52 protein-coding genes (1 of these 52 only partly in view) are annotated in these 56,638 nt (G+C 60.1%); 30 read left to right on the top strand and 22 right to left on the bottom strand.

The window, feature by feature from the left end; genetic code table 11:
* The 4 genes from clpX to ACZ9H3_RS07650 all read left to right on the top strand — a co-directional run.
* Positions 1-607 carry the 3' end of an ATP-dependent Clp protease ATP-binding subunit ClpX gene (clpX, locus tag ACZ9H3_RS07665; protein WP_065761178.1) on the top strand. The gene continues 677 nt to the left of window position 1, outside the view, so 607 of the gene's 1,284 nt are visible here — the last part of the coding sequence; the start codon falls outside the window, past its left edge; it ends in the stop codon at positions 605-607.
* A gap of 151 nt (positions 608-758) precedes the next feature.
* Complete coding sequence (gene lon / locus ACZ9H3_RS07660) at positions 759-3,155, top strand: endopeptidase La (protein WP_065761179.1); 2,397 nt, start codon at positions 759-761, stop codon at positions 3,153-3,155.
* Positions 3,156-3,300: 145 nt separating this feature from the next.
* A complete protein-coding gene (locus ACZ9H3_RS07655) occupies positions 3,301-3,573 on the top strand; it encodes an HU family DNA-binding protein (protein WP_065761180.1) in 273 nt (90 codons plus the stop codon).
* Positions 3,574-3,804: 231 nt separating this feature from the next.
* Positions 3,805-5,676 carry a SurA N-terminal domain-containing protein gene (locus ACZ9H3_RS07650; protein ID WP_476220244.1) on the top strand — a complete coding sequence of 624 codons (1,872 nt, stop codon included), beginning with the start codon at positions 3,805-3,807 and terminating at the stop codon, positions 5,674-5,676.
* 188 nt (positions 5,677-5,864) lie between these two features.
* On the opposite strand, the gene fabI is transcribed toward ACZ9H3_RS07650, so the two are convergent.
* From fabI to gloB, 8 genes are all read right to left on the bottom strand, one after another.
* Entirely contained in the window at positions 5,865-6,659 is a 795-nt protein-coding gene (gene fabI, locus ACZ9H3_RS07645; protein ID WP_099775323.1) for an enoyl-ACP reductase FabI, read from the bottom strand.
* 18 nt (positions 6,660-6,677) lie between these two features.
* Entirely contained in the window at positions 6,678-8,288 is a 1,611-nt protein-coding gene (locus tag ACZ9H3_RS07640) for an ABC transporter ATP-binding protein (RefSeq protein WP_476220242.1), read from the bottom strand.
* A 1-nt stretch (position 8,289) separates the two neighbouring features.
* Complete coding sequence (locus ACZ9H3_RS07635) at positions 8,290-9,309, bottom strand: ABC transporter permease (RefSeq protein ID WP_102051751.1); 1,020 nt, start codon at positions 9,307-9,309, stop codon at positions 8,290-8,292.
* Between the two features lies 1 nt (position 9,310).
* Positions 9,311-10,384, bottom strand: a complete 1,074-nt coding sequence (locus ACZ9H3_RS07630) for a microcin C ABC transporter permease YejB (protein WP_099775322.1) — start codon at positions 10,382-10,384, stop codon at positions 9,311-9,313.
* A 1-nt stretch (position 10,385) separates the two neighbouring features.
* Entirely contained in the window at positions 10,386-12,236 is a 1,851-nt protein-coding gene (locus ACZ9H3_RS07625; protein ID WP_065761186.1) for an extracellular solute-binding protein, read from the bottom strand.
* Positions 12,233-14,062 carry an extracellular solute-binding protein gene (locus ACZ9H3_RS07620; RefSeq protein WP_476220240.1) on the bottom strand — a complete coding sequence of 610 codons (1,830 nt, stop codon included), beginning with the start codon at positions 14,060-14,062 and terminating at the stop codon, positions 12,233-12,235. The genes ACZ9H3_RS07625 and ACZ9H3_RS07620 overlap by 4 nt, the downstream gene beginning before the upstream one ends.
* Positions 14,063-14,186: 124 nt before the next feature.
* Positions 14,187-15,596: a transglycosylase SLT domain-containing protein gene (locus ACZ9H3_RS07615; protein WP_476220238.1), complete on the bottom strand. Its 1,410-nt coding sequence runs from the start codon at positions 15,594-15,596 to the stop codon at positions 14,187-14,189.
* A gap of 99 nt (positions 15,597-15,695) precedes the next feature.
* Positions 15,696-16,475, bottom strand: coding sequence for a hydroxyacylglutathione hydrolase (gene gloB / locus ACZ9H3_RS07610; RefSeq protein ID WP_099775321.1), 780 nt, complete (start codon positions 16,473-16,475; stop codon positions 15,696-15,698).
* A gap of 82 nt (positions 16,476-16,557) precedes the next feature.
* Between gloB and ACZ9H3_RS07605 the strand changes: the two genes are divergently transcribed.
* The 4 genes from ACZ9H3_RS07605 to ACZ9H3_RS07590 all read left to right on the top strand — a co-directional run bounded on the left by ACZ9H3_RS07605 (position 16,558) and on the right by ACZ9H3_RS07590 (position 21,034).
* Positions 16,558-17,316, top strand: a complete 759-nt coding sequence (locus tag ACZ9H3_RS07605; protein ID WP_065759897.1) for a methyltransferase domain-containing protein — start codon at positions 16,558-16,560, stop codon at positions 17,314-17,316.
* Positions 17,317-17,357: 41 nt separating this feature from the next.
* Complete coding sequence (gene rnhA, locus ACZ9H3_RS07600) at positions 17,358-17,804, top strand: ribonuclease HI (protein WP_065759898.1); 447 nt, start codon at positions 17,358-17,360, stop codon at positions 17,802-17,804.
* Between the two features lie 145 nt (positions 17,805-17,949).
* Entirely contained in the window at positions 17,950-18,693 is a 744-nt protein-coding gene (gene dnaQ / locus ACZ9H3_RS07595) for a DNA polymerase III subunit epsilon (RefSeq protein ID WP_065759934.1), read from the top strand.
* 85 nt (positions 18,694-18,778) lie between these two features.
* Positions 18,779-21,034: an Orn/Lys/Arg family decarboxylase gene (locus ACZ9H3_RS07590; protein WP_476220237.1), complete on the top strand. Its 2,256-nt coding sequence runs from the start codon at positions 18,779-18,781 to the stop codon at positions 21,032-21,034.
* Positions 21,035-21,040: 6 nt separating this feature from the next.
* Here the strand turns inward: ACZ9H3_RS07590 and ACZ9H3_RS07585 are convergent, their stop codons facing one another.
* Positions 21,041-21,259 (bottom strand): hypothetical protein, encoded by a 219-nt coding sequence (locus ACZ9H3_RS07585; RefSeq protein ID WP_065759900.1) that lies wholly within the window; start codon positions 21,257-21,259, stop codon positions 21,041-21,043.
* A 147-nt stretch (positions 21,260-21,406) separates the two neighbouring features.
* Between ACZ9H3_RS07585 and ACZ9H3_RS07580 the strand changes: the two genes are divergently transcribed.
* On the top strand, positions 21,407-21,961 hold the full coding sequence (locus tag ACZ9H3_RS07580; RefSeq protein WP_065759901.1) for an NADPH-dependent FMN reductase: 555 nt from the start codon (positions 21,407-21,409) through the stop codon (positions 21,959-21,961).
* 38 nt (positions 21,962-21,999) lie between these two features.
* On the opposite strand, the gene phnX is transcribed toward ACZ9H3_RS07580, so the two are convergent.
* Positions 22,000-22,827, bottom strand: coding sequence for a phosphonoacetaldehyde hydrolase (phnX, locus tag ACZ9H3_RS07575; RefSeq protein ID WP_065759902.1), 828 nt, complete (start codon positions 22,825-22,827; stop codon positions 22,000-22,002).
* Positions 22,828-22,875: 48 nt separating this feature from the next.
* A complete protein-coding gene (locus ACZ9H3_RS07570) occupies positions 22,876-23,985 on the bottom strand; it encodes a 2-aminoethylphosphonate--pyruvate transaminase (RefSeq protein WP_065759903.1) in 1,110 nt (369 codons plus the stop codon).
* Between the two features lie 112 nt (positions 23,986-24,097).
* On the opposite strand from ACZ9H3_RS07570, the gene ACZ9H3_RS07565 reads away from it, so the two are divergent.
* The 14 genes from ACZ9H3_RS07565 (at position 24,098) to ACZ9H3_RS07500 (ending at position 39,577) form a co-directional block, all read left to right on the top strand.
* A complete protein-coding gene (locus tag ACZ9H3_RS07565) occupies positions 24,098-24,961 on the top strand; it encodes a LysR substrate-binding domain-containing protein (protein ID WP_065759904.1) in 864 nt (287 codons plus the stop codon).
* Positions 24,962-25,031: 70 nt separating this feature from the next.
* Positions 25,032-26,048 carry an AraC family transcriptional regulator gene (locus tag ACZ9H3_RS07560; RefSeq protein WP_065759905.1) on the top strand — a complete coding sequence of 339 codons (1,017 nt, stop codon included), beginning with the start codon at positions 25,032-25,034 and terminating at the stop codon, positions 26,046-26,048.
* A 115-nt stretch (positions 26,049-26,163) separates the two neighbouring features.
* The gene (locus ACZ9H3_RS07555; protein ID WP_454241992.1) at positions 26,164-27,816 is read left to right on the top strand and encodes an acyl-CoA synthetase; all 1,653 of its coding nucleotides are present in this window, start codon (positions 26,164-26,166) and stop codon (positions 27,814-27,816) included.
* A gap of 11 nt (positions 27,817-27,827) precedes the next feature.
* Positions 27,828-28,595: an SDR family NAD(P)-dependent oxidoreductase gene (locus ACZ9H3_RS07550; RefSeq protein ID WP_065759907.1), complete on the top strand. Its 768-nt coding sequence runs from the start codon at positions 27,828-27,830 to the stop codon at positions 28,593-28,595.
* Positions 28,596-28,611: 16 nt separating this feature from the next.
* Complete coding sequence (locus tag ACZ9H3_RS07545; RefSeq protein WP_330523788.1) at positions 28,612-29,805, top strand: acetyl-CoA C-acyltransferase; 1,194 nt, start codon at positions 28,612-28,614, stop codon at positions 29,803-29,805.
* Positions 29,806-29,813: 8 nt separating this feature from the next.
* On the top strand, positions 29,814-30,941 hold the full coding sequence (locus ACZ9H3_RS07540) for an acyl-CoA dehydrogenase (RefSeq protein WP_065759909.1): 1,128 nt from the start codon (positions 29,814-29,816) through the stop codon (positions 30,939-30,941).
* Between the two features lie 14 nt (positions 30,942-30,955).
* Positions 30,956-31,729 (top strand): enoyl-CoA hydratase, encoded by a 774-nt coding sequence (locus ACZ9H3_RS07535; RefSeq protein ID WP_065759910.1) that lies wholly within the window; start codon positions 30,956-30,958, stop codon positions 31,727-31,729.
* A 204-nt stretch (positions 31,730-31,933) separates the two neighbouring features.
* Positions 31,934-33,454, top strand: coding sequence for an acetaldehyde dehydrogenase ExaC (gene exaC, locus ACZ9H3_RS07530; RefSeq protein WP_065759935.1), 1,521 nt, complete (start codon positions 31,934-31,936; stop codon positions 33,452-33,454).
* A 259-nt stretch (positions 33,455-33,713) separates the two neighbouring features.
* The gene (gene pqqA / locus ACZ9H3_RS07525) at positions 33,714-33,785 is read left to right on the top strand and encodes a pyrroloquinoline quinone precursor peptide PqqA (RefSeq protein WP_009394664.1); all 72 of its coding nucleotides are present in this window, start codon (positions 33,714-33,716) and stop codon (positions 33,783-33,785) included.
* Between the two features lie 129 nt (positions 33,786-33,914).
* Positions 33,915-35,078, top strand: a complete 1,164-nt coding sequence (ercA, locus tag ACZ9H3_RS07520) for an alcohol dehydrogenase-like regulatory protein ErcA (RefSeq protein WP_065759911.1) — start codon at positions 33,915-33,917, stop codon at positions 35,076-35,078.
* Entirely contained in the window at positions 35,062-36,729 is a 1,668-nt protein-coding gene (locus tag ACZ9H3_RS07515) for a PAS domain-containing hybrid sensor histidine kinase/response regulator (RefSeq protein WP_476220234.1), read from the top strand. Before ercA ends, ACZ9H3_RS07515 begins: the two co-directional genes overlap by 17 nt.
* 335 nt (positions 36,730-37,064) lie before the next feature.
* Positions 37,065-37,469: a TraR/DksA family transcriptional regulator gene (locus tag ACZ9H3_RS07510; RefSeq protein ID WP_065759913.1), complete on the top strand. Its 405-nt coding sequence runs from the start codon at positions 37,065-37,067 to the stop codon at positions 37,467-37,469.
* 167 nt (positions 37,470-37,636) lie between these two features.
* Positions 37,637-39,247: a methyl-accepting chemotaxis protein gene (locus ACZ9H3_RS07505; protein ID WP_454241989.1), complete on the top strand. Its 1,611-nt coding sequence runs from the start codon at positions 37,637-37,639 to the stop codon at positions 39,245-39,247.
* A gap of 114 nt (positions 39,248-39,361) precedes the next feature.
* Positions 39,362-39,577 carry a hypothetical protein gene (locus ACZ9H3_RS07500; RefSeq protein ID WP_476220232.1) on the top strand — a complete coding sequence of 72 codons (216 nt, stop codon included), beginning with the start codon at positions 39,362-39,364 and terminating at the stop codon, positions 39,575-39,577.
* A 10-nt stretch (positions 39,578-39,587) separates the two neighbouring features.
* Here ACZ9H3_RS07500 and ACZ9H3_RS07495 read toward each other — a convergent pair whose 3' ends face one another.
* Entirely contained in the window at positions 39,588-39,791 is a 204-nt protein-coding gene (locus ACZ9H3_RS07495) for a hypothetical protein (protein ID WP_476220231.1), read from the bottom strand.
* Between the two features lie 318 nt (positions 39,792-40,109).
* Between ACZ9H3_RS07495 and ACZ9H3_RS07490 the strand changes: the two genes are divergently transcribed.
* Positions 40,110-40,577: a hypothetical protein gene (locus tag ACZ9H3_RS07490; RefSeq protein WP_065759917.1), complete on the top strand. Its 468-nt coding sequence runs from the start codon at positions 40,110-40,112 to the stop codon at positions 40,575-40,577.
* Complete coding sequence (locus ACZ9H3_RS07485; protein WP_476220230.1) at positions 40,574-40,783, top strand: hypothetical protein; 210 nt, start codon at positions 40,574-40,576, stop codon at positions 40,781-40,783. The genes ACZ9H3_RS07490 and ACZ9H3_RS07485 overlap by 4 nt, the downstream gene beginning before the upstream one ends.
* A 4-nt stretch (positions 40,784-40,787) precedes the next feature.
* Here the strand turns inward: ACZ9H3_RS07485 and ACZ9H3_RS07480 are convergent, their stop codons facing one another.
* The 7 genes from ACZ9H3_RS07480 to ACZ9H3_RS07450 form a co-directional block, all read right to left on the bottom strand.
* On the bottom strand, positions 40,788-41,153 hold the full coding sequence (locus ACZ9H3_RS07480; protein WP_099775315.1) for a Na+/H+ antiporter subunit G: 366 nt from the start codon (positions 41,151-41,153) through the stop codon (positions 40,788-40,790).
* Complete coding sequence (locus ACZ9H3_RS07475) at positions 41,150-41,428, bottom strand: K+/H+ antiporter subunit F (protein WP_065759920.1); 279 nt, start codon at positions 41,426-41,428, stop codon at positions 41,150-41,152. The genes ACZ9H3_RS07480 and ACZ9H3_RS07475 overlap by 4 nt, the downstream gene beginning before the upstream one ends.
* Positions 41,425-41,913 (bottom strand): Na+/H+ antiporter subunit E, encoded by a 489-nt coding sequence (locus ACZ9H3_RS07470; RefSeq protein ID WP_476220228.1) that lies wholly within the window; start codon positions 41,911-41,913, stop codon positions 41,425-41,427. Before ACZ9H3_RS07470 ends, ACZ9H3_RS07475 begins: the two co-directional genes overlap by 4 nt.
* Positions 41,910-43,589 carry a monovalent cation/H+ antiporter subunit D gene (locus ACZ9H3_RS07465; RefSeq protein WP_476220227.1) on the bottom strand — a complete coding sequence of 560 codons (1,680 nt, stop codon included), beginning with the start codon at positions 43,587-43,589 and terminating at the stop codon, positions 41,910-41,912. Before ACZ9H3_RS07465 ends, ACZ9H3_RS07470 begins: the two co-directional genes overlap by 4 nt.
* The gene (locus ACZ9H3_RS07460) at positions 43,586-43,930 is read right to left on the bottom strand and encodes a Na+/H+ antiporter subunit C (protein WP_065759923.1); all 345 of its coding nucleotides are present in this window, start codon (positions 43,928-43,930) and stop codon (positions 43,586-43,588) included. Before ACZ9H3_RS07460 ends, ACZ9H3_RS07465 begins: the two co-directional genes overlap by 4 nt.
* A complete protein-coding gene (locus ACZ9H3_RS07455) occupies positions 43,930-46,842 on the bottom strand; it encodes a monovalent cation/H+ antiporter subunit A (RefSeq protein ID WP_102051742.1) in 2,913 nt (970 codons plus the stop codon). Before ACZ9H3_RS07455 ends, ACZ9H3_RS07460 begins: the two co-directional genes overlap by 1 nt.
* 150 nt (positions 46,843-46,992) lie before the next feature.
* A complete protein-coding gene (locus tag ACZ9H3_RS07450) occupies positions 46,993-47,934 on the bottom strand; it encodes a DMT family transporter (protein WP_476220226.1) in 942 nt (313 codons plus the stop codon).
* 82 nt (positions 47,935-48,016) lie between these two features.
* Here ACZ9H3_RS07450 and ACZ9H3_RS07445 point away from each other — a divergent pair, with 82 nt between their 5' ends.
* Positions 48,017-48,580: a helix-turn-helix domain-containing protein gene (locus ACZ9H3_RS07445; protein ID WP_065759926.1), complete on the top strand. Its 564-nt coding sequence runs from the start codon at positions 48,017-48,019 to the stop codon at positions 48,578-48,580.
* 15 nt (positions 48,581-48,595) lie between these two features.
* Here ACZ9H3_RS07445 and ACZ9H3_RS07440 read toward each other — a convergent pair whose 3' ends face one another.
* The gene (locus ACZ9H3_RS07440; RefSeq protein ID WP_330523796.1) at positions 48,596-49,153 is read right to left on the bottom strand and encodes a cysteine hydrolase family protein; all 558 of its coding nucleotides are present in this window, start codon (positions 49,151-49,153) and stop codon (positions 48,596-48,598) included.
* A gap of 106 nt (positions 49,154-49,259) precedes the next feature.
* On the opposite strand from ACZ9H3_RS07440, the gene ACZ9H3_RS07435 reads away from it, so the two are divergent.
* The 4 genes from ACZ9H3_RS07435 (at position 49,260) to ACZ9H3_RS07420 (ending at position 54,940) form a co-directional block, all read left to right on the top strand.
* Positions 49,260-50,240 (top strand): GlxA family transcriptional regulator, encoded by a 981-nt coding sequence (locus ACZ9H3_RS07435; RefSeq protein ID WP_476220225.1) that lies wholly within the window; start codon positions 49,260-49,262, stop codon positions 50,238-50,240.
* A gap of 78 nt (positions 50,241-50,318) precedes the next feature.
* Entirely contained in the window at positions 50,319-51,740 is a 1,422-nt protein-coding gene (locus tag ACZ9H3_RS07430) for an FAD/NAD(P)-binding protein (protein ID WP_476220224.1), read from the top strand.
* A gap of 173 nt (positions 51,741-51,913) precedes the next feature.
* Complete coding sequence (locus ACZ9H3_RS07425) at positions 51,914-53,074, top strand: aminotransferase class V-fold PLP-dependent enzyme (RefSeq protein ID WP_476220223.1); 1,161 nt, start codon at positions 51,914-51,916, stop codon at positions 53,072-53,074.
* Between the two features lie 57 nt (positions 53,075-53,131).
* Positions 53,132-54,940, top strand: a complete 1,809-nt coding sequence (locus ACZ9H3_RS07420) for an aminopeptidase P family protein (protein WP_476220222.1) — start codon at positions 53,132-53,134, stop codon at positions 54,938-54,940.
* A 61-nt stretch (positions 54,941-55,001) separates the two neighbouring features.
* Here ACZ9H3_RS07420 and ACZ9H3_RS07415 read toward each other — a convergent pair whose 3' ends face one another.
* Positions 55,002-55,283 carry a hypothetical protein gene (locus ACZ9H3_RS07415; RefSeq protein ID WP_065759932.1) on the bottom strand — a complete coding sequence of 94 codons (282 nt, stop codon included), beginning with the start codon at positions 55,281-55,283 and terminating at the stop codon, positions 55,002-55,004.
* Between the two features lie 183 nt (positions 55,284-55,466).
* Positions 55,467-56,354 carry a threonine/homoserine exporter RhtA gene (gene rhtA, locus ACZ9H3_RS07410; protein WP_454241980.1) on the bottom strand — a complete coding sequence of 296 codons (888 nt, stop codon included), beginning with the start codon at positions 56,352-56,354 and terminating at the stop codon, positions 55,467-55,469.
* Positions 56,355-56,638: the final 284 nt, after the last annotated feature.

Here is a 56,638-nt window from a genome sequence, read left to right as displayed (position 1 = left end):
GCAAGGTGGCCGCAAGCACCCGCAGCAGGAGTTCCTGCAGGTCGATACGCGCAACATCCTGTTTATCTGTGGCGGTGCGTTCTCTGGCCTGGAAAAAGTGATCCAGAGCCGTTCCACCCGCGGCGGCATCGGCTTCACTGCCGAAGTACGCAGCAAGCAGGAAGGCAAGAAGGTTGGCGAGTCGCTGCGTGAAGTCGAGCCGGACGATTTGGTCAAGTTTGGCCTGATCCCTGAGTTCGTCGGTCGTTTGCCCGTTTTGGCAACCCTCGACGAGCTGGATGAGGCTGCTTTGATGCAGATCCTGACCGAGCCGAAGAACGCCCTGACCAAGCAGTACGCCAAGTTGTTCGAGATGGAAGGCGTGGACCTGGAGTTCCGCAACGACGCGCTGCGTTCCGTTGCTCGCAAGGCACTGGAGCGCAAGACCGGCGCACGTGGCCTGCGTTCCATTCTCGAAGGCATCCTGCTCGACACCATGTACGAGATTCCTTCGCAGAAGGATGTCAGCAAGGTGGTGATCGACGAGAGTGTCATCGATGGTTCTTCGCAGCCGCTGTTGATCTATGAGAACAGCGAGCCGCAAGCCAAAGCTGCACCTGATGCCTGAGCCCTTCACCGGCTCGAATCAGCAAGGGGCCTTCGGGCCCCTTTGCTTTTCCTGTCGTAGAGCTTGTTTTTTTCCGGGGCTGCCCCCACATTAGGTTCAAGCTCAAATTCCATCGGTTTTACGGCCACAAGGCCGCTGTAGAGGCGAAATCATGAAGACAACCCTCGACTTGCCTCTTTTGCCATTGCGTGATGTCGTCGTCTATCCGCACATGGTTATCCCGCTGTTTGTGGGGCGCGAGAAGTCCATCGAGGCCCTCGAGGCCGCGATGACGGGCGAGAAGCAGATCCTCCTGCTGGCCCAGAAGAATCCAGCCGACGATGATCCAGGCGAAGACGCCCTGTATCGTGTGGGCACCATCGCTACCGTTCTGCAGCTGCTGAAACTGCCTGATGGCACCGTCAAGGTGCTGGTCGAGGGTGAGCAGCGTGGTGCTGTCGAGCGTTTCAACGAAGTTGACGGGCACATCCGTGCCGAAGTCGCACTGATCGACGAGTCGGAAGCCGCTGACCGCGAATCCGAAGTGTTCGTGCGCACGCTGCTTTCGCAGTTCGAACAATATGTCCAGCTGGGCAAGAAAGTCCCGGCTGAAGTCCTGTCGTCGCTGAACAGCATCGATGAGCCGGGTCGTCTGGTCGACACCATGGCCGCGCACATGGCGCTGAAAATCGAGCAGAAACAGGAAATCCTCGAAATCATCGACCTGGGTGCCCGGGTTGAGCATGTCCTGGCCTTGCTGGATGCCGAAATCGACCTGTTGCAGGTCGAGAAGCGCATCCGTGGCCGGGTCAAGAAACAAATGGAGCGCAGCCAGCGCGAGTACTACCTGAATGAGCAGATGAAGGCCATTCAGAAAGAGCTGGGCGATAGCGAAGAAGGTCACAACGAAGTCGAAGAGCTGAAAAAGCGCATCGACGAGGCAGGCCTGCCCAAGGATGCCTACGCCAAGGCGCAAGCCGAGCTGAACAAGCTCAAGCAGATGTCGCCGATGTCTGCTGAGGCGACCGTGGTGCGTTCCTATCTGGACTGGCTGGTTCAGGTACCGTGGAAAGCTCAGAGCAAGGTCCGCCTGGACCTGGCCAAGGCCGAAGAAATCCTCGATGCCGACCACTATGGCCTGGAAGAGGTCAAGGAGCGCATCCTTGAGTACCTCGCCGTACAGAAGCGGGTCAAAAAGATCCGTGGTCCGGTGTTGTGCCTGGTGGGCCCGCCCGGTGTCGGTAAAACGTCCCTGGCGGAGTCGATCGCGGCTGCGACCAATCGCAAGTTCGTGCGCATGGCGCTGGGCGGCGTGCGTGACGAGGCCGAGATTCGTGGCCACCGGCGTACCTACATCGGCTCGATGCCGGGTCGCCTGATCCAGAAAATGACCAAGGTTGGTGTACGCAACCCACTGTTCCTGCTCGATGAAATCGACAAGATGGGCAGCGACATGCGTGGCGACCCGGCGTCGGCGCTGCTGGAAGTGCTGGATCCAGAGCAGAACCACAACTTCAACGATCACTACCTTGAGGTCGATTACGACCTGTCGGACGTGATGTTCCTCTGCACCTCGAACTCGATGAACATTCCACCAGCCCTGCTGGACCGTATGGAAGTCATCCGTTTGCCGGGGTACACCGAGGACGAAAAGATCAACATCGCTGTCAAGTACCTGGTGCCGAAGCAGATCAAGGCCAACGGCTTGAAGAAAGGCGAACTGGATATCGACACCACGGCGATTCGCGACATCATTCGCTACTACACCCGTGAAGCCGGTGTGCGTGGCCTTGAGCGTCAGATTGCCAAGGTTTGTCGCAAGGTGGTCAAGGAACACACCGGGCACAAGCAGGTGGCCGTCAAGGTGAGTGGCGATCAGCTCGAGCATTTCCTCGGCGTTCGCAAGTTCCGTTATGGTCTGGCTGAGCAGCAGGATCAGGTTGGCCAGGTTACTGGGCTGGCCTGGACCCAGGTGGGTGGCGAATTGCTGACCATCGAAGCGGCTGTGGTGCCAGGCAAGGGCCAGTTGATCAAGACCGGTTCGTTGGGCGATGTCATGGTTGAGTCGATCACCGCGGCGCAGACCGTCGTCCGTAGCCGGGCACGGAGCTTGGGTATTCCCGCTGACTTCCACGAGAAGCGTGACACCCATATCCACATGCCGGAAGGGGCCACGCCGAAGGACGGTCCAAGTGCGGGTATTGGTATGTGCACCGCGCTAGTGTCGGCACTGACCCAGATTCCGGTGCGTGCCGATGTGGCAATGACCGGTGAAATTACCCTGCGTGGTCAGGTATTGGCGATTGGTGGTTTGAAGGAAAAACTACTGGCCGCACACCGTGGCGGAATCAAGACGGTGATCATTCCGGAAGAGAATGTGCGGGATCTGAAAGAAATTCCTGAGAATATTAAGCGGGATCTGCAGATTAAACCCGTGAAATGGATTGACGAAGTCCTCCAAATTGCGCTGCAATACGCCCCGGAGCCCTTGCCAGATGTGGCTCCCGAGATTGTCGCAAAGGATGAAAAGCGCGACGGTGATTCCAAGGAAAGAATCAGCACGCATTAATACGTATTTGGTTGGGGGGCTTGGTTGGCGGCAGTTAGAGCCTTTGTTATAGGGCGGCACTTAAATGCCAACTGGCCACCCAGCATCGTTTTGCTTTGATTACATACTTAGAAACAAACTCAATAGAGATATAAGGGGACTTAGAGTGAACAAGTCGGAACTGATTGACGCTATCGCTGCATCTGCTGACATCCCGAAAGCTGTAGCTGGCCGTGCGCTGGATGCAGTAATCGACTCCGTCACCGGCGCCCTGAAGGCAGGTGACTCGGTTGTACTGGTAGGCTTCGGCACGTTCTCCGTGACCGACCGTCCTGCGCGTACCGGCCGTAACCCGCAAACCGGTAAGACTCTGGAAATCCCTGCTGCCAAGAAGCCAGGCTTCAAAGCTGGTAAAGCACTGAAAGAAGCCGTCAACTAAGTCGCTTCTTTCGGGCTTACGCCTCGTCGAGTCAGGCCATGGCCTGGTTCGACAGCGAAGCGCAAAGGGGGCAAGCCTCTCGAGAGGCGTCTCCTCCGAAAGCTTAGATATCCGGCTTTCGACCGCTTCGCCAGCTACGAGAAGGCGCATCCTCGGATGCGCCTTTCTTCTATCAGGACTCTACCCACGCTCCGCGGTTGCTTTATCAGTACAACCGTTTCTGGGGGACGCATGCTGCAGAATATCAGGGACAATTCACAAGGTTGGATTGCCAAGACCATCATCGGTGTCATCGTAGCCTTGATGGCGCTGACCGGCTTCGATGCCATCTTCCGGGCCACCAGCCACAGCCAGGACGCTGCCAAGGTCAATGGCGATGCCATTAGCCAGAACGAGCTGAGCCAAGCGGTCGACATGCAACGTCGCCAGCTGATGCAACAGTTGGGCAAGGATTTCGATGCCTCCCTGCTGGATGAAAACATGTTGCGCGAAGCGGCTCTCAAGGGGCTGATCGATCGCAAACTGCTGCTTCAGGGGGCTCGCGACGCCAAGTTCGCGTTCTCCGAAGCGGCGCTGGATCAACTGATCCTGCAGACGCCTGAGTTCCAGGTTGACGGCAAGTTCAGTGCCGAGCGCTTCGACCAGGTCATTCGGCAGATGGGTTACGGCCGTCTGCAGTTCCGCGAGATGCTGGCGCAGGAAATGCTCATTGGCCAACTGCGTACCGGCCTTGCCGGAAGCGGCTTTGTGACCGACTCGCAGGTTGAGGCATTCGCCCGTCTGGAAAAGCAGACCCGTGACTTCGCCTCCATCACCTTCAAGGCAGATGTTGCTGCGAGCAAGGTGAGCGACGACGAGATCAAGGCTCACTACGACGCGCACGCCAAGGAGTTCATGAGCCCGGATCAAGTGGTCATCGACTACCTGGAGCTGAAGAAGTCCGCGTTCTTCGATCAGGTCAGTGTCAATGAAGATGAGCTTCAGGCGCTGTATGAGAAAGAAATTTCCGGCCTCGCCGAGCAGCGTCATGCCGCGCACATCCTCATCGAAGTCAACGACAAGGTGAATGAAGCGCAGGCCAAGGCTCGTATCGAAGAGATTCAACAGCGCCTGGCCAAAGGTGAAGACTTTGCCGCGCTGGCCAAGGAGTTTTCGCAGGACCCGGGCTCGGCCAGCAATGGTGGTGACCTTGGCTTTGCGGGTCAGGGCGTTTACGACCCGGCTTTCGAAGAGGCGCTGTACGCGCTGGACAAGGATCAAGTGTCGGCCCCGGTTCGTACCGACTACGGCTTTCACCTGATCAAGCTGTTGGGTGTGCAAGCACCTGAGGTGCCAAGTTTCGCCAGCCTGAAAGACAAGCTGACGCGAGAGTTGAAGACGCAGCAGGTCGAGCAGCGCTTTGTCGAAGCGACCAAGCAACTGGTTGACTCCGCATTCGAGGCCTCCGACCTGAGCCAGCCAGCTCAGGAGCTGGGCTTGAAGGTCAAGACGTCCGAGCCTTTCGGTCGTGAAGGTGGCGAAGGCGTGACGGCTAACCGTGCTGTGATTCAGGCGGCGTTCAGCCCTGAAGTCATGGAAGAGGGCGCTAACAGTTCGTCCATCGAGCTGGACCCTGAAACGGTCGTGGTCATTCGCGTCAAAGAGCATCGCAAGCCGGCCCAGCTGCCGCTGGAAGCGGTCGCCGACAGCATTCGCAAGCACCTGGCCAAGGAGCACGCCAGTGCTGCTGTGAAGGCTAAAGGCGAAGCCCTGATTGCCGGCCTGCGTGACGGCAAGATCGCGCCGACAGCGGCGTATGAGGGCCAGAGCTGGAAGGTACAGGAAGCAGTGACGCGTAATCAGGACGGTATTGATCCTGTAGAGCTGCAAGCCCTGTTCCGCATGGGCAAGCCTGAAGCCAAGGACAAGCCGCTCTTCGGCAGTGTCAGCCTGGCCGATGGCAGCTTCGTTGTACTGCGTCTGGATGGCGTCAACGAAGGTTCTGCGGCCACTGACGAAGAGAAGTCGGCCTACCGTCGCTTCCTGGCGTCGCGTGCTGGCCAGCAAGACTTTGCAGCCTACCGCAAGCAGTTGGAAGCCAAGGCGGACATCACTCGCTACTGAGTGACGTTCCTCTAGAGCAGCAACGGCAACCGACAAAGCCCCTGACCGAAAGGCCAGGGGCTTTTGTTTGGGGCAAGTGCCACGGCCTACAGCTTCCTGTGGGATGCAGGCTTGGCGTCTGTATCGTTGGCCCACAAATACAAACCCCCGCTAAAAAGCGGGGGTTTGTTTGCAACTACGGCTGTGGCTTACTCGGAGAGATCGCCCATGGCGGTGGTGTTGAAGCCGCCGTCTACGTACATGATTTCGCCGCTGATGCCCGACGCCAGGTCGGAGCAGAGGAAGGCGCCAGCGTTGCCGACTTCCTCGATGGTGACGTTACGACGCAGTGGGGTCTGGGCTTCGTTGGCAGCCAGCATCTTGCGGAAGCTCTTGATGCCGGAGGCAGCCAGTGTACGGATCGGGCCAGCGGAAACGGCGTTCACGCGGGTGCCCTCTGGGCCCAGGCTGCCGGCCAGGTAGCGTACGCCGGCTTCCAGGCTGGCCTTGGCCATGCCCATGACGTTGTAGTTCGGCATGGTGCGCTCTGCGCCCAGGTAGGACAGGGTCAGCAGGCTGCCATTACGGCCTTTCATCATTTCGCGACCGGCCTTGGCCAGGGCGACGAAGCTGTAGGCGCTGATGTCGTGGGCGATGCGGAAACCTTCGCGGGTGGTGACCTCGGTGAAGTCGCCATCCAGTTGGTCGCCCGGAGCGAAGCCAACCGAGTGCACGATGCAATCCAGGCCGTCCCACTTCTTGCTCAGTTCCTCGAAGACCTTGGCGATCTCTTCGTCGCTGGCAACGTCACAGGGGAAGCACAGCTCAGGGCTGGAGCCCCAGCCAGCGGCGAACTCTTCGACGCGGCCCTTGAGCTTTTCGTTCTGGTAGGTGAAGGCAAGTTCTGCGCCCTCGCGATGCATGGCGGCAGCAATACCGGATGCGATGGACAGTTTGCTTGCGACACCGACGATCAGTACGCGCTTACCGGCGAGAAAACCCATGTGTTGTTCCTCTTCAGGTTAATCGACAGCTGTTGGGGCCAAAAAGGCCGCTTCCAGCAGCTGCTGTGTATAAGTATGTTGCGGTGCAGCGAAAATGCTTGCCGCCGGACCTTGTTCAACCACCTGGCCCTGCTTGACCACGATCAGTTGGTGGCTTAGCGCCTTGATCACCGCCAGGTCATGGCTGATAAACAAGTAGGTCAGGTTGTACTTGGTCTGCAGCGAACGCAGCAGCTCCACCACTTGGCGCTGAACGGTCCGGTCGAGCGCCGAAGTGGGCTCGTCCAGCAGTATCAGTGCCGGTTTCAATACCAATGCCCGGGCAATGGCAATTCGTTGTCGCTGGCCTCCAGAGAACTCGTGAGGGTAGCGGTGCCGGGTTTCCGGATCCAGCCCTACCTCCTTGAGTGCCTCTATGATCGCCTGTTCCTGTTCTGCTGCCGTGCCAATCCGATGGATGCGCAGGCCCTCACCGACGATATCGCTCACGCACATACGTGGGCTGAGGCTGCCGAAAGGGTCCTGGAAGACCACTTGCATCTGCCGTCGGAACGGTCGAACCTGTTGCTGAGAAAGGCAGTCTAGCGCCTTTCCTTGAAAACGTATGGCACCTTGGCTGTGCAGCAACCGCAGAATCGCCAAACCCAGCGTGGACTTTCCGGAACCACTCTCGCCAACAATCCCTAGGGTTTGGCCCTGAGGCAGGCTGAAATTGATGCCGTCCACCGCCTTGACGTAATCGACTGTTCGTCGCATCAGGCCTTTTTTGATCGGGAACCACACACGCAGGTCTTCGACCTCCAGTAGCGGCTTGCCGATCGGGTTGTTCGCAGGCTGCCCACTGGGCTCTGCGCCCAGCAGCATCTGGGTATACGGATGCTGTGGAGCACTGAACAATTCGTTGCACGACGCTTGTTCGACGATGCAACCGCGCTGCATGACACATACGCGATGTGCAATTCTTTTTACCAGGTTCAAATCATGGCTGATCAGCAGCATGGCCATGCCCAGCCGCGACTGCAGCTCCCTGAGCAAGTTGAGAATTTTCAGTTGGACGGTCACGTCCAGGGCGGTGGTTGGTTCGTCGGCGATCAGCAACTCCGGCTCGTTGGCCAGGGCCATGGCGATCATTACCCGTTGACGTTGGCCACCAGAAAGCTCATGCGGGAGCGCCTTGAGGCGTTTGACCGGTTCGGGAATTCCCACCAGGTCCAGCAACTCCAGGGTGCGCTCGGTGGCGGCTTTACCCGTCAGGCCTTTGTGCAGCAGCAGTACTTCGTTGATCTGCTTTTCGATGGTGTGCAGCGGGTTCAGCGAGGTCATCGGTTCCTGGAAGATCATCGCAATGCGGTTGCCACGGATGTGGCGCATTTGCTTTTCGTCCAGTTTCAGCAGGTCGCGTTGCTCATAGTGGATGCTGCCGGAGGGGTGGCGGGCGATCGGGTAGGGCAGCAGGCGCAGGATCGAGTGAGCCGTCACCGATTTGCCTGAGCCGCTTTCGCCCACCAGGGCCAGCGTCTCGCCGCGGCGAACATCGAAACTGATATGTTCGACGGCCCGTTGTATCTGGTCGCCGACGACGAATTCGACGGAAAGGTCGCGGACTTCGATCAAATTGTCCTGATTCATCTTATTTCCTCGGGTCGAAGGCATCGCGGGCGGATTCACCGATGAACACCAGCAGGCTAAGCATCAGCGCCAGTACCGCAAACGCACTGATACCCAGCCACGGTGCTTGCAGGTTGGACTTGCCCTGTGCGACCAGCTCACCCAGCGATGGGGCGCCAGGCGGCAGGCCGAAGCCGAGGAAGTCCAGTGCGGTCAGGGTGCCGATTGCGCCGGTGAGAATGAAGGGCATGAAGGTCATGGTCGAGACCATGGCGTTGGGCAGGATATGCCGGAACATGATCGCGCCATTTTGCATGCCGAGGGCTCGCGCCGCACGCACGTATTCCAGATTGCGCCCGCGCAGGAATTCGGCACGCACCACGTCGACCAGGCTCATCCAGGAAAACAACAGCATGATGCCCAGTAGCCACCAGAAGTTCGGCTGCACGAAACTGGCCAGGATGATCAGCAGGTAAAGCACTGGCAAGCCTGACCAGATCTCCAGGAAGCGCTGCCCGGCCAAGTCTACCCAGCCACCATAGAAACCCTGCAGGGCGCCGCTGATCACGCCGATGATCGAGCTCAGGATTGTCAGGGTCAGCGCGAACAGCACCGAGATCCGAAAGCCATAGATTACCCGCGCCAGCACATCGCGCCCCTGGTCGTCGGTGCCCAGCCAGTTCTGTGCCGAGGGTGGCGCGGGGGCGGGGACTTTCAGGTCATAGTTGATGCTCTGGTAGCTGAAAGGAATGGGCGCCCAGAGTACCCAGCTGTCCTTGGCGGCCAGCAGTTCGCGGATGTACGGGCTCTTGTAGTTGGGCTCCAGCGGAAACTCGCCGCCAAAGGTGGTTTCCGGGTAGCGTTTGACCGCCGGGAAGTACCATTGGCCGTCGTAGCGCACGGCGAGGGGTTTATCGTTGGCGATCAGTTCCGCGCCCAGGCTCAGGCCGAACAGGATCAGGAACAGCCAGAGCGACCACCAGCCACGGCGGTTGGCTTTGAAGCGTTCAAAACGCCGGCGATTGAGCGGTGACAGTTTCATCTCATTGCTCCCGGCTTTCAAAGTCGATACGTGGGTCGACCAGGGTGTAGGTCAGGTCGCCGATCAGTTTCACGACCAGCCCCAGCAAGGTGAAGATGAACAGCGTGCCGAACACCACCGGGTAGTCACGGTTGATGGCTGCCTCGAAGCTCATCAGGCCCAGGCCGTCGAGCGAGAAAATCACCTCCACCAACAGCGAGCCAGTGAAGAAAATGCCGATGAAAGCCGAAGGGAAGCCGGCAATCACCAGCAGCATGGCATTGCGGAACACATGCCCGTAAAGCACACGGTTATTGCTCAGGCCCTTGGCCTTGGCGGTGATCACATACTGCTTGTTGATCTCGTCAAGGAAGCTGTTCTTGGTCAGCAGGGTCATGGTCGCGAAGTTGCCGATTACCAGTGCGGTCACCGGTAGTACCAGGTGCCAGAAGTAGTCGAGGATCTTGCCGGTGGTGCTCAGTTCATCGAAGTTGTTCGACGTCAGGCCGCGCAGCGGGAACCAGTCGAAGTAGCTGCCCCCTGCGAACAGTACGATCAGCAGAATGGCAAACAGGAACGCCGGGATTGCGTAGCCGATGATGATCGCCGAACTGGTCCAGACGTCGAAATGGCTGCCGTGGCGGGTAGCCTTGGCGATACCCAGGGGGATCGAGACCAGGTACATGATCAGGGTGCTCCACAGCCCCAGGGAAATCGAGACCGGGAGCTTTTCTGCGATAAGGTCGATGACCTTGGCATCGCGGAAGAAGCTTTCACCGAAATCGAGCCGGGCATAGTTCTTGATCATGATCCACAGGCGTTCCGGCGCCGACTTGTCGAAGCCGTACATGCGCTCGATTTCCTTGATCAGGGCCGGGTCCAGGCCTTGCGCGCCGCGGTAGTTGGAACCGGCTACCGACACTTCGGCGCCGCCGCCGGCAATCCGGCTGGTGGCCCCCTCGAAACCTTCGAGTTTGGCGATCATCTGCTCTACCGGGCCACCGGGGGCGGCCTGGATGATGATGAAGTTGATGACCAGGATGCCCAGCAGGGTCGGGATAATCAGCAGCAGGCGGCGTAGGGTATAGGCCAGCATACTAGTGTGCTCCGCTCGTCGATGCAGTCTCGGTCGGTGCTGCTACGGGCATCACAGGGGTAGTACTGGGTTTGATCCACCAGGTGTTGATGCCAATGTCGAACTTGGGCGGGGTTTGCGGATGGCCGATATGGTTCCAGTAGGCCACGCGCCAGGTTTTGATGTGCCAGTTGGGTACCACGTAGTAACCCCATAGCAATACGCGGTCGAGTGCGCGGGTATGGGCGATCAGGTCTTGCCGCGATTCGGCGTTGATCAGCGATTCCACCAGCGAATCCACGGCGGGGTCTTTCAGGCCCATGAAATTGCGGCTGCCCGGGTTGTCGGCACTGGCGCTTTGCCAATACTCACGCTGCTCGTTGCCCGGGGAGTTGGATTGCGGGAAGCCGCTGACGATCATGTCGAAGTCACGTGAGCGCAGGCGGTTGACGTATTCGGCAACGTCCACCCGGCGAAGGGTCAGATCGATACCAAGGTCGGCCAGGTTGCGTTTGTAGGGCAACAGGACACGTTCGAACTCGGTCTGGGCCAGCAGAAATTCGATTTTCAGCGGTTTGCCCTGGGCATCGACCATCTTGTCATCCTTGATGCTCCAGCCGGCCTCTTGCAGCAGCTTGTAGGCCTTGCGCTGCTGTTCACGGATCATGCCGCTGCCATCGGTGACCGGGTTGGCGAAGGCCTGGGTGAAGACTTGCTCGGGAACCTTGCCGCGCAGGGGTTCAAGGATCTTCAGTTCGGCGGCATCAGGCAGGCCACGGGCAGCCATCTCGGAGTTTTCAAAGTAGCTGCCGGTGCGGGTATAGGCGCCGTTGAACAACTGCTTGTTGGTCCACTCGAAGTCCAGCAGCAGGCTCAGGGCTTCCCGTACCCGCACATCCTGGAACACAGGACGACGCAGGTTGAAGACGAAGCCTTGCATGCCGGTGGGCAGGCCGTTGGGGATTTCTTCACGGATCAGGCGACCTTCGCGTACCGCTGGGGTGTCGTAGGCCGTTGCCCAGTTTTTGGCGCTGCTTTCCAGCCAATAATCGAACTGCCCTGCCTTGAGTGCCTGCAGGGCGACGGTGTTGTCTCGGTAGTAATCGACCGTCATCTGGTCGAAGTTGTAGAAGCCGCGGTTGACCGGCAGGTCCTTGCCCCAGTAGTTCTTGTCGCGCACGTAGCGAATTGAGCGCCCGGGCTTGACCTCGGCGATGGTGTAAGGCCCGCTGCCCAGCGGGATTTCCAGGTTGCCCTTGGTGAAGTCACGACCTTCCCACCAGTGTTTGGGCAATACGGCGATCTGCCCGAGAATCAGCGGCAGCTCGCGGTTGTTGTTGTGCTTGAACTTGAACAGCACCCGCAGCGGATCTTCGGCGACCACTTCCGCAACGTCGGCATAGTAGCCGCGGTAAAGTGGGGCGCCGTGCTTGATCAGCATGTTGAAGGTGAACACCACGTCCTCGGCGCGTACTGGGTGGCCGTCGTGGAAGCGGGCTTCCGGGCGCAGGTAGAAGCGCACCCAGCTGTTGTCCGGGGCCTTTTCGATCTGTTGTGCCAGCAAGCCGTATTCGCTGAACGGTTCGTCCAGGCTGGCGCGGGCCAGGGTGTCGTAGATCAGGTCGAGGTTGTCCGCCGAGACGCCCTTGTTGATGAATGGGTTTAGGCTGTCGAAGCTGCCGAAGCCATTCTGGCGGAAGGTGCCGCCCTTGGGCGCGTCCGGGTTGACGTAATCAAAGTGCTTGAAGTTGGCTGGGTACTTCGGCGCTTCGTTGTACAGGGTCAGCGCATGTTGCGGCGCGGCCAGGGTCTGCAGGCTGAGGCCAGCAAGCAACAGGCCAGCCAGTATGCGAAAGCCGGGCAATGGCGTCATTGGGCATTCTCCGAAGGCTTGAGCCACCAACTGTTAAGGCCCAGGGTATAGGGCGGTGTGGCGACGAAGGCGAACCGATTGCGGTAGGCCAGGCGGTGATTGTTCAGGTACCAGTTGGGAATCATGTAGTGCTGCCAGAGCAGTACCCGGTCCAGTGCGCGAGTGGCCGCAACCTGCTCGTCCCGGCTTTTTGCGGCGAGCAGTACCTCCAGCAAGTGGTCGACCACCGGGTCCTTGACCCCTGCATAGTTTTTGCTGCCTTTGACCGCGGCCTGGCTTGAATGGAAATACTGCCACTGTTCAAGACCCGGGCTGAGGGTCTGGTTGAGCGTCATCAGAATCATGTCGAAATCGAACTGGTCCAGCCGCTGTTTGTACTGGGCGCGGTCAACGGTGCGCAAGCGTGCATCGATCCCGATGCTCGCCAGATTTTCGACATAAGGTTGCAGAATCCGCTCCAGGTTTGGGTTGACCAGCAGGATCTCCAGTTTCAAGGGTTGCCCCTTGGCGTTGAGCAGGCGTTGTCCGCTCAGTTTCCAGCCCGCCTGGTTGAGCAGTGTCAGGGCCTGGCGCAAGGTATCCCGGCCAATGCCCCGGCCTTCGGTGCTGCTGACCTTGAACGGCTGGGTGAACAGCTCTGGCGGCAGTTGGTTGCGGTAGGGCGAAAGCATTAGCCATTCTTGCCCGACAGGCAAGCCAGTGGCGCTGAACTCGCTGTTTGGGTAGAAACTGGTCGCGCGCTGGTAGGCGCTACTGAACAGGGTGCGGTTGGTCCATTCGAAATCCAGCATCAGGCCCAGCGCCTGGCGAACCCGGGTGTCGGCAAAGGTCGCCCGGCGGCTGTTCATGAACAGGCCTTGGGTCTGGGTTGGAATCTGGTGCGGGATCTGCGCCTTGATCACCTCGCCACGGCGTACGGCAGGGAAGGTATAGCCGTTGGCCCAGTTCTTCGCCTGGTGTTCGATATAGATGTCGAATTCGCCCGCCTTGAAGGCTTCAAACGCAACATCGCTGTCGCGGTAGAACTCGAACTCAACCCGGTCGAAATTGTACTTGCCACGATTGACCGCCAGGTCCTTGCCCCAATAGTTACTGACCCGCTCGAACACCAGGCTTCTGCCGGGCTGTACCTGAACAATGCGGTACGGTCCGCTGCCCAAGGGCGGTTCGAAGGTCGTGGCCTTGAAATCGCGTGTTTTCCAGTAGTGCTGCGGCAGTACCGGCATCTCGCCCAGGCGCAGGATCAACAGTGGATTGCCAGCGCGTTTGAACACGAAGCGAATCCGCTGAGGGCTGAGGATGTCGACCCGTTGTACTTCCTGCAGGTTGGTGCGGTAAAGCGGATGGCCTTCCTTGAGAAGCGTGCGATAGGAAAACGCGACGTCTGTCGCGGTAATCGGGACGCCGTCGTGGAAGCGCGCTTCAGGACGCAAGTTGAACACCACCCAGCTACGGTCCTCGCTGTACTCGACCGAGCGGGCGATCAAGCCGTAGCTGGACGTCGGCTCATCGCCGGAAGGATCGTACTGGCCGGTACCGACCATGAGGGTTTCGTTCAGCTCGCTCACGCCATACTGCAGGAAGTTCGGCGTGGTTACCGGGCTGCTGCCCTTGAAAGTATAGGGGGTGAGCGTATCGAACGTGCCAAAGGCCATGGCCCGCAACGTACCGCCCTTGGGCGCTTGCGGATTGACCCAGTCAAAATGGGTGAACTTGGCTGGATACTTGAGCGTGCCAAACTGGGCGTAACCATGGCTTTCGATGATTGTTGCGCCCGCAGGAAAGCTCAAGGCCAGGCTGATTGACAGCAGGAGGGGGCGTATCAAGTCGGGGATCCATTCCAGGCGGCTTGGGCTTTGGTCTGGCTACAGTAACAGCTTGTATCGACAGGAAAAAGAGTACCGGGTCGCACAGGGGCGGCGCGGCACCGAGTTGATGTGCCGTGTGGCCTCAATGAGGCAGATAGACGGTCAGTGTCTGGCCTGGTTTTAGTGCGTGCGCGGTGCTCGGGTTCCAGCGTTTGAGGTGCTGCATTTCGACGTTGAAGCGTTTGGCGACCATGTACAGCGAGTCACCTTTGCGCACCTTGTACTGGGTGGAGCGTTGCTTCACGGCACCTTTGGTGTCGCGCAAGGCAAGGGTCTGGCCGACCTTGACGTTGCGCCCGGAAAGCTTGTTCCAGCGTTGCAGATCGTTGACGCTGACACGGTTGGCTTTGGCAATGCTGGCGAGGTTGTCCCCCCGCTTGACCCGGTAGCTACGGGCGGTACCCGCTGTGCTGGGTTCCTCTTCGGCCAATGCGGCTTTGAACACGGCCGGCTTGGGCTGCAAGCTGAGCAACTCTTCGGGCTTCATGTTCGACAGGCTGGTCGTGAGCAGTTGCGCTTTGGCCGTGGGGACCAGCAGTTGCTGTGGGCCATCGACCGTCATGCGTTTCTTGAAGGCCGGGTTGAGCTGATACATCTCGTCTTCGTCGATTTCGGCCAGGGCCGCCACGCGCGAAAGGTCCAGGCGGTCCTTGATTTCGATGGCCTCGAAGTAGGGTTCATTGGCAATCGGGTTGAGGTTGACGCCGTAAGCCTGTGGTGTCAGCACAACTTGCGAGAGTGCCAGCAGCTTGGGCACGTAGTCGCGTGTTTCCTTGGGGAGCGGCAGGTTCCAGTAGTCGGTCGGCAGGCCGAGGCGTTCGTTACGCTCAATGGCGCGGCTCACGGTGCCTTCGCCAGCGTTGTAGGCCGCCAGTGCCAGCAGCCAGTCGCCGTTGAACATGTCGTGCAGGCGTGACAGGTAGTCCAGCGCTGCGTTGGTCGACGCGGTAATGTCGCGCCGACCATCATAGAAACGCGTTTGGCGCAGGTTGAAGTGCCGCCCGGTCGAGGGGATGAACTGCCATAGGCCGACCGCATGGGCGCGTGAATACGCCAGGGGGTTGTAGGCGCTCTCGATCGCGGGTAGCAGCGCCAGTTCCAGCGGCATGTCGCGCTCTTCAAGACGCTCGACGATGTAATGCATGTACAGGCTGCCGCGGTCACCGACTGTTTCCAGGTGCGAAGGGTTACTGGCAAACCACAGGCGCTGTTGCTCGATGCGCGGGTTGACCCCGATATCGTCCTGCAACTTGAAGCCCTGACGCATGCGCTCCCAGACATCATCCGGTGCCTGTTGTGCAGGCTTGTCGTGGATGAAGACCGGTTTTTGCTTCAGTCGGGCCTGGTAGTTGTGCGCGCGAACGCTCTCGGAGTCACCCAAATGACTGGTGCTCTGGCAGCCCACGAGCGTGGCAGTCAGAGCCAGCGCGACAGCTTGTGCGACGCGCGTCAGGGTGACGGAATTGAGGGTTCTGCGGCTAAGGGACGACATTGGCTGGAAGTAAGTTCCTGGCAAAAATGTCGGGCGATTCTAGAAAGCAGCCGGGGGGTGGTCAACCTCTCAGAACTTTTGGTGCCCAGCCGCGTCTGCTTAGAACGTATCTTTCCAAGCCCTTAAGCCAGCAAAAACAGTACTTGGAGAGGCGCTTGGGGTGCCATTCCGTTCGTCCACTTTTTCTTTAACGGATGTTTCTCCGGTGCGCAAAAAGGGGTTCGTCAGCTTCTCCAGTGCCAGCGTGGAGGGTAATGTGATGCGATCGTGTGCGCGAAACTGGGTAACGTCGGCGAAGCGTTGGGCAATATGCGGGTTTTGTGGTTCCACCGCACAGGCAAAGCGCAGGTTGCTCAGGGTGTATTCATGTGTGCAATAGACCAGCGTCTCGGCTGGCAGGGCTGCCAGGCGTTGCAGTGACTGGTGCATTTGCTCTGCAGTGCCTTCGAACAGGCGACCGCAGCCTGCGGCGAATAGCGTGTCGCCGCTGAACAGTAGCGGTGTTGGTGTCTGGCTACTGTAATAAGCAATATGCCCCAGTGTATGACCGGGCACTGCCAGCACCTGGAACGTCAGGCCCAGCACGTGCAGGCGGTCGTTGTCGTTCAGGGCCAGGTCGCGGGCCGGGATTGGCTCTGTAGCCGGGCCGCACACCCGGGCGCCGGTGGTCGCCTTTAGCGTTTCGATGCCGCCGACATGATCGTGGTGGTGGTGGGTGATCAGAATGTCGCTCAACTGCCAGCCAGGGTGATGGTCGAGCCAGGTGAGCACGGGGCCGGCGTCCCCCGGATCGACGACCGCACAACGGCGGCTGGCAGGGTCCTGCAACAGCCAGATGTAATTATCGGAGAAAGCGGGCAGGGCATCGATCTGTATCATGGTGCGATTCGCCAAGCGTGGGACATTGGTGCATCTTAGAGGCTATGGGGTTCCACGAGAACCCGGCAAGCGGGAGAGGGCTATGACCGACAAAGCGTTCGCTCAGGCTGATCCGGACTGGCTTGAGCTGATCAGTCTGGCGAGAGACTGGTTCGGCGGGCCATTGGGGCAGTTGTTGCTCAAAGAAGAGCAGCGGCTGCTGGAGGAGGAACTGGGGCGTTACTTCGGTGGCTACCTGGTGCATTACGGCCCTTGTGCCGAGGCTCCGCCCAATGCGCCGCAAGTGCAACGCAATGTGCGCCTGGGCGCGCCGTTGCCAGGGGTGGAGATTGTCTGTGAAGAGCAGGCCTGGCCGTTGAGTGAGCACGCCGCTGATGTGGTCGTGCTGCAGCATGGGCTGGACTTCAGCCTCTCGCCGCATGGCCTGCTGCGCGAGGCCGCCAGCAGCGTGCGCCCTGGTGGGCATTTATTGATCGTCGGTATCAACCCCTGGAGTACCTGGGGAGTGCGTCATTTCTTTGCCCATGATGCCTTGCGCAAGGCGCGCTGCATCTCGCCCTCTCGCGTCGGCGACTGGTTGAACCTGCTGGGCTTCGCGCTGGAGAAACGCCGCTTCGGGTGCTATCGTCCGCCGCTCGCTTCCGCCGCCTGGCAACAGCGTCTGGAAGGCTGGGAGCGCTTGGCCGGCCGATGGCAGGGTGTCGGCGGTGGTGTCTACCTGTTGGTAGCGCGCAAAATGGTGGTTGGCCTGCGGCCGCTGCGCCAGGAGCGTCGCGAACCCATGGGCAAGTTGCTGCCCCTCCCGATGGCCAAGGTCAACCGACGCAATTCCGAACCCTGAGCGTGCAGGCTCGGGGCAATTACTGATGAAAAAGGCTGTACATGAGCGAAAGCGTCGAGATCTACACCGATGGTGCCTGCAAGGGTAACCCTGGCCCCGGTGGCTGGGGCGCCCTGCTGATTTGCAAGGGTGTGGAAAAAGAGTTGTGGGGGGGCGAGCGCGAGACGACCAACAACCGTATGGAGTTGATGGCCGCCATCCGTGCGCTGGAAGCCCTCAAGCGCAGTTGCGAAGTGTTGTTGGTCACCGACTCGGAATATGTCATGAAGGGCATTAACGAGTGGATGGTCAATTGGAAGAAACGCGGGTGGAAAACCGCTGCCAAGCAACCGGTGAAGAATGCCGACCTGTGGCAGCAGCTTGACGAACAGGTCGGTCGGCACCAGGTGACCTGGAAGTGGGTGCGCGGCCACACTGGCCATGACGGCAACGAGCGTGCCGACCAGTTGGCCAACCGCGGTGTCGACGAAGTGCGCGGTCTGCGCTGAGCGTAAATCGGTCCGGCAAATGCCTGGGAGCTGAGGTAGAATTCCCGGCTTTCCCAATTGAGCACCCTGTCACTGTCGGCTTGGCCGGATCAGCGACGGGGTGCGGTTTTCTAGATGTGCGCGGCAGGAGATCACCGGCGTGGAGATGCATAACAACAGGTCGGTAGTGCTGGATACCGAAACCACCGGTATGCCGGTTACCGACGGTCACCGGATCATCGAGATCGGTTGTGTCGAGGTGATTGGTCGGCGTCTGACGGGCCGCAACTTCCACGTTTACCTGCAACCGGATCGGGAGAGTGACGAGGGCGCTATCGGCGTTCACGGCATCACCGATGCGTTCCTGATTGGCAAACCGCGCTTTGCCGAAGTCGCCGATGAATTCTATGAATACATCAAGGGTGCGCGGCTGATCATCCATAACGCGGCGTTCGACGTTGGTTTCATCAACAACGAATTCGCCTTGGCCGGTTACGCCGACCGCACTGACATCACCCAATACTGCGACGTGCTCGACACCCTGATGATGGCGCGGGAACGTCATCCGGGGCAACGCAACAGCCTTGATGCCTTGTGCAAACGCTACGGTATCGACAACTCCGGTCGCGACTTGCACGGCGCGTTGCTCGACTCCGAGTTGCTGGCAGACGTCTACCTGGCCATGACCGGCGGGCAGACCAGCCTTTCGTTGGCTGCCGACGGTGCCGAAGACAGTAACGGCAACAGCATTCAGGGCAGCGAAATTCGCCGGTTGCCGGCTGATCGTCAGCCTGGACGAATCATTCGGGCTAACGCCAGCGAGCTTGAAGCCCATCTTGCCCGCCTGGAAGCGATCGCCAAGTCCGCGGGTGGTCCGTCGTTGTGGCAACAGATGAACGAGGCGAACTGAAGTCGTTCCTGCACACTGGCGGCAACCTTCTAACCTGTGAAGTGAAAGGCTCTTCGGGCCTGTCGTTTCCGGGGTGGGGTGGCGCATGTACAAGGATCTTAAGTTTCCCGTTCTGATCGTTCACCGCGATATCAAGGCTGATACGGTTGCTGGCGAGCGCGTACGCGCCATTGCCCAGGAGCTGACGCAAGACGGCTTTGCGATTCTTTCGGCAGTGGATTACGCCGAAGGACGTTTGGTGGCGTCCACTCACCATGGCCTGGCGTGCATGCTGATCGCTGCCGAGGGTGCGGGGGAGAATACTCACCTGCTGCAAAACATGGTCGAGCTCATTCGCCTGGCGCGGCTGCGTGCGCCACACCTGCCGATCTTTGCCCTGGGCGAGCAAGTGACGCTGGAGAATGCGCCGGCAGAAGCCATGAGCGAGCTGAACCAGCTGCGCGGTATCCTCTACCTTTTTGAAGACACGGTACCGTTTTTGGCGCGGCAGGTGGCACGGGCTGCGCACAATTACCTGGACGGGCTGTTGCCGCCGTTCTTCAAGGCATTGGTGCAACACACTGCGCAGTCCAACTACTCCTGGCATACGCCGGGTCACGGCGGCGGCGTGGCGTATCGCAAAAGCCCGGTGGGCCAGGCGTTCCACCAGTTTTTCGGTGAAAACACCTTGCGCTCGGATCTCTCGGTGTCGGTACCGGAGCTTGGCTCGCTGCTCGATCACACCGGGCCACTGGCTGACGCTGAAGCGCGGGCTGCGCGCAACTTTGGTGCGGACCACACCTTCTTTGTGATCAACGGCACCTCTACGGCCAACAAGATTGTCTGGCATGCGATGGTCGCTCGCGATGATCTGGTGCTGGTTGACCGCAACTGTCACAAGTCAGTGTTGCACGCCATTATCATGACCGGTGCAATCCCTTTGTACCTGTGCCCTGAACGCAACGAACTGGGCATCATCGGGCCGATCCCGCTGAGTGAGTTCAGCCGCGAGTCGATTCAGGCCAAGATCGAGGCCAACCCGCTGGCGCAGGGCCGCGCGCCAAAGGTGAGAATGGCCGTGGTGACCAACTCGACTTATGACGGCCTGTGCTACAACGCCGAGCTGATCAAGCAGATGCTCGGCAACAGTGTCGAGGTGCTGCACTTCGACGAAGCCTGGTATGCCTATGCGGCGTTTCATGAGTTTTTCGCCGGGCGTTTCGCCATGGGAACGTCACGCAGTGCGGACAGCCCGCTGGTGTTCAGCACCCATTCGACCCACAAATTGCTGGCAGCCTTCAGCCAGGCTTCGATGATCCATGTGCAGGATGGCGGGGCTCGGCAGTTGGACCGAGACCGTTTCAACGAAGCGTTCATGATGCATATTTCCACGTCGCCGCAATACAGCATCCTGGCGTCGCTCGACGTGGCGTCGGCGATGATGGAAGGCCCGGCCGGGCGTTCTTTGCTACAGGAAATGTTCGATGAAGCGTTGAGCTTCAGGCGGGCCCTGGCCAACCTGCGCACGCATATCGCCGCCGATGACTGGTGGTTCAGTGTCTGGCAACCACCACGGGTCGAAGGTGCGCGGGCGGTGGCTACTGCTGACTGGCTGCTGCAGCCGCAGGCCGCATGGCACGGGTTTGGCGAGGTGGCCGATGACTATGTGCTGCTCGATCCGATCAAGGTCACGCTGGTCATGCCGGGCCTGACTGCGGACGGTGCGCTGGGCGAGCACGGGATTCCGGCGGCCGTGGTCAGCAAGTTTCTCTGGGAGCGAGGGCTGGTGGTGGAAAAGACCGGGCTCTATTCCTTCCTGGTGCTGTTTTCCATGGGTATCACCAAGGGCAAGTGGAGCACCTTGCTGACCGAGCTGCTGGAGTTCAAGCGCAATTACGACGCCAATACCGACTTGCTCGAAAGCCTGCCGTGCGTGGCAAACCTGGACCCGTCGCGTTACCAGCGGTTGGGCCTGCGTGACCTGTGTGACCAGTTGCACGACTGTTACCGCAGCAATGCCACGGCCAAGCAACTCAAGCGTTTGTACACCCGTTTGCCGGAGGTGGTCATGAAACCGGCCGACGCCTACGACAAACTGATCAGGGGGGAGGTCGAGGCGGTGCCCATCGACCAATTGATCGGGCGTATTGCCGCCGTGATGTTGGTGCCGTACCCGCCGGGCATACCCTTGATCATGCCGGGTGAGCGCTTCACCGAGGCGACACGCTCAATCATCGACTACCTGGCCTTCGCGCGGGCTTTCGACACCGGTTTTCCCGGCTTTGTCGCGGACGTGCATGGGCTGCAGCATGAAGACACCGCCCAGGGGCGGGTCTATACCGTCGATTGCATTACGCCCTGAATCGGCTCAGGGGATGCGGATGATCTCCACACCGCTTTGCACCAGTTCAAAGCGGTCCTCACCCAGGTGGTTGACCCGGTCACCGATCGCCAGGCGGTAGGTGGTAACGGGGAGCGAGGCGGCAGTTCCATCGGCCTGCAGGGTAGATTCCTGGAACTCATGTACAGGGTAGATACGTCCTTCAGCATCCCGTGCATGAAATTGTCCGACCAGTACTGCTGTCATTTAACGTGCAACCTCTGAAATAAAAATGCGCTGTCAGCCATAGACCGCTGTAACTGCGGGGAGTTTTGCCAGTGTAGAAAAAAACTGAGGAGCTGCACTGATCGTCTATACCTAAAATTCCCTATGTTTTTCAGGTTGGAGAGCGCTATGAGTCCGGTCTATTCAGTTGCGGTGCTGGTGGGCAGCCTGCGTAAGGAGTCCTTGAATCGCAAGGTCGCTCGCGCGCTTGCCGAGTTGGCGCCCCCCAGTCTCAAATTGAGTATTGTCGAAATTGGCGGGCTGGCGCTGTACAACGAAGACATTGATGGCACGCCACCCGCTGCCTATACGGCTTTTCGTGAGCAGATTCGCAACAGCGATGCACTGTTGTTTGTGACACCTGAGTACAACCGTTCGGTCCCAGGTGTGCTGAAAAACGCCATTGATGTGGGTTCACGGCCCTACGGGCAGAGTGCCTGGAGCGGCAAGCCGGGCGCCGTAATCAGTGTGTCGCCGGGTGCGGTGGGGGGCTTTGGTGCCAACCATCATTTGCGCCAGTCGCTGGTGTTCCTCGACGTGCCCTGCATGCAGCAGCCTGAGGCATATGTAGGCGGGGCGGGGAGCCTGTTCGATGAACATGGCAAGCTTTCGGAGAAAACCCGGCCGTTTCTGCAGGGGTTCATTGACAGCTATGCGCGCTGGGTCGCGCTGCATCAGCGTTGAGGTGAGGCCGGCTCCTTTCAGGAGCCGGCACTGCGCAGTCAAACCGCTTGCGGCATCTCACCTCGGGCCAGACGCTGGTTGATGTCAGCGATCACGCCGGGTAACTCATTGATAGTGTCGATCAGGTAGTGCGGGCGCGAACCTTCGAACATCGCATGAATGCGTTTGCGCTCGGCTTCCAGCGTGTTCGGGTCGAGGGCGCGATAGCCTTCGTAGGTCAGGCCCAGGGCGTTGCCGGAACAGACCAGGGCGACGGTCCACATGCCGGCGCGGCGGCCTTCGAGGATGCCTGGCACGGTGTCATCGACCTTGACGCATGCAGCGACGTCGTCGATGCCCAAGGCAATCACGTTGGCCAGCGCTTGCGCCGGCCAAGGGCGTCCATTAGGGGTTTCGTCAGTGGCCACTACGTGGTCGGCAACATAGCCGTTCTTTGCCGCCAGTTCGACCACCTTGTCCATCACCACTTTCGGATAGCCCGAGCACGAGCCGATCTTCAGGCCGTTCTGACGCAGGCCGGTGAGGGTGTCCAGCGCGCCGGGGATCAGTGCCGAATGCACGGCGATCTTCTCGATCTGCAGCGGCATGAAACGCTGGTAAATGGCGGTCACGTCATCATCGGTCGGGGTGCGCCCGAACACCTTGCGGTAGCGCTCGGCAATCTGCGGTTGGTCGCAGAGGGTGCGGATATGGTCCCATTTGCCCATGCCCATCGGGCCGCGAGCTTCCTCGATAGAAACCTCGACGTCGAACTCGGCAAAGGCTTCGACGAAGATCTGCGTGGGTGCAAATGAGCCAAAGTCGACCACGGTGCCGGCCCAGTCGAGGATCGCGGCTTGCAGGTGTGTTGGGTTTTTGTAGTTCATCGGTGAATTCCTTGATCGGTCATGCCATCGGGCGGATTGAAAACGGCTTCAGATATCCAGCACTTCCATTTCGCGCAGCACTTCGGCAATGGCGTTGACGGCGGCGCTCATGCCGTCCGGGCCAACACAGCCGATGCAACCGACGCGGAAGGTTTCCACTTGGGTGAGCTTGCCAGGGTAGAGGATGAACCCCTTGGCCTTGACCCGCTCGTAGAAGTCTTTGAAGGCGTAGCGTGCATCACGAGGGGCGTGAAAGGTGACGATGATCGGTGCCTGGATGTCTGCCGGCAGGAAGCTGCGCAGGCCAATGGCGGCCATGCCATCGAGCAGGGTTTTGCAGTTGCTGGCGTAGCGCTGATAACGAGCGGGCAGGCCACCTTCCTCGTTGTACTGCAGCAGGGCTTCATGCAGGGCCGCGACCACATGGGTGGGCGGGGTGAAGCGCCATTGGCCGGTCTTGGCCATGTAGCTGTGTTGATCGTGCAGGTCCATTGCAAGGGAGTGCGAGTTGCCTTCGGCAGCGGCCAGCGATGCCTGGTTGGCGAATACGAAGCCCATGCCCGGCACACCTTCCAGGCACTTGCCGGAAGCGGCGATCAAGGCATCGAAGGGCACTTCGCTGGCGTCGATCGGCAAGGCTCCGAACGAACTCATGGCATCGATGATCAGGCGCTTGCCGTGGTTGGCGACGACCCGGGCGATGTCGGGCAGCGGGTTGAGAATGCCGGTACTGGTTTCACAATGAATCAGCGCCACGTGGGTGATGCTGGCGTCGGCTTGCAGCAGGCGGTCGACATCGGCAGCCGTGGTCGGCTCGTCTTCTGCGGTTTCGAACGTGCTGTAGGCGCGCCCCAGTACTTTGCAGATTTTTGCCAGGCGCTGGCCGTAGGCGCCGTTGATCAGTACCAGCACTTTACCGTCGCGCGGTACCAAGGTACCGATGGCTGCTTCCACGGCGAAGGTGCCGCTGCCTTGCAGGGGAACGCAATGGTGTGTCCCGGCGCCGTTGATGATGGCCAGCAGTTGTTGGCACAGGCTGGCGGTCAGTTGGTTGAAGTCACGGTCCCACGAGCCCCAGTCCACCAGCATTGCTTGCCGTGTACGGGCCGAAGTGGTCAGGGGGCCAGGGGTCAGCAGGATCGGAGCGGCAGTACTCATGGTGGTGGTCCTCACAAACTGTGGGCTGAAGGTACGGGGCTTAAGTTGCAATTCCGCGCGCCATCAATCAAATTGTTTGTTGTTATGCCAACTATAAGTGGGGCCGATACTGATGAACCTGTTCCAGCTCCGCGCCTTTGATGCCGTGGCCCGTGAAGGCAGTTTTACCCGGGCCGCCAATCGCTTGTTCATCAGCCAGCCAGCGGTCACTGGGCATATCAAGGCACTTGAAGAGCATTACCAGATCACCTTGTTGCGCCGTACGGCGCGCCGGGTGGAACTGACCGAGGAGGGCACCCGCCTGGCGGCGATCACCCGTGCCATGTTCAGCCTGGCTGAAGAGGCCCAGGCGATGCTTGAAGCCAACCGGCAGTTGCTGACCGGGCGCCTGGAAGTGGCCGCAGACGGCCCGCACCGGGTCATGCCGATGCTCGCGCAATTGCGCGCCCGCTACCCGGGCATTACGGTCAACCTGCGCCTGGGCAATGCGCAGGAAACCCTTGCGGCGTTGTTGTCCGAACATGCCGATGTGGCGGTACTGACCGAGGTGGAACCGCGCAAGGGGCTGTATTTGCAGAGCCTTGGGCCGTCGCATATCTGTGCACTGATTCCGGCCGGGCATGAATGGGCTGCCAGTACTGCGCAGTTGCCCATTGACCAGTTGGATAAACAGATCATGGTGCTGCGCGAGCCCAGTTCGATTACCCGGCGCACCTTCGATCAGGCGTGCAGCGAAGCGCAGGTGCAGCCCAGGGTCCTGCTGGAACTGGATAGCCGCGAAGCAGTGACCGAAGCCGTGGCGGCAGAGCTGGGTATCGGCATTGTCGCCTCGGTCGAAGTCAGCCACGACCCGCGTGTTGTGGCTCGGCCGATTGCCGGCCCGGGGCTGATCAACCAGCATATGCTGGGTTGTCTGGAACGGCGCCGTGAGCTTCGGCTGATACGGGCATTTCTGGACCTGGCACAGCAGGGCTGAAACGAGCGTTTTCGCTGGCGGAGCTCTAAGATGTCGACCGGCTACCTCAAGGGAAGGTGAAGTACAAGCGATGACGGAGAAAGACACGATCTCCATGCAACTGGTGCGTGAGGCCCTTTTGCAGAGTTGTGCAGCAGGCAGCGCCACGAGCGAGGTACTCAAACGGGTCGGCATCGACCCGCAGCAGTTGGGCCAGCTCGATGCCCGTGTGCCGGCCAGTGCCTATGCGCAGCTATGGCGGCTGTTGGCGCGACGTTGTCACGATGAGTTTTTCTGCATGGACCCGCGCGGCTTGCGCAGCGGCAGCCTGGCATTTTTGTGCCGTTCTTCCATGGCGCAGCCCACGCTGGGCGCCGCGCTGGAGTCGGCGCTGAGCTTCCTGTCATTGATGCTGGAGCACCTGCAACCGGTGTTGGTGCGCCAGCAGAGCCTGGCCGAAATCGTGGTCGGCGAACCTGAAGATGCACCTCGTCGGGCGTTTACCTACTTCACCTTCTGGATGATCGTTCATGGTGTCGCCTGCTGGCTGGCAGGGCGGCGTATTCCGATCCTGGCCATCGAACTGCGCTGTACCGAGCCGGACTTCTGCGACGACTACCGGGTGATGTTTTCCGAGAACCTGCAGTTCGGTCGCCCGCGCACGCGGATGATCTTTGCGGCCGAGTGCCTTGATCTTCCCGTCAGACGCAGCGTCGATGAGTTGCAACGCTTTCTGGCCGAAGCGCCCGCCAACATTTTGGTCAAGTACCGCGACCCGGCCAGCCTGGCGCGGCGTATTCGCCACGACTTGCGCGCGCTGCCCGCTGCTGCCTGGCCAGAGACCGAAGCCCTGGCCCAGCGCCTGTGCATTTCCGCTTCGACGTTACGGCGGCGCTTGGCCGATGAAGGGCAGACCTATCAGGGCTTGAAAGACAGTGTGCGCCGGGAACTGGCGATTACCTGGTTGGCCGAAGCCGACGTCAGTTTTGCTGACATTGCCGCGCGCCTGGGGTTTGCCGATACCAGCTCGTTCTACAAGGCATTCCGCAAATGGACCGGCAGTAACCCGGGGCACTACCGCAGCCTGATTCTTCTGCCGACCGACTGAGTGGCCAAACCAGTCATCCAGATTGCGCGCTTTGACCATTGCCGCAGGCAGTGACCAGCGCGACTATCAACAGATCATTCGTTTATTCCAAAAATAAGAAACGAGGAGTCTGGTGATGCGTGAATACAGCGTGGCTGCGAGCAGCTTCAACTATCAGCAGGCCGCCGACGAGGCCCTTGCAGGTAACCTTGAGGCGCTTAACGCCTGTGTTGAGTGCTGTGACCGACATGCCCAGGACGGGCGTATTGCGTTGAACTGCGAAGACCGTGACGGTAACAGCACGCACTACAGTTTTGCCGATCTGCAGGCCCGCGCCGCGCGGTTTGCCAACGTGCTCAAGGCTCAGGGTGTAGGCCCCGGCGACCGTGTGGCGGGTTTGTTGCCACGTACCGTGGAGCTGCTGGTGACGATACTCGGTACCTGGCGCCTGGGTGCGGTGTACCAGCCGCTGTTCACCGCATTTGGCCCCAAGGCGATCGAGCACCGACTGGAAAGCTCCGGTGCCAAGGTGGTGATCACCGACCGCAACAACCGCAGCAAGCTCGATGACGTCGAGGGTTGCCCGCGGATTATCTCGGTACTCGCCCAGGCCGATTCCGGCGACCTCGACTTCCATACCGAACTCAATGCTGCGGCCAGTGAATGCGAGCCTGTGCTGCTGAGCGCCGACGCACCGTTTCTGCTGATGTTCACCTCCGGCACCACCGGCCCGGCCAAGCCGCTGGAAGTGCCGCTGCGCGCGATCGTCGCGTTCCAGGGGTACATGCGCGACGCCATCGACCTGCGCCCGGAAGACGCTTTCTGGAACCTGGCCGACCCGGGTTGGGCTTACGGGCTCTACTATGCGGTTACCGGCCCGCTGTCGCTGGGCCACGCGACGACCTTCTTCGATGGCCCGTTCAGCGTTGAAAGCACCTGCAAGGTTATCAAGAAATACGGCATTACCAACCTCGCCGGTTCGCCGACCGCCTACCGTATGTTGATTGCTGCCGGTGAGGACTTTTCGGCGCCGATCAAGGGTTGCCTGCGGGTGGTCAGTAGCGCTGGGGAGCCGCTCAACCCAGAAGTGATCCGCTGGTTCGCCGAGCAGTTGAATGTGCCTATCCATGACCACTATGGCCAGACCGAGCTGGGCATGGTCCTGTGCAATCACCATGGCCTTGCGCACAAGGTGCATATGGGCGCCGCAGGTTTTGCCGTTCCAGGGCATCGCATTGTCGTGCTGGATGAGCAGCAGCGTGAACTGCCTGCCGGGCAGCCGGGCATTCTCGCCGTGGACCGTGAGCAGTCACCACTGTGCTGGTTCGCGGGTTATCACGGCCTGCCAACCAAGGCCTTTGTCGGCAAGTACTACCTGAGTGGCGACACCGTCGAGTTGAACGACGACGGCAGCATCAGCTTCGTCGGCCGCAGTGACGACGTGATCACCACCTCCGGTTACCGGGTTGGACCGTTCGACGTCGAGAGCGCCTTGATCGAACACCCTTCGGTAGTCGAGGCCGCGGTGATCGGCAAACCCGACCCAGAGCGCACTGAGCTGGTCAAGGCGTTCGTGGTGCTGGGGAATGGCCACAGCGCCAGCCCCGAACTGGCCGAAACCCTGCGCCAGCACGTGCGCCAACGCCTGTATGCCCATGCCTACCCACGTGAAATCGAATTTGTCAGCGAGCTGCCGAAAACCCCGAGCGGCAAGCTGCAGCGCTTCATCCTGCGCAATCAGGAAATCGCCAAACAACAAGCCGCGCTGGGTCAGACCGCCAGCGCCTGAGGAACCCGAACATGCACATTGCCAATAAAAACTTCATCGTCAGCGGCGCGGCCTCCGGGCTGGGCGCGGCCACCGCCGAAATGCTCATCGAGGCCGGTGCCCAGGTCATGCTGGTCGACCTCAATGCCGAGGCTGTAGCGGCCAAGGCGCAGGCCCTTGGCCCCAAGGCGCGTTACGCGGTTGCCGATATCAGCCAGGAAGCCGCCGCCAAGGCTGCTGTGGATGCCGCAGTTGAAGCCTTTGGTAGCCTTCACGGGCTGGTCAACTGTGCCGGCGTGGTCGGTGCCGAGAAGATCCTCGGTAAACAGGGCCCGCACGGCCTGGACAGCTTCAGTCGGGTAATCAACATTAACCTGGTCGGTAGCTTCAATTTGCTGCGTTTGGTTGCGGCGGCCATGGCTGAAACTGAGGCCGGTGCCGAGGGTGAACGCGGAGTGATCATCAACACCGCATCCATCGCTGCCTATGATGGCCAGATCGGCCAGGCAGCCTATGCTGCCTCCAAGGGCGCCATCGCCAGCCTGACGTTGCCGGCGGCCCGTGAACTGGCGCGGTTTGGTATCCGCGTGATGACCATCGCCCCAGGCATCTTCGAGACCCCAATGATGGCGGGTATGCCTCAGGAAGTGCGTGATTCGCTGGCTGCAGGTGTGCCGTATCCGCCACGCCTGGGGCGTCCGCAGGAATACGCGGCGCTGGCCCGTCACATTATCGAGAACAGCATGCTCAACGGCGAAGTGATCCGTCTCGACGGTGCGCTGCGCATGGCTGCCAAGTAATCAGAGAGTAACCATCATGACCCTCGCCAACGATCCAATTGTCATTGTCAGCGCCGTGCGTACCCCCATGGGTGGGCTGCAGGGTGACCTGAAAAGCCTGACGGCCCCGCAACTCGGCGCTGCAGCCATCCGTGCGGCCGTAGAGCGCGCCGGTATTGCCAGCGATAGCGTCGAGCAGGTGCTGTTCGGCTGTGTACTGCCTGCCGGTCTTGGTCAGGCGCCGGCCCGTCAGGCAGCCCTCGGTGCTGGCCTGGACAAGGGCACTACCTGTACAACCCTGAACAAAATGTGTGGTTCGGGCATGCAGGCCGCGATCATGGCCCATGACCTGCTGCTGGCAGGCAGCGCCGATGTGGTGGTGGCCGGTGGCATGGAAAGCATGTCCAACGCGCCGTACCTGCTGGACAAGGCCCGCAGCGGTTATCGCATGGGGCACGGCAAGATCATCGATCACATGTTCTTCGATGGCCTGGAAGATGCCTACGACAAGGGCCGCTTGATGGGCACCTTCGCTGAGGATTGCGCCGAGAAGAATGGCTTCAGTCGCAAAGCCCAGGACGATTTTGCCATTGCCTCGCTGACCCGCGCCCAGCAGGCGATCAAGGACGGCAGCTTCGCCGCCGAGATCGTTCCGGTCGAAGTCACCGTGGGCAAGGAACAGCGTCTGATCAGTGATGACGAACAGCCGCCCAAGGCGCGCCTGGACAAGATCCCGCAACTCAAACCGGCCTTTCGTGACGGAGGTACCGTAACGGCGGCCAACTCCAGTTCGATCTCCGACGGCGCAGCCGCGCTGGTGCTGATGCGCCGTTCCCAGGCTGAGCAACGCGGCCTCAAGCCGCTGGCAGTGATCCATGGTCACGCAGCGTTCGCTGACACGCCATCGCTGTTCCCGGTTGCACCGATTGGCGCCATCGAAAAGCTGATGAAGCGCACCGGCTGGAACCTCGGCGAAGTCGATCTGTTTGAAATCAACGAAGCCTTTGCCGTGGTTACCCTGGCCGCCATGCAAGCGCTCGAATTGCCCCATGACAAGGTCAATGTCCACGGTGGCGCTTGCGCCCTTGGCCATCCGATCGGTGCGTCGGGTGCGCGGATTCTCGTCACGCTGCTCTCGGCCCTGCGCCAGAAAGGCCTGCGCCGTGGTGTGGCGGCGATCTGCATCGGCGGCGGTGAAGCCACGGCCATGGCCGTTGAATGCCTGTATTGAGGTCCACCATGTTAGTGAATGACGAACAACAGCAGATCAGCGACGCCGCCCGGCAGTTTGCCCAAGAGCGTCTGCGGCCCTTTGCCGAACAGTGGGACCGTGAGCACCGCTTCCCGAAAGAAGCCATGGTCGAAATGGCTGAACTGGGCTTCTTCGGCATGCTGGTGCCGGAGCAGTGGGGCGGTTGTGACACCGGTTACCTGGCTTACGCCATGGCCCTTGAGGAAATCGCTGCCGGTGATGGCGCCTGCTCGACCATCATGAGCGTGCACAACTCGGTGGGCTGTGTGCCGATCCTCAAGTTTGGCAATGACCAGCAGAAAGCCCAGTTCCTTACCCCGCTGGCCAGTGGCGCCATGCTCGGTGCGTTCGCCCTGACCGAGCCGCAGGCCGGTTCCGATGCCAGCAGCCTGAAAACCCGCGCCCGCCGTGATGGCGATCATTACGTGCTGAATGGCTGCAAGCAGTTCATCACCTCCGGGCAAAATGCCGGTGTGGTGATCGTGTTTGCCGTGACGGACCCGGCAGCCGGCAAGCGTGGCATCAGCGCTTTCATCGTGCCGACGGATTCACCGGGCTACCAGGTCGCCAGGGTCGAAGACAAGCTGGGTCAGCATGCCTCCGACACCTGCCAGATCGTTTTCGATGACGTCCGCGTGCCGGTGGCCAACCGCCTCGGCGAGGAGGGCGAAGGCTACAAGATTGCGCTGGCGAACCTGGAGGGCGGGCGCATCGGCATTGCCGCGCAATCGGTGGGTATGGCCCGCGCAGCGTTTGAAGTGGCCCGCGATTATGCCCGCGAGCGGCAAAGCTTCGGCAAACCGTTGATCGAGCATCAGGCTGTCGCGTTCCGTCTGGCCGATATGGCAACGCGCATCGCCGTGGCGCGGCAGATGGTGCATCATGCCGCAGCCTTGCGTGATGCAGGGCGTCCGGCGCTGGTGGAAGCCTCGATGGCCAAGCTGTTTGCTTCGGAAATGGCCGAGAAGGTCTGCTCCGATGCCTTGCAGACCCTGGGCGGTTATGGCTATCTGAGCGACTTCCCGCTGGAGCGGATCTACCGCGATGTGCGGGTTTGCCAGATCTACGAAGGCACCAGCGACATTCAGCGCATGGTCATTGCGCGCAATCTTTGAAGGGAGCCGTTTGCATGACGTACGAAACCATCCTGTTGGACATCCGTGACAAGGTCGGTCTGATCACCCTCAATCGGCCGCAGGCGCTCAATGCCCTGAACGCGCAAATCGTGAGTGAGATCAACCAGGCGCTGGACCAGCTCGAACGCGACCCGAACATCGGCTGCGTGGTGCTTACCGGCTCCCAGAAGGCCTTTGCTGCCGGTGCCGATATCAAGGAAATGGCCGACCTGCGTTACCCGCAGATCTACGTCGATGACCTGTTCAGCGACGCTGACCGTATCGCCAATCGCCGCAAGCCGATCATTGCTGCCGTCTCCGGTTTCGCCTTGGGTGGCGGTTGTGAATTGGCGATGATGTGCGACTTCATCCTTGCCGCTGACAACGCCAAGTTCGGCCAGCCGGAAATCAACCTGGGTGTGCTGCCGGGCATGGGCGGTACTCAGCGCCTGACGCGCGCCGTAGGCAAGGCCAAGGCTATGGAACTGTGCCTGACCGGTCGCCTGATGGGCGCTGAAGAGGCCGAGCGTGCGGGGCTGGTTGCCCGTGTCGTACCTCAGGCGGAGTTGCTCGACGAAGCGCTGAAGGTCGCTGCCGTGATCGCCAGCAAATCGATCCCGATGACCATGATGGTCAAGGAAAGCGTCAACCGCGCCTTTGAAGTCAACCTCACCGAAGGTGTGCGCTTCGAGCGTCGCGTGTTCCATGCGGCCTTCGCCACTGAAGACCAGAAAGAAGGCATGGCGGCTTTCATCGCCAAGCGCGAAGCACAGTTCAAGGACCGTTAAGGCACCAGCTCGCCGGCAAGGCCTGCTCCCGCAGACATTGGGCGGTGGGAGCCAGGCCTTGCCAAGGTGCTACGACGCCTCCCAGACCTACTACCAAATAATGAGCCGCCCGCTGCCAACGGCTCATTCGCGGCTATCGACCTGCTGGCTAAGATCGAACCACTGCCTGCCCTTCGGCAGGCCTCGATCAGCAGAGGTTTGCGCATGATTTACGCAGCACCCGGCACCCCAGATGCCCTTGTCAGTTTCAAGCCCCGTTATGGCAACTACATCGGCGGTGAGTTCGTTGCGCCGTTGAGCGGCCAGTACTTCAGCAACAGCTCGCCGGTCAATGGCCAACTGATTGCGGAGTTTCCGCGCTCCAATGCGGCCGACATCGACCGTGCCCTGGACGCGGCCCATGCCGCTGCCGATGCCTGGGGGCGAACCTCGGTGCAGGACCGCTCGCGGATTCTGCTGCAGATTGCCGACCGTATCGAGCAGCACCTGGAAGTGCTGGCCATCAGCGAAACCTGGGACAATGGCAAGGCCATCCGTGAAACCCTGAATGCCGACGTACCCTTGGCCGCTGACCATTTCCGTTACTTTGCCGGCTGTATCCGTGCTCAGGAGGGAGGCGCCGCCGAGATCAATGACACCACGACGGCTTACCATTTCCACGAGCCGCTGGGTGTGGTCGGGCAGATCATCCCGTGGAACTTTCCGCTGCTGATGGCGGCCTGGAAGCTCGCGCCGGCGCTGGCCGCCGGTAACTGCATCGTGCTCAAGCCTGCTGAGCAGACGCCGCTGTCGATTACAGTGCTGGCCGAGCTGGTTGGCGACCTGTTGCCACCGGGCGTGTTGAACATCGTTCAGGGGTTTGGCCGTGAAGCGGGTGAGGCCCTGGCCACCAGCAAGCGCATCGCCAAGATCGCCTTCACTGGCTCCACCCCTGTGGGCTCACACATCCTCAAATGCGCTGCCGAAAACATCATTCCGTCGACAGTGGAGCTGGGTGGCAAATCGCCGAACATTTTCTTCGAGGACATCATGCAGGCCGAACCTGCATTCATCGAAAAGGCTGCCGAAGGCCTGGTGCTGGCGTTCTTCAACCAGGGTGAAGTCTGTACCTGCCCATCGCGGGCGCTGGTTCAGGAGTCGATCTACGAGCCCTTCATGGCCGCGGTGATGAAGAAGATCGGCCAGATCAAACGCGGCAATCCGCTGGACACCGAAACCATGGTCGGCGCCCAGGCTTCAGAACAGCAGTACGAAAAGATCCTCTCCTACATGCAGGTCGCCCGCGAAGAAGGCGCCGAGGTGCTCACCGGTGGTGACCGCGAGCGCCTGGCCGGTGATTTGTCCCAGGGCTATTACATCCAGCCGACCCTGCTCAAGGGGCACAATGGCATGCGGGTGTTCCAGGAAGAAATCTTCGGCCCTGTCGTTGGTGTGACCACCTTCAAGGACGAGGCCGAAGCCCTGGCGATTGCCAACGACACCGAGTTTGGCCTTGGTGCTGGCGTCTGGACCCGTGACATCAACCGTGCCTACCGCATGGGCCGCGCGATCAAGGCCGGTCGCGTATGGACCAACTGCTACCACCTGTACCCGGCCCACGCCGCATTTGGTGGTTACAAGAAGTCTGGCGTTGGCCGTGAAACCCACAAAATGATGCTCGACCATTACCAGCAGACCAAGAACCTGCTGGTGAGCTACGACATCAATCCTCTGGGCTTCTTCTAATTCACGTCCCTTTCAGCCGCTGGATACCTGGCATTTCTGTCAGTGTTCAGCGGCTGCTTTTTTGTGCTCCACTCAGTGCTCGCTTGACGGGATCTGCCCTTGGCAGGGCGCTCGCATGTGCGCGGCGTATCTGAAGGGCTTGTTGAGGCTATGGCACCAAAGCGCTGCGCCATTTGCTCCCAAAGTAGGAGGCGTGGTTTGCAGGGCAAGTGTTTAATGAAATCACCGCAATCCTGTGGTGCTAGAAGAGGATCGAGCTATGTGGAAAAAGCCTGCGTTCACTGATCTGCGTATTGGTTTTGAAGTGACGATGTACTTCGCCAACCGTTGATCCTTCTCCCGCCGGTCACTGGTTGCAGTGACCGGCGCGGCTTATCTTCGACGACCTTGATGGTCTGATTGCAATCCCGGTCCGATGCTTTAGGCTGGCGCTATCTTAAAAAAAACAAGAAGGCGTTGCATGAGCCCGAACCTGAGCCAGTTGCGTAAATTCGTCTCCCCGGAAATCATCTTCGGCGCCGGCTGTCGGCACCATGTGGCCAACTACGCCAAGACCTTTGGCGCACGCAAGGTGTTGCTGGTCAGCGACCCTGGGGTGATCGTGGCGGGGTGGGTGGCTGATATCGAAGCCAGCCTGCGTGAGCAAGGCATCGAGTACTGCCTGTACAGTGACGTGTCGCCCAATCCTCGGGTCGAGGAGGTCATGGCCGGCGCTGAGCGTTACCGCAGTGAGCAGTGTGATGTGATTGTCGCCGTCGGTGGCGGTAGCCCGATGGATTGCGCCAAGGGCATTGGCATCGTGGTCGCGCATGGGCGGCATATTCTGGAGTTTGAAGGGGTCGATACCATTCGCGTGCCGAGCCCGCCGCTGATCCTGATCCCGACCACGGCCGGCACCTCGGCGGATGTCTCGCAGTTCGTGATCATTTCCAACCAGCAAGAACGGATGAAATTCTCCATCGTCAGCAAGGCAGTGGTGCCGGATGTGTCGTTGATCGACCCGGAAACCACCCTGAGCATGGACCCATTCCTTTCCGCCTGCACCGGTATCGATGCGTTGGTGCATGCCATCGAGGCTTTTGTCTCTACCGGCCACGGGCCGCTGACCGATCCCCATGCCCTGGAAGCGATGCGCCTGATCAACGGCCACCTGGTGCAGATGATCGCCAACCCCGGCGATATCGCCCTGCGCGAGAAGATCATGTTGGGCAGCATGCAGGCCGGGTTGGCGTTTTCCAACGCCATCCTGGGGGCGGTACATGCCATGTCCCATAGCCTGGGCGGTTTTCTCGACCTGCCGCATGGCTTGTGCAATGCGGTGTTGGTTGAGCACGTCGTGGCCTTCAACTACAGCGCCGCCCCCGAGCGTTTCAAGGTGATCGCCGAGACCCTCGGTATTGATTGCCGCGGTTTGAACCATAACCAGATTCGCCAGCGGCTGGTTGAGCACCTGATTGCCCTCAAGCATGCGGTGGGCTTCCATGAAACCCTTGGCCTGCACGGTGTTGGCCTGTCGGATATCCCGTTCCTGTCGCAGCATGCCATGGATGATCCATGCATTCTGACCAACCCGCGTGCCTCGAGCTTGCGTGATGTCGAGGTGGTGTATGGCGAGGCCCTCTGAACCTCGGGCCGATGCCCTTGCCGGGCTGTTAGGGCTGAGCAACCACACCGTTCGCAAGAGCCACTACCCGGAGTTGGCCGTGCGGCTGGAGGAGCTGGAGGCCGAGCGCAATCGTTACAAGTGGCTGTTCGAGCACGCGGTACACGGGATTTTTCAGGCCAGCCTGGACGATGGCCTGCGTGCCGCGAACCCGGCATTGGCACGTATGCTGGGTTACTCGGACCCTCAGGCTGTGTTGTTTGCTCGCAGAGACCTGGGAGGGCATTTGTTTGTCGGTGGGCCGACGGAGCTGTTGCAAATTACCCAGGTGTTGCAGCGAGACGGCGCCTTGCTGGGCTATGAGACACAGTTGCGTCGCCGTGATGGCAGCAGTATCGACGTGCTGATGAACCTGCTGCGTCGACCGGATGAAGAGGGCCTGGTGGAGGGCTTTGTTGCCGATATTACCGAGCGCAAGCAGGCTCAAGAGCGCATGCAACAGCTCAACGATGAACTGGAGCAGCGCGTCACCGAGCGTACCAATGAATTGATTGAGGCTCGCGATGCGGCCCAGGCCGCCAACCGTAGCAAGGACAAGTATCTGGCTGCGGCCAGCCATGACCTGTTGCAACCATTGAATGCGGCGCGGCTGCTGATTTCTACCTTGCGTGAGCGACCGCTACCGGCCACCGAGCAGGTGTTGGTCGAACGCGCTCATCAGGCGCTGGAAGGCGCCGAAGACCTGCTTACCGATTTGCTCGATATCTCCCGGCTGGACCAGGCCGCGATCAAGCCGGACCTTGACCTGTATAGCCTCGATGAGGTGTTGGCCCCATTGGCGTCGGAGTTCCAGCCGGTAGCGGAGGCGGCAGGGCTGAGCTTGCGGGTGCGTAGCGGTCAGCGGGTGATTCATACCGATTTGCGCTTGTTGACGCGGATCCTGCGCAACTTCCTCAGCAATGCCTGCCGATACACCGAGCACGGACGTGTGTTGTTGGGGGCCAGGCGATGTGGTCATTACCTGCGACTTGAGGTGTGGGATAGCGGTAGGGGGATTGCAGCCGATCGCCTGGAGTCGATTTTTCTGGAGTTCAATCAGCTCGACGTTGGTCGTGCGGCTGATCGCAAGGGGGTTGGCCTGGGGTTGGCGATTGTCGAGCGTATTGCCCGCATACTCGACTGCCAGGTGCGTGTGCGTTCCTGGCCGGGGCGCGGCTCGGTGTTCAGCATTGATGTACCGCTGACCCACGATTTGCCACGCCCACCGGCGGCAGCCGTGTTGCCGCAACCCAGTATCGGCAATCCATTGCCGGGGCGCCGTTTGCTGGTGCTGGACAACGAGCTGAGCATTCTCCAGAGCATGGCCTCGTTGCTTGGCCAGTGGGGGTGTGAGGTGCTGACGGCTACGGACAGTGAGAGCGCGCTGGAGGTGCTTCAGGGGCGTGAGCCGGAGCTGATCCTGGCGGACTACCACCTCGACCACGGAATAACAGGCTGTGATGTGGTCATGGACCTGCGGGCGCACTTTGGGCGGCCGATTGCCGCGGTGATGATCACTGCTGATCGTAGCGATCAGAGCCGTCTGGCGATGCAGCGCCTTGGGGCTCCGTTGTTGAGCAAACCGGTGAAACCGGGCAAGTTGCGTGCGGTGTTGAGTCAGTTGTTGGGGTAGTGTGCATTCACGTGAATGCACAAGAAATTGTTACAGTATCTGAACGGTTGGTTCCCGGGAGCCGGGGGCGGGTGCTGCCGTTTGTCTCTTGCAGTACGCCGGCTAGCCCTTTTATTTGCTATAAAGCCTGCGCTCTCGGGCCATCAGGTGAGTATGACCCTTGGTTTTTTCGGGTGCATCCACTGTCTTTTATGTTGCTGAGTACGAATCTCGGCCTTAGACTGCCGCCCCCTGTAAATTGAGTGCCGGATGGTGCTTGAAGAATTCCGCTGAGCGCGCTCGTCGCGAGCAGCACCCGATTCGCCTTAATGCACGTATTTTTTATAGAGAAATCAATGACAAAGGAAAAGTTGCTGGCCATGCCGGCCGATGACTACATGAATGCCGAGCAACTGGCCTTCTTTACCGACTTGTTGCAGTCGATGAAGATCGAAACCCAGGAGCGTATCGAACAGAGCCGTGTAGCCATTGAAAGCCTGGACTCGCCTGCCGATCCTGCCGACGCTGCCTCGGTCGAAGAAGAGCGCCATTGGCTGGTCAACGCCATCGAACGTGATCAGCGCCTGCTGCCACAGCTGGAGATGGCACTGGGCCGAATTGCCGACGAAAGCTTCGGCTGGTGCGATGACAGTGGTGAGCCAATCGGCCTGAAGCGTCTGCTTATCAGCCCGACCACCAAGTACTGCATCGAAGCGCAAGAACGCCACGAGCAGATCGACAAGCACCAGCGTCAGATCTGACGTCAGCACGGGTGTAGCTCAAGGCCCCAGGGATCAAACCCCGGGGCCTTTGCGTTTCTTGTCCTGTATCAAGCACAGTCGTATTAGGTCCAAGGAAGCATAGATAATGGCTTTATAGTGGCGTTTAATGGCGTCACAAAAACGACAGTGTCTATGGAGCTTGAACCATGATGCGAGAAGGATCTCTGCCAGAGGCCATGCTAACACCGCGCCATTCACCCATTGCCAGGCAGGGGTGGGCGGGGGTCGCTCTGCAAAGTCTGGTACTGCTGGTGCTGTTGGCCGCGATGGCATTTGCCGGGCTGTCGTTCTATGTCTGCGCGCCACTGGCTTTGTTGACCCTTGTGCTGCCGCGTTTTCGCCGGCGCGAACCGGATGAAGTGCATCGTGCAGTCGATCCGCTCACTGAGCTGACCCGTGATCTTTCGCGCACCACCAGTCATAACGCCTTGTCGGCAGCGGGTGTGGCATTTTCTGTGAAGCAACTGGCCGGCAAGCTGCAATCGCAACTTGCTTCAGCCGCTCAGATTGTCAGTAGCGCACACGTCATGATCGATACTGAGCAAGCGACCTCGCACCTCAGCCAGCAGGCCTTGGCTGCCGCCCGTGAAGCACACCAGAGCAGTGCTGCCGGGCGTTCGGTGCTTGCGGAGTCGATCCAGCGGATGCATCAGTTGAGTGCCCGTGCCAGCGAGAGTCGCGAGTTGATCGAGGCCTTGCATCAACGCAGTGAAGACATTGCGCGGGTCACCCTGGTGATTCACACCATTGCCAGTCAGACCAACTTGCTGGCCCTGAATGCGGCTATCGAGGCTGCCCGCGCCGGTGAGCATGGGCGCGGGTTTGCGGTCGTTGCCGATGAGGTGCGCGGCTTGGCCGGGCGAACGGCAACGGCGACTGAAGAGGTCGGGCTGATGGTTGCCGATATCCAGCAACGCACGGCTCAGGTCGTGGAGCAGATTCGTGAGTTGTCCGATGACCTGCACACAGGGGTCGATCAGGTGGAGCACACCGGTGAGCAACTCGACAGCATTGCCGGGCTGGCCGCGGGCGTAGAGCAGCAGATCAGCGAGATTGCCCAAGGCACAGAAACCAACCTGGCCCAACTCGACAGCCTGTTTCGCGCTGTCGAGCAAATGCGCAGCGACCTGCAGGTCAGCGACCAACAGACCCGGCAACTGGCCAAGGCTGCGGTGCAAATGGAAGGGCAGGCCGAGAGCATCAGTGAACGCTTGGCGGAGGTCGGCCTGGACGAGTATCACCAGCGCATCTACGACCTGGCGCGCGAGGGGGCGCAGAAAATGGCCAGGCAGTTTGAGGCCGATGTCGCACAAGGCCGTATCAGCCTGGATGACCTGTTTGATCGGCACTATCAGGCGATCCCCGGTACTCGGCCCGTGCGTTATCGCACGCGCTTTGACCAGTACACTGACCAGGTTCTGCCGGCCATCCAGGAGCCTTTGCTGAAAGAGCACGAAGGCTTGGTGTTTGCCATTGCCTGCACGCAACAGGGTTATGTGCCAACGCACAACGCAGCGTTCAATCAACCATTGACCGGCGATGAAGCGGTTGATACTGCGCATAATCGCAGCAAGCGCAAGTTCGATGACCCGACGGGCATTCGATGTGGCAGCCACCAACAGGCTGTTTTGCTGCAGACCTACACCCGCGATACCGGTGAGCTGATGCATGATCTGTCTGTGCCCATTGAGGTTCATGGGCGTCATTGGGGTGGCTTTCGCCTGGGTTACAAGCCGCAGGTGGCGGCTGTGGGCTGAGTGTTTTGTTGCGGCTGATGTAAAACTGCTATGCAGGCGATAGCTTTTTCCCGAGAGGAACGGGTTTTATCATGGCCCTATCGTTAGTTTGCTAATGACGTTCCGGAGGGAATCATGCATAGCAAGGTCGATGTAGCCGTGATGATCGGTTCTGGTGTGCCTGCATCGATGCAGGCACTTGGCAAGCGAGTATGTTGGGTGGTGCTGGTCAATGGCGAGCGTCGAGGCACCGCTTTTGCCAGCCGCAGCGAGGCTCAGGAATGCCGTGCCGCGTGGCTGGCTCAGTTGAGCAAGGCTGCCAGGGTGGGTGCGGCTCGCCACGCCAGCTGAGCGCACGCCTTCAGCGCTCAAGGTCACGCGCCAGTGCGCAGGCTTCCGTGTGCTGACGGCGAAAACCTTTGACCCGCCCGGTGGTGTACTCGGTTATGTGGAAGAATCCAATACCCGCAGGTACCACAACGAAGCGGGGAGGCTTGTCAGGGTTTCGACTTTCTACGCCACAATACGCGTTGGCCTCTCGACGGAATTCAGTGTTTTCGTGCATATTCAGCTTCCTGTAGTGCATGAGTGATTGTCAGGACACCCCCGCTGATGGGGCTGTTCTTTCAGCTATCGCATGTCTGATGCAATATTGCTGTCAGAAAAAGCTTCCTTGATTGAGGAAATCTGCTGAGAATTCGCCAAAAGGCTTATGCCGGCAGGAAATAGTTAACTTTCCTTCAGGCTTGGGTGTTTATCTGCACGGGATAATCATTCGCTAAACCACTACTATCTTAGCCATTCAAAACAACGTGCCTTGGCCATTGCGCGGCATTGCTGCCAGCGTTGGCAGGGGCGTGATCAGTCGTTGAGGAATTTTTCATTGGCAGTCAGCAATCTGGATATGCAGGCCCTGTTTGTGCTGGGCGATCTTCGGGCCAAGCTGGTCAAACAGTTTCAATCGCGTTTTGTCTATGTCACTGAACAAAGTGCCGAAGGCCTTTACATGGCCGAAATCGACACTGAAGAGGCGTTGGTCGTTGATGACAAGCAGCGTCTGGAGTTAAAGGTCGGCGACCACTTTCGCGCGGCGGTACTGCCCAGTCGTGAGGGCGGTAAGTTGGAAGTTCGATTCCGTGACATCAAACATACGGTTTATGGTCTGGGCGACTATGCCTTCGTATCGACCCCGGACGGCAACGGAATCGTGTTACGTGAAGGGCAGAGTGTGGTGCTGATATTCGCGGCCCATGCACAACTGCAGGAAGGCTTGAGCAAGATTCTCAAGGCGGCCACCGCCAAAGCGGCCAAGTGGCGCAAGGGCGAGATGACCTTCAAGGCCAGCGAATGACGGATGTTGGCACTGAGCGGCGTGGTCGGGCCGAGTTTCATGCGCAGCACCAGGCGCAGGCGCGCGCATTGGCTGAGCAATGGCATGGGCAGCGTGCACAGCTTAAGGCCGCCTGGCTTGATTGGGTTGCCGCGCAACTCTACCAACTAAGCCCGCCGGAGTTTGCTTCGATGGTTCGACGTGAGCTGCAACGCCTTAGCACGTGATCTATCAGTTACCCCTGTCGCGCCCGCTACTGATCTCTTCCGGCACAGGCTCATTCGCCATGCGTTTGCGGAAAAGGGCCGCTCGCGCCAGCAGCAGTGTGGTGACCGGCACGGTAATCGAAAGCAGGATCGGGATCAGCCAGGCATGTAGGACCGGCATGTGCTTGAGACCGGAGAAGTACAGGATCGAGGCCAGGGCGACACACCAGGTCCCCAGCGTCGAGGCAAGGGCTGGTGGGTGCATGCGTTGAAAGAACGTTTTCATGCGCAGCAGGCCGAATGCGCCTATCAAGGCAAACACACTGCCGGTTAGCAGCAGTGCCGCGGTAGCCAGTTCAAGCCAGAATGGCAATGCATTGAACTCGCTCATTCGATCACCTCACCGCGCAGCAGGAATTTGGCCAGGGCGAACGAGCCGACAAAGCCGAACAGCGCGATCAGTAGCGCGCCTTCAAAGTAGGTATCACTGGCGTAGCGAATGCCCAGCACCAGCATCATCAGCATGGCCAGGATGTACAGGTAGTCCAGCGCCAGTACCCGGTCTTGCGCCGATGGGCCTCGGAACAGCCTGACCAAGGTCAAGGCCATGGCCATGGCGAAAATGAACAGGCTGGCGAGAATGGCGTTGGCGAGCAGGCCAGTCATTCGAAGATCTCCATCAGCGGGCGTTCGTAGGTGTGCTTGAAGTGCTCGACGAATTGCGTTTCGTCGTTTAGATCAAAGACATGCAGCAACAAGGCACTGCGGTCCAGCGCCAGCTCCGACCAGATGGTGCCAGGGACCACCGTTGTGATCATCGACAAGGCTGCTAGCCCGTGAGCATCGCGCAAGTCCAGTGGAATGCGCACGAAGGCCGACCGTGGTGGGCGCTGGCCGGCAGTCAGGACACTGCGAGCCACTTGCAGGTTGGAGCTCAGCACATCCAGGCCAACCCGCAGGATCAGGCGTACGATGGTCGCTGGTTTGCGAATGCTCACCGACTGTGGTCGCAGGGGGGCCATCAGCAGCGGCGCGAGCACGCCAAGCAGTGCGCCCAGCAACAGGTTGCCGGGGCTTGTCGAAAGGTTCAATACCAGCCACAGCAACCACAGCGCGAGCGATAGCAGAGGGGCAGGGAACAGGCGCTTCATGGCTGCACCTCCTCAGGAACAGCCAGCGGGCCTGCCAGTGGCCGTGTAGCGAACACCGCAGAAATGTACTGCTGCGGGTTCTGCAGGCCGTTCGCAGTGTCCTGCGTGTAGCGTAACAGTGGCTCGGCCTGGATGCTGAGGAGTACGCACAAGCCGAGCAGGGCAACAATCGGCAGGCATTCCAGGCGCCTTAGTACTGGCGAAGGGCGTTCCTGTGGTGTCCAGAAGCGCTTGATGCCGACGCGCGCCAGGGCAATCAGTGAGGCCAGGCCCGAGAGCACCAGCAGTGCCAGCAGTGTCCAGCCGGTCATCGGCAACGGCTGTTCGGTCGTGATGCCGAGGCCTTGCGGGTTGAGCAGGGCGCTGATCAGGTTCAGTTTGCCGATGAAACCCGATAGCGGTGGCATGCCGATCACCAGCAGGGCGCAGGCGATGAAGCTTAGGCCGAGAAACGCCATGGCCCAGGGGATGACTTGGCCGACAACGGCCTTCTGATCATCGTCCAGGTTGATGCCTTTGGGCAGTTGGGGTGGCTCGGGTGGCGCCGGCAGGGTGTCGCCGTCGTCGTCCAGCGGAATCTCGTTGACCGAACGAGAGCGTTCGATCAGTTCCGCAAGCAGGAACAGTGCGCACAGCGCGAGCGTCGAGCTGACCAGATAGAACAGCGCCGCTGCGGTCAGGGCGGGTTGCCCGAAGCCTATCGCGGCCAGCAGCGTACCTGCCGAGACCAGGATGCTCAGGCTGGCCATACGTTCAAGACGCTGGGCGGCGAGTATCAACAGTGCGGCACAACCCAGGGTTGCGAGGCCGCCGTACACCAGCCATTCACCACCGAAGAATGAAGAGTCGCCGGCTTGCCCGGAAAACAGCAAGGTCCAGAGACGCAACACGGTGTAGATGCCGACCTTGGTCATGATTGCGAAAAGTGCGGCCACGGGGGCGCTGGCTGCCGAGTACGCCGGTACCAGCCAGAAATTCAACGGCCAGATGCCGGCCTTTGCCAGAAAGGCGATGGCCAGAATCGCGGCGCCAGCGTGCAGCAAGCCTCGGTCGGCCTCAGGCACCAGTGGGATCTTGACCGCCAGGTCGGCCATGTTCAGGGTGCCGGTAACGCCATAGAGCATCGCTGCGCCAATCAGGAACAGCGATGACGCGACGAGGTTGATGGCAATGTAATGCAGGCCGGCCTTGACCCGTGCCCGTCCCGAGCCGTGCAGGATCAAGCCATAGGATGCCGCCAGTAGCACCTCGAAAAAGACGAACAGGTTGAACAGGTCTGCCGTCAGGAAGGCCCCGTACAGCCCCATCAGCTGGATCTGGAAGAGGGCATGGAAACTGGCTCCTGCACTGTCCCAGCGGGCCATGGCGTAGAGCAGCGCGCTAAGCCCGACAATGCCGGTCAACACCAGCATCATTGCCGCGAGGCGGTCGACTACCAGCACGATGCCGAACGGTGCGGGCCAGTTCCCGGGCAGGTAAACACCCATCGAACTGGCATGCCCCTGTGTGTGTACCCACACCAGTAGCACCACGGAAATGCCCAGGCCAAGCAGGGTTGAAACCAGGTTGATACGGGCCTTGAGTGGCCGTCGCTTTTCGCCGAGCAGCAGCATCAGCGCTGCGGTCATCAGAGGCAGCAGGATGGGGGCGACGATCAGTTGGTTCATCGCATTCATTCACTCGGCTCCCGGCCATCGACGTGGTCAGTGCCGGTCAAGCCACGTGACGCCAGCAGTACGACCAGAAACAAGGCGGTCATGGCGAAGCTGATGACGATTGCCGTCAGTACCAGGGCTTGGGGCAGCGGGTCGGTGTAGTTGAACAGGTCCTGCGGTACGCCGTCCTTGATGATTGGCTCCTTGCCAATGAACAGGCTGCCCATACTGAAGATGAACAGGTTGACGCCATAGGACAACAGGCACAGGCCCATCACTACTTGGAAGGTCCGTGGCCGCAGTATCAGCCATACACCTGAGGCGGCGAGTACACCGATGGCAATTGCAATGACTTCTTCCATCAGGCGGCTCCTGGTTGAGGGTTTTTCACGTGGCCACCGGGGCGATGGCTACGTACCGACTGGTGCGCCAGCGCGGTAAGGATCAGCAGGGTTGAACCGACTACGACCGTGAACACGCCGATATCGAAGAACAGTGCGCTGGCCACATGCAAGTCACCGATCACCGGCAGGTGAAGGTGGGCGGTGTGGGTGGTCAGGAAGGGGTAGCCCAGCAGCATGGCACCCACCCCGGTGAGGGTGGCGCAGAGCAGGCCGGTGCCCATCCAGCGCAGCGGGCGCAGGCTCATTTGTGCTTCAACCCACTGGGTGCCGGCGACCATGTACTGGAGGATGAAGGCTACCGACATCACCAGACCGGCAACGAAGCCGCCGCCCGGCTGGTTGTGCCCGCGCATGAACAGGTACATCGACACCACCAGGGCAATCGGCAGTAGCAGGCGAACCAGGGCGGCGGGCACCATCATGAAACCCAGTGCCGTATCGGCGGCGTGCCGTGGGTTGACCAGATCGGTGACCACGTCCGGCGCCAGCAGACGCTGTTGTGCGGGTAACTCGATACTTTCGCGTGGCGGTCGGAAACGTCGCAGCAGGGCAAACACCGCGAGCGCCACGGCAACCAGCACGGTGATTTCGCCCAAGGTATCGAAGCCACGGAAATCCACCAGCATCACGTTGACGACGTTGCTGCCACCGCCCTCGGGCAGTGCCCGGCTCAGGTAGAACGAGGAGATGTCGTTGGGGGTCGGCCGGGTCAGCATGGCGTAGGACAGCAAGGCCATGCCGGTACCGACCAGCACTGCCAGCACCAGGTCGCGCAGGCGTCGCAGGCGGGCACGTTCCTGGCTGCCCAGTGGCGAGACGCCCTCGATCCGGCGTGGCAGCCAGCGCAGGCCCAGCAGGATCAGGATCGTGGTGACCACTTCCACGACCAGTTGGGTCAGCGCCAGGTCGGGTGCCGAGAACCAGACGAAGGTGATACAGGTCATCAGGCCGCATACGCTGACCATGGTCAGGGCGGCCAGTCGGTGATACTTGGCTTGCCAGGCCGCACCAAGGGCGCAGGTAATTGCGATCAGCCAGAGGGCCACGAATACACCGGAACCTGGGATCTTCGGTCGATCACCCCAACTCAGGCCACTGTGCAGCATGGGCAGCAGGCCTGCGAGGAACGCTGCCAGTACCAGCATGAACAACTGCTTTTGCAGGCGTCGGGTCGTGAGCAGGCGCTCGGCGCGGCGGGCCATGCGCATCAGCAGTACTTGGCAGCGTTCAAACAGTCGCTTGCCGTTGAAATGCTCGATGAAGGGTGGATGGGCAATGCGGCCGAGCTTGAACTGGTTGCGCAGCAACAGGTACAGCACGATGCCGCCCGCCATGGCAATCAGGCTCATGATCAGTGGTGCATTCCAGCCGTGCCAGATTGCCAGGCTGTATTCGGGCAGGGTGCCGCCGACTACAGGCAAGGCGGCCGCAGCAAGCAGGGGGCCTACGGACTGGGCTGGAAAAATACCCACCACCAGGCAGGTCAGTACCAGGAGCTCGACCGGTGCACGCATCCAGCGCGGTGGCTCATGCGGCGTGTGGGGCAGGTCGGTGGCCTGCGGCCCGAAAAATACATCCACGGTGAAGCGCAGGGCGTAGGCCACGCTGAAGGTACCGGCCAGTGTCGCGATGACCGGCAGGGTCGTTTCGACCCAGGCAGTGGAGGAAATGAACACGGTTTCGGCGAAGAACATTTCCTTGGACAGAAAGCCGTTGAGCAATGGCACGCCAGCCATCGAAGCACTGGCAACCATGGCCAGCGTCGCGGTAAAGGGGATCAGGCGAAACAGCCCGCTGAGTTTGCGAATGTCACGGGTGCCGCTCTCGTGATCGATGATCCCGGCCGCCATGAACAGTGAGGCCTTGAAGGTTGCGTGATTGAGAATGTGGAACACTGCCGCGACGGCCGCCAATGGGCTGTTAAGCCCGAGCAGCAGGGTGATCAAGCCCAAGTGGCTGATGGTCGAATAGGCCAGCAGGCCCTTGAGGTCATTCTGGAACATCGCCGTGTAAGCGCCCAGCAGCAAGGTGCAGGCGCCCGCGCCGCTGACGATCCAGAACCATTGTTCGCTGCCGGCCAGCGCCGGCCAAAGCCTTGCGAGCAGGAACACCCCGGCTTTGACCATGGTAGCGGAGTGCAGGTAGGCCGATACGGGCGTCGGCGCTGCCATGGCATGGGGAAGCCAGAAGTGGAAGGGGAATTGTGCGCTTTTGCTCAGGGCGCCCAGCAGGATGAGGGGCAGCAGTACCGGGTAGAGGGCATGGCTACGTATCTGATCACCGGCAGCCAGCACCGTGTCCAGGTCGTAGCTGCCGACCACATGGCCGAGCAGCAGCACCCCTGCCAGCAGGCACAGGCCGCCAGCTCCGGTAACCATCAAGGCCATATAGGCCCCGCGTCGTGCATCGCTGCGATGATGCCAGTAACCGATCAGCAGGAAGGAGAACAGGCTGGTCAGTTCCCAGAAGAATACGATCTGGATCAGGTTGCCGGAGATCACCAGGCCGAGCATGGCCCCCATGAACGCCAGGAAAAAGGCGAAAAAGCGCGGCACCGGGTCCTGAGGGGACATGTAGTAACGGGCGTAGAGCGAAACCAGCGTGCCGATGCCAAGCACCAGCATGGAGAACAACCAGGCGAAGCCATCCAGGCGCAAGACCAGGTTCAGCCCAAGGCTGGGTAGCCAGCGCACTTCTTCGCGAATGATGCCGCCATCGGCAATCTGAGGGTACAGCAGCGCCACCTGTACGGTGCCGACAAGTGCAACAAGACCTGCCAGTAGTGACTCACTGTTACGCGCGTTATGCGGCAGGACAGCCGCCAGACAGCTGCCGATGAATGGCAGAAGCAGCAGAACTATCAAGGACATGGGTTTCTAATCTGCAGGAGTTTGTAAGGGATCATACGTGCCGGACCGTCGATCACCAACCCACAAGCTGTCGCAGAATCCTACAAGAACGGTGCATTAAACTATTTTTTTATAACAGTTTTTTTCAGGGATGGCGTGAAGCCTGCTGCCTCAACCCGGTTCGCGCTCTTGTTCGCGTTCCTCTTCCTCGACGGACTTCTCCTCTCGACGTTTGACCTTCAATTCGCTGACCACTACCGCAATGACGATGAGCAATGCACCGACCAGCGCGGCGCCCGGCAGGCGCTCTCCCGCCAGCCGTCCGAAGACGCCGCCCCACACGGGTTCGCCCGCGTAGATGAGGGTGGCGCGGGTAGGCGAAACCGATTTCTGTGCCCAGTTCATTGCCACCTGGATGGCTGCGCTCATCGCACCCAGGCCGACGGCGCTGAGCACCAGTAGCCAGGAAAAGTCTGGCAATGCTTCCTGGGTCGGAACAATCATCAGGAATGACAGGGCCGAGGCCGTTGCCAGTTGTACGACAGTGACGCGGCGCACATCGACCTTGCCAGCAAAGCGGCTGATCAGAATGATCTCGGCTGCAATGGCGACCGCGCTGACCAACGTGGCGATCTCGCCGGGACTGAACTGCAACGAACGGCCGTTCGGGCCTGCCAGCAGCATGAGCCCGATGAATGCCAGGCTGATGCCGATGCTTGGCATGAGCCCGGGGCGACGGCCCAGAATCACCCATTGAAGCAAGGGCACGAATGGCACATACAAGGCTGTGATAAACGCCGATTGGCTGCTGCTGATGGTTTGCAGGCCAACTGTCTGCAGGCCATAGCCAAGCATGATGGAGACGCCAATCAAGAAGCCGGCCTTGAGTTCGGTGGTGGTCAGGCCGGACAGCGAGCGGGCCGATACCATGGCAACGAACAGTGCGGCAGCCGCAAAACGCAGGCCCACGAAGAACATCGGGCCACTGACGGTCATCACCTTGTGCACGAGCAGAAAAGTGCCGCCCCAGAGGACAGTGATGAAGATCAGTACCCACTCGGCTTTGCTTGGCCGGAAGGTCACGGTCGCGTGTTGCGGGGCGCTTGAGGTCATGGTCTTGCACACGAATGATGGGCGACGCACAATGCGCCAAAGTGGGCAGTATACTGCGCACACTCTACCAGCGAGCAATATAGTGCACAAAGATTCGAATCACAGGGCGTCTGTGTTGCAGCACGTCAGTCAGAACATCCGTCGCCTGCGTCATGCTGCCGGTCTCAGCCAGACTGCACTGGCGGAAAAATCGGGTGTGAGTCGTCGCATGCTGGTTGCCATCGAGGCTGGCGAAAAGAACGTCAGCCTGACGACACTGGATCGAATAGCCGAAGCACTTGATGTCGCATTCAGCGATTTGATCCAGGCACCGGACAATCGCGATCCCAGTCGAATCAACGAACTGGCCTGGACGGGCGTTCATCCGGGCAGCAAGGCGATTCTGTTGGCCAGCTCCGCGGCCAGCCGCGAGGTCGAGTTGTGGGAGTGGCGCCTGGAGCCCGGCGAAGTGTACCCCTCCGAGGCCGATGCTGACGGGTGGAGCGAGCAGCTCTACGTATTTGAAGGTTGCCTGACCTTGTTGATCGAGGATCAGGTACACAGCCTGGCCGCTGGCGAATTTTTTACCTTCGCCAGCAACCGGATGCACGTCTATCGCAACGATGGTGAGGTGGCGGTACGCTTTGTACGCAATGTCGTGATCTGAGCGCTGCCCGGTAGGTCAGTCGCGTTGGGCGTCGAGGTATTCGGCTGTCGACACGACCTGCGCATAACCGAATGCCAGCGACGCCATATAGGCGGCATGCACCTGCTCAGCGGGTACTGTCATATCGTTGAACACCAGTGCGCGGGTAGCGCAGGCATCGTGAATGACTGTGGTCGCGTAGCCAAAGTCGGCCGCCGCGCGTGCTGCCGCGTCAATGCACATATGACTCATGCTGCCGACCAGGGTAATGGCGCTGACGTGGTGATCATCCAGCAGTGTCTTGAGCTCGGTATCCAGGAAGGCATTTACCTTATGCTTGAGAACCACCGGTTCATTTGCCTGGTTTTTTGCCTTGGGGTGTATCTGAGCACCCTCTGAGCCGGGCGTGAAGAACGGTGCGTCCGCAGACTCGAACTCATGGCGTACGTGAACCACCAGGTCGTTCCGGGCCCGCGCTGCTGCCAATACCTGTGCTGCGTTATCGGCAGCAGCCTCGGCACCGTCGAGGGGCCATTTGCCGCCGGGAAAATAGTCGTTCTGAATATCAATGACGATCAACGCGTGTCGGGTCATGTCGCTTTCCTTGTACTGGGAGTGGTTGTGACGTGGCGATAGTTATAGGCTTGATCGACAGGCTTGCAGATTGGCGCAACCGACAAATTGGCTGGAAAAACTGACAATGACTACCGTACGCGACACGCTGGAGATCGGCATTCTGGTGTACCCGGGCGCGCAGATGGCGGCCGTGCAGGGTGTTACCGACTTGCTGGCGGTCGCGAATCGCATGTCCGTCGAGCTCGGCGCGCTGGAGCGGCCGTTGTTGCGTGTCACTCACTGGTGTGAGGTCGATGGCGGAGGGCTGGCGGTCAGCTTTGATACGCATCCGCAGCGCGCTCACCAGCCGCGCGCCATTATCATTCCGCCAAGCCTCACCCAGGCGCCGGATCCTGAGTTGCTTGGGCGGTTCTGTGGCGACCTCAGGCAGTGGCACCGTGAGGGCGCCGTGCTGGTGTCGGTATGCGTCGGGGTGTTCTTTATTGCGGCAAGCGGCTTGCTCGACGGCCGCCCGGCAACCACGCATTGGAACTTTGCGCCATCCCTGGCTCAGCGCTTTCCACAGGTGAAGGTCGAGACCCATTTGCCGTTGCTGGATGACGGCGACATTATTACTTCCGCAGGGTTGATGGCCTGGACCGAGCTGGGTTTGAACCTGGTCGAGCGCTTTCTGGGGGCTACATTGGCGACGGAAACCGCCCGGTTTCTGGCCGTGGAACGGGTGGTGACCGGGCAGCGTCCAGGCAGTGTCTTCAGCCCCTGCCTGGACCATGGAGACGAAGCGATTCTCAAGGTTCAGCACTGGTTGCAAGGCACCGGCGCCAAGGATGTCAGCCTCGAAGGGATGGCCGGTTATGCCGGCCTTGAGGAGCGTACCTTTCTGCGCCGTTTTCGTCGTGCTACCGGACTGAAACCGACCGAGTACTGCCAGCAGGTTCGCGTCGGGCGCGCGTGTCGCATGCTGGAGTTCACCAATCGCAATGTCGAGCAGATTGCCTGGGGTGTCGGGTATCAAGACCCAGGGGCTTTTCGCAAAGTGTTCCACAAGGTCATGGGGTTGGCGCCCAGCGATTATCGCAAGCGCTTTGGCGCGCCGTCGGAATGAACCTACTTTAGTACCGGTGAGGCTGCGTTTGCCGCCGTTTGCCGCTTATCATCCAGATAATTGCGCAAGGAGACGCGAATGCACGCACCATACGCTGCGACGTACCCGGATACAGTCATTGATGTACTCATTGTTGGGGGTGGCCTCAGTGGTGCGATGCTTGCTGCGCAACTGCTACGCCAGCCTGGTCAACGACGTATCGTCGTCGTTGAACCTCGGCCCGAGCTTGGTCGTGGCGAGGCCTACAGCGCCACTGAACCAGGGCATACCCTCAATGGCAACGCCGCGCGGATGAGTGTCGACCCAGATAACCCCGATGACCTGACCCAGTGGCTTACGCAGTGTATTCGGGAGGGCGGTTGGCCTGAGTCTGCCGAGCAACAGGTACCGATTGCCGAGCTGTTTCCGCCCCGTGGCCTGTTCGGCTGTTATGCACGCCAACGTCTGGCTGACGCTGAGGTCATGGGTGCGCGCTCAGGCTCCAGAGTCGAGCACTTGCGTAGCGAGGTAGACGACCTGCACGTCGACAACGAGGGCGTGCTTATACAGTGTGCCGATGGGCGCCGGCTGCGGGCTAAGCGCGCTGTGCTGGCTACGGGCATGTTTACTGCCGCACGTACCCCGCGCCTCGGTGCAGATGCGTTGAAGCAGACCACCCTTGACCCTTGGGATGTCTCGGCCATGCGTGGGCTTGATCCTCAAGGGCGAGTATTGATCATCGGCTCCGGCCTGACCATGATCGATGCGTTGGTGTCGTTGCAGCAGGCTGGGCATCGTGGACCTATCGAGGTGTTTTCCCGCCATGGCCTGCTACCCCATGTCCGTCGGCAGCCGCCGACCTGGGTCGATTTCCTGGCAACTGACCCTGGCTTGCGCAGCCCCCGCCAACTGCTTCGAGCTGTACGTGAACAATGCCGCTTGGCGATTGCTCAGGGTGTCGACTGGCAGGCGCCGCTGGATACCGTCCGGCAACATATCGCCAGGCTCTGGAGCCAGGCCAGCGATCGTGAACGGCGCCAGTTTGTGCGTCATGTACGGCCCTGGTGGGAGAGTCATCACCACCGTTCAGCGCCGCCTGGCGCGGCCTTGCTCCAACGTCTGCGTGACGAGGGGCGCTTGGGCATTCATGCTGCCTCCTGGCAAGGCGTCGACGCTGTTGAGGGCGAGGCGGTGGGTATTCGTTTGCGTTTCCGCGGTCAGCAGGCGACGACGCGTGTGACGGGGGCGGCACTGATCAACTCAATGGGTATCGAATACGATTGGCGCCGTGTTGATCGGCCCCTGCCGCAAAACCTGCTGGCGCATGGCCTTGTTCAGCCCGGGCCACTGGCGCTTGGCATTGCTGCCAGCCCGGACGGCGCTGTGCTGGATGCTCAAGGGAATGCCAGTGAGCGCTTGTTCGCCATTGGGCCGCCGTTGCGTGGTATGTGGTGGGAAAGTACTGCTGTCACTGATGTGGCGCTGCAGGCGAAAGCCTTGGCGCAGCGCTTGGCGATGTGACCTCACTGAGGGTCGCTGTCAGGTATCAGTAATAAACTTATTTGAATATAAATATAATAATTAATAATTTATCGTTCTAAGAGGTCTTGAGGCACTATCCAGGTGAACTTACCAGGAAGGATTGGCGCAGTGCTCGCTCTACAGCGGCGCGGCGCCAAGCAAGGGCTTGACCTATGAGCAATCTACCGTTGTATTTCGACTACGCCGCCACGACACCTGTCGACGAGCGGGTCATTCAGGTGATGGTCGAGTGTCTGGGCGTATCTGGAAACTTTGGCAACCCCGCGTCCAGTTCGCATTGTTATGGGCAGCAGGCCCGTCAGGCGGTGGAGCGAGCGCGTGCTCAGGTTGCCAGTCTGGTGCGTGCTCAACCCGAGCAGATTGTCTGGACGTCCGGCGCTACCGAGTCGAACAACCTGGCGCTCAAGGGCCTGGCGCAGGGGCGCAGTGGCGGGCACATCATCACCAGCCTGATCGAACACAAAGCTGTACTTGATAGTGTCAGGCAACTTGAACTGGCCGGCTTCGAGGTCACCTGGCTGGCGCCGGATGCTCAAGGGCTCATTACGCCGCAGGCCGTTGCAGGTGCGCTGCGAGACGACACCTTTCTGGTTTCGCTGATGCTGGTCAACAACGAACTGGGAACGCTCAACGATGTGCAGGCCATTGGCGAACACGTGCGTGGTCATGGTGCATTCCTGCATGTCGATGCTGCACAGGCAGCCGGCAAGGTCGAGATTGACCTAGCGCGTTGGCCGGTGGATCTGGTGTCCTTCTCTGCGCATAAGGTCTACGGTCCGAAAGGTATCGGGGCATTGTATGTCGGTGAGCGTGCTCGCCCCGCGCTTCAGGCTCAAATGCATGGCGGCGGGCATGAAGGTGGGTTGCGCTCAGGAACGTTGGCGACCCATCAAATCGTTGCGATGGGCGCGGCCTTCGCGTTGGCCGGCGAACTGTTCGACGAGGAGCTTGCGCGAATCAGGCGCTTGCGTACTCGCTTGCTGGAGCAGTTGGCTGGCGTGCCGGGGCTAGGCTTGAACGGAAGCCCCCAGCAGCGCATTGCTCATACGTTGAGCCTGACCTTCGCCGACAATAGCGTCGATCTGCACGCTCTGGCCACGCGATTGGCGTTCTCCTCCACGTCTGCATGCAATTCAGCCAGCAGTGCAGCGTCCCATGTGCTGCTCGCTCTTGGGCATGACGAGCAAGCCGCGCGCCGAACCCTTCGCCTGAGCCTGGGGCGCTACACCAGTGAGGCCGACATCGACCAGGCTGCAGCGGCCATCAAGGCCTCATCGCAGGCAGCGCCCTTCTGGGCAGTTGCCCAGGGCTGAGGGCTGTTCCATTATCTGCGACCAAGACCAATGGATGTCGTGGTAGCAGGAGTCAGCATGAACAGTCAGTCTTCAACGCAGGTGGCAGTAACGACGCGTTTGGCGCGTATGCGCGACGTGATGAGCCGGGAAGGTGTCGATGCGCTGTTGGTGCCGTCGGCCGACCCGCATCTTTCCGAGTACCTGCCAGGGTATTGGCAGGGACGGCGGTGGCTCTCCGGTTTTCATGGCTCGGTGGGGACGCTGATCATCACAGCGGATTTCGCTGATCTTTGGGTGGATAGCCGCTACTGGGAGCAGGCCGAAAAAGCGTTGAGTGGCAGTGGTATAGCGCTGATGAAGTTGCTGCCCGGTCAGCCCGGCCCGCTGGACTGGCTCGCTGAGCAGGCGCCTGAGGGCGGTGCAGTTGCTGTCGATGGTACGGTCATGGCATTGGCATCAGCCCGGCAACTGGAGGCGCGACTCAAACTGCGCAATGTGCGGTTGTTGGCAGATAAAGACTTGTTGCTTGATGTGTGGGATGAGCGCCCGCCATTGCCAGCCAACCCGGTTTACCCACATCTGCCACCGTATGCGACGGTCAGTCGGGTGCAAAAGTTGGAAAACCTGCGTCAGACGCTTCAGGCGCGTGGCGCCGACTGGCATTTCCTCGCCACGCTGGATGACATTGCCTGGCTGTTCAACCTGCGCGGCAGTGATGTCTCTTACAACCCGGTGTTTGTGTCGTTTGCCTTGGTCAGCCAGGAGAAGGCAATCCTTTTCGTGGCCCTGAGCAAGGTCGACGAAAACCTGCGTCAGGTGCTCGAAGCCGATGGTGTTCATTTGCGGGACTACACCACCGCAGGTGCGGCTTTGGCCGAAATTGCCCCAGGCTGCTCGTTGTTGATTGATCCAGCCAAGGTCACTCTCGGTCTTGTGGCGAACCTGAACAACGATGTGCGGCTTGTGGAGGAGATCAATCCGACGACCCTGGCCAAATCGCGCAAAAGTGAAGCTGATCTGGCTCACGTCCGCCAGGCCATGGAGCAGGATGGCGCGGCGTTGTGCGAATTTTTTGCCTGGTTCGAGTCGGCGTTGGGGCGTGAGCGCATCACCGAAGTGACCGTTGACGAAAAGCTGGGCGCGGCTCGAGCCCGTCGCCCCGGTTTCGTCTCGCCCAGCTTTGCGACAATTGCCGCCTTCAACAGTAATGGTGCCATGCCGCATTACCGGGCAACCGAGGAATCCCATGCAACAATCGAGGGGGATGGGCTGCTATTGATCGACTCAGGTGGACAGTACCTGGGCGGTACCACCGACATTACGCGGATGGTGCCCATCGGCTCGCCAAGCGTCGAACAGAAGCAGGACTGCACCCGCGTACTCAAGGGTATGATCGCGCTCTCACGTGCGCGGTTTCCGCGTGGGGTGCTTTCACCCCTGCTCGACGCCATTGCACGGGCGCCACTTTGGGCTGAGCATGTCGACTATGGGCATGGCACCGGGCATGGCGTTGGCTACTTCATGAATGTGCACGAGGGCCCACAGGTCGTTGCCTATCAGGCTGCGCCTGCACCGCAGACGGCAATGCAAGCGGGCATGATTACCTCGATTGAACCGGGAACCTACAGGCCAGGGCAGTGGGGCGTCCGTATCGAGAACCTGGTGTTCAACCGGGAGTCGGGGAAGAGCGCGTTTGGTGACTTCCTCGAATTTGAAACCCTGACGTTGTGCCCGATTGATACGCGTTGCTTGCTGCCTGAGTTGCTGAGCGCCGAGGAGCGGCAGTGGCTCAACGCGTATCACGACGAGGTGTGTCAGCGATTGTCGCCTTTGCTCGGAGGCGATGCGCTGCAATGGTTGCAGGTGCGCACGGCGGCAATCTGATTGATTGACCGTGCAGCAACGGTAGAAGGTCGCCTGAGGGTAGCCTTCTACCGTGTCCGGGTCAGCGGCAGATCACGATCATGCTGCGACTGGTGTATCCCGCCGGGTTTATTCCAAAGACAAAATCCCCAGGCTCTCCTTCATCATCGCCAGATTTTGCGAGGACTTTATAGCCTTTGCTGCCGCATGAGCTTTCGGCTTTGCTGTAGCACTTGCTCCACGATGACGACAGGCCGGAACAATTGATGTGCAGCCCTTTTTTCCCGCGCTTGACCTCTGTCTTGGCGGTCGCGGCACAGCCTGCGATGGCCAAAATGGCTAGGATGAGCAAAATTCGTTTCATTCCTGTCCTTACTGCGTGCCCGAGCCTTCGAGCCGTCTACATAGACTATGCATCCTTCCTGGCGCCTGCAGCATCCTTGTCTGATAAATGAAAAACTTCAAGCTTGGCGTCAGGTTACAGCTTAAAGATGGCAGGTATTCGACACAATGACTTGCATCGATTTAGATGAAAGTATTTCTCATGTCAGTCGGCAGCAACCAAGGGTTGCGGCTCTCTACGCAAGGACAGTGTGGCGCCAGCAGACGCAGTGATGATCGCCGCGATGGCCAGCCACTGGGTCAGGCTGAGCACCTCATTGAGGAACAGCAGGCCGGAAAGCGCGCCAAAGGCTGGCTCGATGCTCATTAGCGTGCCAAAGGTCTTGGCGGGCATTCGTGTCAGTGCCACCATCTCCAGGCTGTAAGGCAGGGCGGTGGAGAGGATCGCGACGCCAAGTGCTACTGGGATGAGTGCAGGTGATAGCAAGTCGGTGCCTGCATGCGCAATGCCGAAAGGCGCTACGACGAAAGCGGCGATCACCACCCCCAGCGCGGCAGTCTGAATGCCATTATCGGCGCCTGCTTTCTGGCCATACAGAATATAGAGTGCCCAGCAGACGCCCGCCCCCAACGCATAGCTGGCACCGACCAGATCGATGCCTGTACCTGTCTGGCCCACCGGGATAAGCAGCGCCAAACCAAGCACGGCAAGACCAATCCAGAGGAAGTCTACCGCGCGCCGTGATGCGTAGAGCGCTACCGCCAGAGGGCCGGTGAACTCCAGGGCTACGGCGATGCCAAGCGGCACGGTGCGCAACGACATATAGAAGAGGAGGTTCATGCCACCCAGTGCAGCGCCATAGATCAACACTGTCTTGAGTGTGCTGGCGTTTAGCTTGGCGCGCCAGGGGCGCAGCAACAGCAGCATGATCACGCTGGCAAATATCAGGCGCAGTGTGGTCGTGCCTTGTGCCCCGATAAGGGGGAACAGGCTCTTGGCCAGTGAAGCGCCAGACTGGATCGAGGCCATGGCAATCATTAGCAGTGCAATGGGGAAGAGGGTTGTCGCCAGGCTACGGGGTTGTGCATTCATGCTGCGGGCGATGTCCTTTCTATATATAGGCTGAGGGAGTCATCGTATGATGCGCGAACCCTTTGCCAATGAGCAATATAGTGCGCATCTTTCTTTTATCGGTTGTTTTCAATAATACGGCTTGACGCCCCGTTGCATCTCTCTATAATGCGCACCTCTTCCAGCGCAGTCGAAACGGAAAACTCCTTGGTAATCAACGAGTTAGATGTTTAACGAAGGTGTTGGAAGTGCTTCGGTCGAATAGATCGGCAGCGGTGAAAAAGGTGGTTGACAGCGAGTTGAAA

The organism is Pseudomonas sp. TE3910, from assembly GCF_056279025.1.
This window is presented reverse-complemented; position numbering and strand designations above follow the sequence as displayed.

Bases quoted from the DNA above. Each gene is read 5' to 3' on its own strand.
- ACZ9H3_RS07560 (WP_065759905.1), top strand. From the start codon at position 25,032: ATGACGGAGAAAGACACGATCTCCATGCAACTGGTGCGTGAGGCCCTT.
- ACZ9H3_RS07425 (WP_476220223.1), top strand. From the start codon at position 51,914: ATGAGCAATCTACCGTTGTATTTCGACTACGCCGCCACGACACCTGTC.
- rhtA (WP_454241980.1), bottom strand. From the start codon at position 56,354: ATGAATGCACAACCCCGTAGCCTGGCGACAACCCTCTTCCCCATTGCA.
- ACZ9H3_RS07440 (WP_330523796.1), bottom strand. From the start codon at position 49,153: ATGACCCGACACGCGTTGATCGTCATTGATATTCAGAACGACTATTTT.
- ACZ9H3_RS07640 (WP_476220242.1), bottom strand. From the start codon at position 8,288: ATGAATCAGGACAATTTGATCGAAGTCCGCGACCTTTCCGTCGAATTC.
- ACZ9H3_RS07460 (WP_065759923.1), bottom strand. From the start codon at position 43,930: ATGGAAGAAGTCATTGCAATTGCCATCGGTGTACTCGCCGCCTCAGGT.
- ACZ9H3_RS07565 (WP_065759904.1), top strand. From the start codon at position 24,098: ATGAACCTGTTCCAGCTCCGCGCCTTTGATGCCGTGGCCCGTGAAGGC.
- ACZ9H3_RS07430 (WP_476220224.1), top strand. From the start codon at position 50,319: ATGCACGCACCATACGCTGCGACGTACCCGGATACAGTCATTGATGTA.
- ACZ9H3_RS07470 (WP_476220228.1), bottom strand. From the start codon at position 41,913: ATGAAGCGCCTGTTCCCTGCCCCTCTGCTATCGCTCGCGCTGTGGTTG.
- ACZ9H3_RS07630 (WP_099775322.1), bottom strand. From the start codon at position 10,384: ATGCTGGCCTATACCCTACGCCGCCTGCTGCTGATTATCCCGACCCTG.
- ACZ9H3_RS07570 (WP_065759903.1), bottom strand. From the start codon at position 23,985: ATGAGTACTGCCGCTCCGATCCTGCTGACCCCTGGCCCCCTGACCACT.
- ACZ9H3_RS07605 (WP_065759897.1), top strand. From the start codon at position 16,558: ATGACCGACAAAGCGTTCGCTCAGGCTGATCCGGACTGGCTTGAGCTG.
- ACZ9H3_RS07590 (WP_476220237.1), top strand. From the start codon at position 18,779: ATGTACAAGGATCTTAAGTTTCCCGTTCTGATCGTTCACCGCGATATC.
- fabI (WP_099775323.1), bottom strand. From the start codon at position 6,659: ATGGGTTTTCTCGCCGGTAAGCGCGTACTGATCGTCGGTGTCGCAAGC.
- exaC (WP_065759935.1), top strand. From the start codon at position 31,934: ATGATTTACGCAGCACCCGGCACCCCAGATGCCCTTGTCAGTTTCAAG.
- gloB (WP_099775321.1), bottom strand. From the start codon at position 16,475: ATGATACAGATCGATGCCCTGCCCGCTTTCTCCGATAATTACATCTGG.
- ACZ9H3_RS07495 (WP_476220231.1), bottom strand. From the start codon at position 39,791: ATGCACGAAAACACTGAATTCCGTCGAGAGGCCAACGCGTATTGTGGC.
- phnX (WP_065759902.1), bottom strand. From the start codon at position 22,827: ATGAACTACAAAAACCCAACACACCTGCAAGCCGCGATCCTCGACTGG.
- ACZ9H3_RS07465 (WP_476220227.1), bottom strand. From the start codon at position 43,589: ATGAATGCGATGAACCAACTGATCGTCGCCCCCATCCTGCTGCCTCTG.
- ACZ9H3_RS07585 (WP_065759900.1), bottom strand. From the start codon at position 21,259: ATGACAGCAGTACTGGTCGGACAATTTCATGCACGGGATGCTGAAGGA.
- dnaQ (WP_065759934.1), top strand. From the start codon at position 17,950: ATGCATAACAACAGGTCGGTAGTGCTGGATACCGAAACCACCGGTATG.
- ACZ9H3_RS07535 (WP_065759910.1), top strand. From the start codon at position 30,956: ATGACGTACGAAACCATCCTGTTGGACATCCGTGACAAGGTCGGTCTG.
- ACZ9H3_RS07455 (WP_102051742.1), bottom strand. From the start codon at position 46,842: ATGTCCTTGATAGTTCTGCTGCTTCTGCCATTCATCGGCAGCTGTCTG.
- ACZ9H3_RS07485 (WP_476220230.1), top strand. From the start codon at position 40,574: ATGACGGATGTTGGCACTGAGCGGCGTGGTCGGGCCGAGTTTCATGCG.
- ACZ9H3_RS07415 (WP_065759932.1), bottom strand. From the start codon at position 55,283: ATGAAACGAATTTTGCTCATCCTAGCCATTTTGGCCATCGCAGGCTGT.
- ACZ9H3_RS07540 (WP_065759909.1), top strand. From the start codon at position 29,814: ATGTTAGTGAATGACGAACAACAGCAGATCAGCGACGCCGCCCGGCAG.
- ACZ9H3_RS07550 (WP_065759907.1), top strand. From the start codon at position 27,828: ATGCACATTGCCAATAAAAACTTCATCGTCAGCGGCGCGGCCTCCGGG.
- ACZ9H3_RS07650 (WP_476220244.1), top strand. From the start codon at position 3,805: ATGCTGCAGAATATCAGGGACAATTCACAAGGTTGGATTGCCAAGACC.
- ACZ9H3_RS07515 (WP_476220234.1), top strand. From the start codon at position 35,062: ATGGCGAGGCCCTCTGAACCTCGGGCCGATGCCCTTGCCGGGCTGTTA.
- ACZ9H3_RS07450 (WP_476220226.1), bottom strand. From the start codon at position 47,934: ATGACCTCAAGCGCCCCGCAACACGCGACCGTGACCTTCCGGCCAAGC.
- ACZ9H3_RS07435 (WP_476220225.1), top strand. From the start codon at position 49,260: ATGACTACCGTACGCGACACGCTGGAGATCGGCATTCTGGTGTACCCG.
- lon (WP_065761179.1), top strand. From the start codon at position 759: ATGAAGACAACCCTCGACTTGCCTCTTTTGCCATTGCGTGATGTCGTC.
- ACZ9H3_RS07580 (WP_065759901.1), top strand. From the start codon at position 21,407: ATGAGTCCGGTCTATTCAGTTGCGGTGCTGGTGGGCAGCCTGCGTAAG.
- ACZ9H3_RS07615 (WP_476220238.1), bottom strand. From the start codon at position 15,596: ATGTCGTCCCTTAGCCGCAGAACCCTCAATTCCGTCACCCTGACGCGC.
- ACZ9H3_RS07625 (WP_065761186.1), bottom strand. From the start codon at position 12,236: ATGACGCCATTGCCCGGCTTTCGCATACTGGCTGGCCTGTTGCTTGCT.
- ACZ9H3_RS07505 (WP_454241989.1), top strand. From the start codon at position 37,637: ATGATGCGAGAAGGATCTCTGCCAGAGGCCATGCTAACACCGCGCCAT.
- ACZ9H3_RS07420 (WP_476220222.1), top strand. From the start codon at position 53,132: ATGAACAGTCAGTCTTCAACGCAGGTGGCAGTAACGACGCGTTTGGCG.
- ACZ9H3_RS07555 (WP_454241992.1), top strand. From the start codon at position 26,164: ATGCGTGAATACAGCGTGGCTGCGAGCAGCTTCAACTATCAGCAGGCC.
- ACZ9H3_RS07480 (WP_099775315.1), bottom strand. From the start codon at position 41,153: ATGAGCGAGTTCAATGCATTGCCATTCTGGCTTGAACTGGCTACCGCG.
- ACZ9H3_RS07500 (WP_476220232.1), top strand. From the start codon at position 39,362: ATGCATAGCAAGGTCGATGTAGCCGTGATGATCGGTTCTGGTGTGCCT.
- ercA (WP_065759911.1), top strand. From the start codon at position 33,915: ATGAGCCCGAACCTGAGCCAGTTGCGTAAATTCGTCTCCCCGGAAATC.
- ACZ9H3_RS07510 (WP_065759913.1), top strand. From the start codon at position 37,065: ATGACAAAGGAAAAGTTGCTGGCCATGCCGGCCGATGACTACATGAAT.
- ACZ9H3_RS07545 (WP_330523788.1), top strand. From the start codon at position 28,612: ATGACCCTCGCCAACGATCCAATTGTCATTGTCAGCGCCGTGCGTACC.
- rnhA (WP_065759898.1), top strand. From the start codon at position 17,358: ATGAGCGAAAGCGTCGAGATCTACACCGATGGTGCCTGCAAGGGTAAC.
- ACZ9H3_RS07635 (WP_102051751.1), bottom strand. From the start codon at position 9,309: ATGAAACTGTCACCGCTCAATCGCCGGCGTTTTGAACGCTTCAAAGCC.
- ACZ9H3_RS07475 (WP_065759920.1), bottom strand. From the start codon at position 41,428: ATGACTGGCCTGCTCGCCAACGCCATTCTCGCCAGCCTGTTCATTTTC.